This window comes from Actinoplanes lobatus, from assembly GCF_014205215.1.
GTDB lineage: Bacteria > Actinomycetota > Actinomycetes > Mycobacteriales > Micromonosporaceae > Actinoplanes > Actinoplanes lobatus.
Genome location: NZ_JACHNC010000001.1, coordinates 2,626,509 through 2,682,653 on the forward strand (window position 1 = coordinate 2,626,509; position 56,145 = coordinate 2,682,653).

56 protein-coding genes and 2 riboswitches (2 of these 58 running past the window's edge) are annotated in these 56,145 nt (G+C 70.7%); of the genes, 37 read left to right on the plus strand and 19 right to left on the minus strand.

Annotated features, from left to right (window positions below; genetic code table 11):
• Positions 1-1,792, minus strand: partial view of an MFS transporter gene (locus BJ964_RS12125; RefSeq protein WP_407650802.1) — the 5' portion only. The gene continues 29 nt to the left of window position 1, outside the view; only the first 1,792 of its 1,821 coding nucleotides appear in the window; its start codon is at positions 1,790-1,792; the stop codon falls past the left edge of the window.
• 45 nt (positions 1,793-1,837) lie between these two features.
• Between BJ964_RS12125 and BJ964_RS12130 the strand changes: the two genes are divergently transcribed.
• A complete protein-coding gene (locus BJ964_RS12130; protein ID WP_223150145.1) occupies positions 1,838-2,707 on the plus strand; it encodes a DUF3027 domain-containing protein in 870 nt (289 codons plus the stop codon).
• Here the strand turns inward: BJ964_RS12130 and BJ964_RS12135 are convergent.
• A complete protein-coding gene (locus BJ964_RS12135; protein ID WP_307838022.1) occupies positions 2,704-3,009 on the minus strand; it encodes a DUF2530 domain-containing protein in 306 nt (101 codons plus the stop codon). The genes BJ964_RS12130 and BJ964_RS12135 overlap by 4 nt on opposite strands.
• 134 nt (positions 3,010-3,143) lie before the next feature.
• Here BJ964_RS12135 and BJ964_RS12140 point away from each other — a divergent pair, with 134 nt between their 5' ends.
• The 4 genes from BJ964_RS12140 to BJ964_RS12155 all read left to right on the plus strand — a co-directional run bounded on the left by BJ964_RS12140 (position 3,144) and on the right by BJ964_RS12155 (position 7,234).
• The gene (locus BJ964_RS12140; RefSeq protein WP_188120764.1) at positions 3,144-4,595 is read left to right on the plus strand and encodes an NCS2 family permease; all 1,452 of its coding nucleotides are present in this window, start codon (positions 3,144-3,146) and stop codon (positions 4,593-4,595) included.
• Between the two features lie 116 nt (positions 4,596-4,711).
• Positions 4,712-5,146 (plus strand): MarR family winged helix-turn-helix transcriptional regulator, encoded by a 435-nt coding sequence (locus BJ964_RS12145; RefSeq protein WP_183225326.1) that lies wholly within the window; start codon positions 4,712-4,714, stop codon positions 5,144-5,146.
• Positions 5,147-5,217: 71 nt separating this feature from the next.
• On the plus strand, positions 5,218-6,564 hold the full coding sequence (locus BJ964_RS12150) for an MFS transporter (protein WP_188120765.1): 1,347 nt from the start codon (positions 5,218-5,220) through the stop codon (positions 6,562-6,564).
• A gap of 100 nt (positions 6,565-6,664) precedes the next feature.
• Positions 6,665-7,234: a hypothetical protein gene (locus BJ964_RS12155; RefSeq protein WP_188120766.1), complete on the plus strand. Its 570-nt coding sequence runs from the start codon at positions 6,665-6,667 to the stop codon at positions 7,232-7,234.
• A 4-nt stretch (positions 7,235-7,238) separates the two neighbouring features.
• Here the strand turns inward: BJ964_RS12155 and thpR are convergent, their stop codons facing one another.
• The 4 genes from thpR to BJ964_RS12175 form a co-directional block, all read right to left on the minus strand.
• Positions 7,239-7,769 carry an RNA 2',3'-cyclic phosphodiesterase gene (thpR, locus tag BJ964_RS12160; RefSeq protein WP_188126914.1) on the minus strand — a complete coding sequence of 177 codons (531 nt, stop codon included), beginning with the start codon at positions 7,767-7,769 and terminating at the stop codon, positions 7,239-7,241.
• Positions 7,718-8,770, minus strand: coding sequence for a septation protein SepH (gene sepH, locus BJ964_RS12165; protein WP_188120767.1), 1,053 nt, complete (start codon positions 8,768-8,770; stop codon positions 7,718-7,720). Before sepH ends, thpR begins: the two co-directional genes overlap by 52 nt.
• A 201-nt stretch (positions 8,771-8,971) precedes the next feature.
• Positions 8,972-10,090 carry a phosphoserine transaminase gene (gene serC / locus BJ964_RS12170; RefSeq protein WP_188120768.1) on the minus strand — a complete coding sequence of 373 codons (1,119 nt, stop codon included), beginning with the start codon at positions 10,088-10,090 and terminating at the stop codon, positions 8,972-8,974.
• Positions 10,091-10,092: 2 nt separating this feature from the next.
• The gene (locus BJ964_RS12175) at positions 10,093-11,199 is read right to left on the minus strand and encodes a citrate synthase 2 (protein ID WP_188120769.1); all 1,107 of its coding nucleotides are present in this window, start codon (positions 11,197-11,199) and stop codon (positions 10,093-10,095) included.
• 204 nt (positions 11,200-11,403) lie between these two features.
• On the opposite strand from BJ964_RS12175, the gene pdxH reads away from it, so the two are divergent.
• From pdxH to BJ964_RS12210, 7 genes are read left to right on the plus strand one after another with little or no spacing between them, the layout of a single operon-like run.
• Positions 11,404-12,057 carry a pyridoxamine 5'-phosphate oxidase gene (pdxH, locus tag BJ964_RS12180; protein WP_188120770.1) on the plus strand — a complete coding sequence of 218 codons (654 nt, stop codon included), beginning with the start codon at positions 11,404-11,406 and terminating at the stop codon, positions 12,055-12,057.
• 29 nt (positions 12,058-12,086) lie between these two features.
• Positions 12,087-13,334, plus strand: coding sequence for an MFS transporter (locus BJ964_RS12185; RefSeq protein WP_188126915.1), 1,248 nt, complete (start codon positions 12,087-12,089; stop codon positions 13,332-13,334).
• 10 nt (positions 13,335-13,344) lie between these two features.
• Positions 13,345-14,274 (plus strand): aldose 1-epimerase family protein, encoded by a 930-nt coding sequence (locus tag BJ964_RS12190; protein ID WP_188120771.1) that lies wholly within the window; start codon positions 13,345-13,347, stop codon positions 14,272-14,274.
• 13 nt (positions 14,275-14,287) lie between these two features.
• Positions 14,288-14,905 carry a nitroreductase family protein gene (locus BJ964_RS12195; protein WP_188120772.1) on the plus strand — a complete coding sequence of 206 codons (618 nt, stop codon included), beginning with the start codon at positions 14,288-14,290 and terminating at the stop codon, positions 14,903-14,905.
• Positions 14,906-14,955: 50 nt separating this feature from the next.
• Positions 14,956-15,252 carry a type II toxin-antitoxin system VapB family antitoxin gene (locus tag BJ964_RS12200; protein WP_188120773.1) on the plus strand — a complete coding sequence of 99 codons (297 nt, stop codon included), beginning with the start codon at positions 14,956-14,958 and terminating at the stop codon, positions 15,250-15,252.
• 48 nt (positions 15,253-15,300) lie between these two features.
• Positions 15,301-16,476, plus strand: coding sequence for an acyl-CoA dehydrogenase family protein (locus tag BJ964_RS12205; protein ID WP_188120774.1), 1,176 nt, complete (start codon positions 15,301-15,303; stop codon positions 16,474-16,476).
• Between the two features lie 58 nt (positions 16,477-16,534).
• Positions 16,535-17,251: a DUF4230 domain-containing protein gene (locus BJ964_RS12210; protein ID WP_188120775.1), complete on the plus strand. Its 717-nt coding sequence runs from the start codon at positions 16,535-16,537 to the stop codon at positions 17,249-17,251.
• A gap of 136 nt (positions 17,252-17,387) precedes the next feature.
• Here BJ964_RS12210 and BJ964_RS47900 read toward each other — a convergent pair whose 3' ends face one another.
• The gene (locus BJ964_RS47900; RefSeq protein WP_229806902.1) at positions 17,388-17,585 is read right to left on the minus strand and encodes a PspC domain-containing protein; all 198 of its coding nucleotides are present in this window, start codon (positions 17,583-17,585) and stop codon (positions 17,388-17,390) included.
• 240 nt (positions 17,586-17,825) lie between these two features.
• Between BJ964_RS47900 and BJ964_RS12220 the strand changes: the two genes are divergently transcribed.
• From BJ964_RS12220 to BJ964_RS12240, 5 genes are all read left to right on the plus strand, one after another.
• A complete protein-coding gene (locus BJ964_RS12220; RefSeq protein ID WP_188120777.1) occupies positions 17,826-19,685 on the plus strand; it encodes a DUF5941 domain-containing protein in 1,860 nt (619 codons plus the stop codon).
• A 930-nt stretch (positions 19,686-20,615) separates the two neighbouring features.
• Positions 20,616-21,893, plus strand: a complete 1,278-nt coding sequence (locus BJ964_RS12225) for an ABC transporter ATP-binding protein (protein ID WP_188120778.1) — start codon at positions 20,616-20,618, stop codon at positions 21,891-21,893.
• Between the two features lie 81 nt (positions 21,894-21,974).
• Positions 21,975-22,433 (plus strand): ATP-binding protein, encoded by a 459-nt coding sequence (locus BJ964_RS12230; RefSeq protein ID WP_229806903.1) that lies wholly within the window; start codon positions 21,975-21,977, stop codon positions 22,431-22,433.
• A 91-nt stretch (positions 22,434-22,524) separates the two neighbouring features.
• On the plus strand, positions 22,525-23,259 hold the full coding sequence (locus BJ964_RS12235) for a beta-phosphoglucomutase family hydrolase (protein ID WP_188120780.1): 735 nt from the start codon (positions 22,525-22,527) through the stop codon (positions 23,257-23,259).
• A 23-nt stretch (positions 23,260-23,282) separates the two neighbouring features.
• Positions 23,283-25,646: a glycoside hydrolase family 65 protein gene (locus tag BJ964_RS12240; protein WP_188120781.1), complete on the plus strand. Its 2,364-nt coding sequence runs from the start codon at positions 23,283-23,285 to the stop codon at positions 25,644-25,646.
• 54 nt (positions 25,647-25,700) lie between these two features.
• On the opposite strand, the gene BJ964_RS12245 is transcribed toward BJ964_RS12240, so the two are convergent.
• Positions 25,701-26,717, minus strand: a complete 1,017-nt coding sequence (locus BJ964_RS12245) for a coiled-coil domain-containing protein (RefSeq protein ID WP_188120782.1) — start codon at positions 26,715-26,717, stop codon at positions 25,701-25,703.
• A 4-nt stretch (positions 26,718-26,721) separates the two neighbouring features.
• Positions 26,722-26,858, minus strand: a riboswitch (cyclic di-AMP (ydaO/yuaA leader).
• A gap of 207 nt (positions 26,859-27,065) precedes the next feature.
• Positions 27,066-27,201: riboswitch (cyclic di-AMP (ydaO/yuaA leader) on the plus strand.
• Here BJ964_RS12245 and BJ964_RS12250 point away from each other — a divergent pair.
• Entirely contained in the window at positions 27,200-28,234 is a 1,035-nt protein-coding gene (locus BJ964_RS12250; protein WP_188120783.1) for a coiled-coil domain-containing protein, read from the plus strand. It overlaps the preceding riboswitch by 2 nt.
• Before the next feature lie 21 nt (positions 28,235-28,255).
• Here BJ964_RS12250 and BJ964_RS12255 read toward each other — a convergent pair whose 3' ends face one another.
• Positions 28,256-29,026: an ABC transporter ATP-binding protein gene (locus tag BJ964_RS12255; protein ID WP_229806904.1), complete on the minus strand. Its 771-nt coding sequence runs from the start codon at positions 29,024-29,026 to the stop codon at positions 28,256-28,258.
• Positions 29,019-29,915, minus strand: coding sequence for an ABC transporter permease (locus BJ964_RS47905; protein ID WP_229806905.1), 897 nt, complete (start codon positions 29,913-29,915; stop codon positions 29,019-29,021). Before BJ964_RS47905 ends, BJ964_RS12255 begins: the two co-directional genes overlap by 8 nt.
• A gap of 223 nt (positions 29,916-30,138) precedes the next feature.
• On the opposite strand from BJ964_RS47905, the gene BJ964_RS12260 reads away from it, so the two are divergent.
• From BJ964_RS12260 to BJ964_RS12280, 5 genes are all read left to right on the plus strand, one after another.
• Complete coding sequence (locus BJ964_RS12260; RefSeq protein ID WP_188126916.1) at positions 30,139-30,702, plus strand: TetR/AcrR family transcriptional regulator; 564 nt, start codon at positions 30,139-30,141, stop codon at positions 30,700-30,702.
• 115 nt (positions 30,703-30,817) lie between these two features.
• The gene (locus tag BJ964_RS12265; RefSeq protein ID WP_188120785.1) at positions 30,818-31,180 is read left to right on the plus strand and encodes an Atu4866 domain-containing protein; all 363 of its coding nucleotides are present in this window, start codon (positions 30,818-30,820) and stop codon (positions 31,178-31,180) included.
• 40 nt (positions 31,181-31,220) lie between these two features.
• Positions 31,221-31,847 carry a nicotinamide riboside transporter PnuC gene (pnuC, locus tag BJ964_RS12270; protein ID WP_188120786.1) on the plus strand — a complete coding sequence of 209 codons (627 nt, stop codon included), beginning with the start codon at positions 31,221-31,223 and terminating at the stop codon, positions 31,845-31,847.
• Positions 31,844-32,941: an AAA family ATPase gene (locus tag BJ964_RS12275; protein ID WP_188120787.1), complete on the plus strand. Its 1,098-nt coding sequence runs from the start codon at positions 31,844-31,846 to the stop codon at positions 32,939-32,941. The genes pnuC and BJ964_RS12275 overlap by 4 nt, the downstream gene beginning before the upstream one ends.
• 24 nt (positions 32,942-32,965) lie before the next feature.
• Positions 32,966-33,526 carry a hypothetical protein gene (locus BJ964_RS12280; protein ID WP_188120788.1) on the plus strand — a complete coding sequence of 187 codons (561 nt, stop codon included), beginning with the start codon at positions 32,966-32,968 and terminating at the stop codon, positions 33,524-33,526.
• 6 nt (positions 33,527-33,532) lie between these two features.
• Here BJ964_RS12280 and BJ964_RS12285 read toward each other — a convergent pair whose 3' ends face one another.
• Positions 33,533-33,985, minus strand: coding sequence for a cysteine dioxygenase (locus BJ964_RS12285; RefSeq protein WP_188120789.1), 453 nt, complete (start codon positions 33,983-33,985; stop codon positions 33,533-33,535).
• Positions 33,986-34,344: 359 nt separating this feature from the next.
• On the opposite strand from BJ964_RS12285, the gene BJ964_RS12290 reads away from it, so the two are divergent.
• The 4 genes from BJ964_RS12290 to BJ964_RS12305 all read left to right on the plus strand — a co-directional run bounded on the left by BJ964_RS12290 (position 34,345) and on the right by BJ964_RS12305 (position 37,863).
• On the plus strand, positions 34,345-35,421 hold the full coding sequence (locus tag BJ964_RS12290; RefSeq protein WP_229806906.1) for a neprosin family prolyl endopeptidase: 1,077 nt from the start codon (positions 34,345-34,347) through the stop codon (positions 35,419-35,421).
• A gap of 146 nt (positions 35,422-35,567) precedes the next feature.
• A complete protein-coding gene (locus tag BJ964_RS12295) occupies positions 35,568-36,089 on the plus strand; it encodes a sigma-70 family RNA polymerase sigma factor (protein WP_188120791.1) in 522 nt (173 codons plus the stop codon).
• Positions 36,086-36,808 (plus strand): zf-HC2 domain-containing protein, encoded by a 723-nt coding sequence (locus BJ964_RS12300; protein WP_188120792.1) that lies wholly within the window; start codon positions 36,086-36,088, stop codon positions 36,806-36,808. Before BJ964_RS12295 ends, BJ964_RS12300 begins: the two co-directional genes overlap by 4 nt.
• 32 nt (positions 36,809-36,840) lie before the next feature.
• Positions 36,841-37,863 carry a S66 family peptidase gene (locus tag BJ964_RS12305; protein ID WP_188120793.1) on the plus strand — a complete coding sequence of 341 codons (1,023 nt, stop codon included), beginning with the start codon at positions 36,841-36,843 and terminating at the stop codon, positions 37,861-37,863.
• Here the strand turns inward: BJ964_RS12305 and BJ964_RS12310 are convergent.
• Positions 37,860-38,339 (minus strand): response regulator transcription factor, encoded by a 480-nt coding sequence (locus BJ964_RS12310; protein ID WP_188120794.1) that lies wholly within the window; start codon positions 38,337-38,339, stop codon positions 37,860-37,862. The genes BJ964_RS12305 and BJ964_RS12310 overlap by 4 nt on opposite strands.
• A gap of 83 nt (positions 38,340-38,422) precedes the next feature.
• On the opposite strand from BJ964_RS12310, the gene BJ964_RS12315 reads away from it, so the two are divergent.
• Positions 38,423-39,436: an NADPH:quinone reductase gene (locus BJ964_RS12315; protein ID WP_188120795.1), complete on the plus strand. Its 1,014-nt coding sequence runs from the start codon at positions 38,423-38,425 to the stop codon at positions 39,434-39,436.
• Here BJ964_RS12315 and BJ964_RS12320 read toward each other — a convergent pair.
• From BJ964_RS12320 to pseB, 6 genes are read right to left on the minus strand one after another with little or no spacing between them, the layout of a single operon-like run.
• Positions 39,414-40,421 (minus strand): PseG/SpsG family protein, encoded by a 1,008-nt coding sequence (locus tag BJ964_RS12320; protein WP_188120796.1) that lies wholly within the window; start codon positions 40,419-40,421, stop codon positions 39,414-39,416. The two genes, BJ964_RS12315 and BJ964_RS12320, sit on opposite strands and share 23 nt — an antisense overlap.
• Entirely contained in the window at positions 40,418-41,143 is a 726-nt protein-coding gene (locus tag BJ964_RS12325) for a cytidylyltransferase domain-containing protein (protein WP_188120797.1), read from the minus strand. The genes BJ964_RS12320 and BJ964_RS12325 overlap by 4 nt, the downstream gene beginning before the upstream one ends.
• Positions 41,140-42,639 (minus strand): hypothetical protein, encoded by a 1,500-nt coding sequence (locus BJ964_RS12330; RefSeq protein ID WP_188120798.1) that lies wholly within the window; start codon positions 42,637-42,639, stop codon positions 41,140-41,142. Before BJ964_RS12330 ends, BJ964_RS12325 begins: the two co-directional genes overlap by 4 nt.
• Positions 42,636-43,445: a hypothetical protein gene (locus BJ964_RS12335; RefSeq protein ID WP_188120799.1), complete on the minus strand. Its 810-nt coding sequence runs from the start codon at positions 43,443-43,445 to the stop codon at positions 42,636-42,638. The genes BJ964_RS12330 and BJ964_RS12335 overlap by 4 nt, the downstream gene beginning before the upstream one ends.
• A gap of 3 nt (positions 43,446-43,448) precedes the next feature.
• Positions 43,449-44,573, minus strand: coding sequence for a DegT/DnrJ/EryC1/StrS family aminotransferase (locus BJ964_RS12340; protein WP_188120800.1), 1,125 nt, complete (start codon positions 44,571-44,573; stop codon positions 43,449-43,451).
• The gene (gene pseB, locus BJ964_RS12345) at positions 44,573-45,553 is read right to left on the minus strand and encodes a UDP-N-acetylglucosamine 4,6-dehydratase (inverting) (RefSeq protein ID WP_188120801.1); all 981 of its coding nucleotides are present in this window, start codon (positions 45,551-45,553) and stop codon (positions 44,573-44,575) included. The genes BJ964_RS12340 and pseB overlap by 1 nt, the downstream gene beginning before the upstream one ends.
• 186 nt (positions 45,554-45,739) lie before the next feature.
• Between pseB and BJ964_RS12350 the strand changes: the two genes are divergently transcribed.
• The 9 genes from BJ964_RS12350 to BJ964_RS12390 all read left to right on the plus strand — a co-directional run bounded on the left by BJ964_RS12350 (position 45,740) and on the right by BJ964_RS12390 (position 56,056).
• Entirely contained in the window at positions 45,740-45,982 is a 243-nt protein-coding gene (locus BJ964_RS12350) for an acyl carrier protein (protein ID WP_188120802.1), read from the plus strand.
• Positions 45,979-46,710, plus strand: coding sequence for an SDR family NAD(P)-dependent oxidoreductase (locus BJ964_RS12355; RefSeq protein WP_188120803.1), 732 nt, complete (start codon positions 45,979-45,981; stop codon positions 46,708-46,710). The genes BJ964_RS12350 and BJ964_RS12355 overlap by 4 nt, the downstream gene beginning before the upstream one ends.
• Positions 46,707-47,927, plus strand: a complete 1,221-nt coding sequence (locus BJ964_RS12360) for an AMP-binding protein (protein ID WP_188120804.1) — start codon at positions 46,707-46,709, stop codon at positions 47,925-47,927. Before BJ964_RS12355 ends, BJ964_RS12360 begins: the two co-directional genes overlap by 4 nt.
• A complete protein-coding gene (locus tag BJ964_RS12365) occupies positions 47,924-48,958 on the plus strand; it encodes a LuxE/PaaK family acyltransferase (RefSeq protein WP_229806907.1) in 1,035 nt (344 codons plus the stop codon). The genes BJ964_RS12360 and BJ964_RS12365 overlap by 4 nt, the downstream gene beginning before the upstream one ends.
• Positions 48,955-50,136, plus strand: coding sequence for an acyl-CoA reductase (locus BJ964_RS12370; RefSeq protein WP_188120806.1), 1,182 nt, complete (start codon positions 48,955-48,957; stop codon positions 50,134-50,136). The genes BJ964_RS12365 and BJ964_RS12370 overlap by 4 nt, the downstream gene beginning before the upstream one ends.
• Before the next feature lie 42 nt (positions 50,137-50,178).
• Positions 50,179-51,741 carry a M1 family metallopeptidase gene (locus BJ964_RS12375; RefSeq protein WP_188120807.1) on the plus strand — a complete coding sequence of 521 codons (1,563 nt, stop codon included), beginning with the start codon at positions 50,179-50,181 and terminating at the stop codon, positions 51,739-51,741.
• An 83-nt stretch (positions 51,742-51,824) separates the two neighbouring features.
• On the plus strand, positions 51,825-53,129 hold the full coding sequence (locus tag BJ964_RS12380; protein ID WP_188120808.1) for a sensor histidine kinase: 1,305 nt from the start codon (positions 51,825-51,827) through the stop codon (positions 53,127-53,129).
• A 12-nt stretch (positions 53,130-53,141) separates the two neighbouring features.
• The gene (locus tag BJ964_RS12385) at positions 53,142-53,786 is read left to right on the plus strand and encodes a LuxR C-terminal-related transcriptional regulator (protein ID WP_188120809.1); all 645 of its coding nucleotides are present in this window, start codon (positions 53,142-53,144) and stop codon (positions 53,784-53,786) included.
• A 71-nt stretch (positions 53,787-53,857) separates the two neighbouring features.
• Positions 53,858-56,056, plus strand: a complete 2,199-nt coding sequence (locus BJ964_RS12390; protein WP_188120810.1) for an MMPL family transporter — start codon at positions 53,858-53,860, stop codon at positions 56,054-56,056.
• Here BJ964_RS12390 and crcB read toward each other — a convergent pair.
• Positions 56,049-56,145, minus strand: the final stretch of a protein-coding gene (gene crcB / locus BJ964_RS12395) for a fluoride efflux transporter CrcB (protein ID WP_188120811.1). The gene runs 263 nt beyond the window's last position; the window shows 97 of its 360 coding nt (coding positions 264-360); its start codon lies beyond the right edge, outside the window; it ends in the stop codon at positions 56,049-56,051. The two genes, BJ964_RS12390 and crcB, sit on opposite strands and share 8 nt — an antisense overlap.

Sequence of the window (56,145 nt, forward strand, 5' to 3'; positions counted from 1 at the left end):
TGCCGGGTGTGGCGGAGGACGGCCGGTAGACGTGGAAGCCGGGGGGTGCCGCCGGGTTCCGGGTGGTGGGCCCGCCGGTGAGGTCGTCGTCCCAGTCGCGGTTCTCGGTGCGTGCGGCGGGGCGGGCCGGCTCGGTCGCGGTGTTCTTGCGTCTGCCTCCCCACCAGCGGCGGCCGGTCGACGGGGGATGGAGCCGCTCGGTGTCGCCGGGGCCGGAGTCGGCCGGGCGGCGAGGGGCGGGTGTGGTGGCCGCGACCTTGCGGGTCCGGGAGGTCGGGCCGGTCACGCGCGGCGACTTCGGGGTGGTGCGGCGGGCCGGGTCACCGCCGGGGCGCGACCCGTTCGCCGGTGCCGTGTCGACGGCGGTCGAGGTCCAGAGGGCGTCGGGATCGGTGGGGTCGGTGTCCGGGTCCAGGGGGAGGGCGTCGGGGCGGCCCGCGAGGCGTTCGTTGTGCAGGCGGGCGGCCGACCAGGCGGCCCGGGCCGCGGCCAGGACGGCGAGCAGGGCGGCGAAGCCGATGCCCAGGCGGCCGTCGAACGGGATGATGCCGAGGCCGCCGCCGGCCACCCAGGCCAGCATGAGCGCGGTCTCCGAGTGGGCGAAGGCGGTGGCCCGCTGCCGTTCCGGGACCCGTTCCTGGATGCTGGCGTCCACGGCCAGCTTGGCGATGCCGCTGAAGATCGCGGTGAGCAGCGCCAGCAGCGTGACCATCGCGAGGTTGTAGAAGATCGCGGTGAGCACCGCCACACCGGCCGTGACGATCAGGCCGCTGGACTGGAGGGCCAGGGGCCGCCGGATGCGCAGGCCGGTGCCGGCCGCCGTGGAGACGAAGGTGCCGATCGCCAGGGCGGCGCCGACCAGGCCGACCGCGGCGCCGCGAGAGAGCTCCACGCCGAGCATCGAGGTGGTCAGCTGGCCGCCCATGATCGCGAAGGTGAGGAAGAGCAGCAGGAAGCCGTAGAGCAGGCGCAGGCTGCTGCTGCCGATCAGGGTGGCGACGACCAGGGGGCCGGAGAGCGGGCGGTCCCCGCCGCGGCCCATGCGCAGCACGGTGTGCCAGGCACGGGGCAACTCCTCCGGCGGGTCGGAATCGGCGCGGGGCGGCAGGCGGAGCGACACGACCATGCCGATGAGGAAGATCAGGGTGGCGACCCGCAGCGGCCACTGTGGCCCGAACTTGAAGGCGAGCAGGCCGATCGGCGCCACCAGGATGCCCGCGAAGGTGCCGTAGACGCTGGCCCGCGCGCCCACCTGGGACAGCCCGACACCTTCCGGCAGCAGGCGTGGCACGGCGGCGGAGCGGGCCACCCCGTACGCCCGGGAGAGCGCGAGCACCCCGAAGGCCGCCGGATAGAGACCCCACTCGAGCAGGTTGTCGGACATCACGTAGGCCAGGAAGGCGCGGCCCAGGAAGGTGGCTGCCAATGCGTACCGGCGGCCGTGCCGGAAGTGGTCGAGCAGCGGGCCGACGATCGGCGCGAGCAGCGCGAACGGGACCATCGTGATGAGCAGGTAGAGCCCCACCTTGCTGCGTGCCTCGCCGAGCGGGACGCTGAAGATGGTGCCGGCCAGGCCGATCGCGATGAGGGCGTCGCCCGCGCACGAGACGGCGTGCAGGTCGAAGAGCCGGATCATGCCGATCTCGTTGGCGGCTCCGCGGGCACGGGCCGAGCCGACGCGACGGGTGGCCCAGGCGCCGCCGCGCACCGAGCCGCGCACCAGCAGGCGGGCGGCCTTGATGCCGGTGCCGACGGTGCGTCCGAGAGTGGGAAGCAGCGGCATGGGAACCATCCTGACTGATGCGGGCGACCCGCGTCCTGTTCCGCGCCGGTCTATCTGGGGAGTCGTTGCGGGGACCCGGGTTCGGTAGGCAACAATGGGCGGGTGACCTCCAGGACCACCACCCGCGCCGCCCGACTCGACCAGGTCTGTGCCGATGCTGTCGGGGTGGCCCGTGGTGCCATCACCGAAGTGGATCCCACTGACATCGGCGAGCATCTCGAAGTCGTCGCCGAGGCCGATCGGGTCGTAACCCATTTCTTCGAGAGCCATCTGGCCGGTTACCAGGGCTGGCGTTGGGCCGTGACGGTGACCCGCGTCCCGCGCAGCCGGCACGTCACGGTCTGCGAGACGGTGCTGCTGCCCGGCCCGGACGCGCTGCTCGCCCCCGGCTGGGTGCCGTGGAACGAGCGGGTGCAGCCAGGCGACCTGGGTGTCGGCGACCTGATGCCGACCGCGCCCGACGACGACCGGCTCACCCCGGGCTATGTGCTCAGCGACGACGCGGCCGTCGAGGACGTCTCCTGGGAGCTGGGCCTCGGCCGGTCCCGGGTGATGTCCAAGGACGGCCGGATGGAGACCGCCCAGCGGTGGTATGACGGCGACGCCGGCCCGGAGGCGCCGATCTCCGCGGCCGCCCCGCGCAACGCCCGCTGCGGCACCTGCGGCTTCTACCTTCCGCTCGCCGGGACGATGCGGCAGATGTTCGGCGTCTGCGGCAATCTGTACGCGCCGGACGACGGCCGGGCGGTCAGCGCCGACCACGGCTGCGGCGCCCACTCGGAGGCGCTGCTCAGCACGGCCGAGCAGCCGGTCGACGAGCTGCCCACGGTCTACGACGACAGCGAGGTGGAGGCCGTGGCGGTCAGCCGCGGGCACGGCTCGGTGGAGTCCGGCGAGCCGGCCGAGGATTACGGCCACAGCTAGGCGTCGACGGTGAACTCCGGGTGCGTCAGCGCCCGGCGGCGCCGTCTGTTCCGGTCGTGCACGACCATGGTCAGCGTGCCCGGGATGCCCCACAGCAGTCCGGCCAGGCAGGTCTGGAACCACAGGCCGGGCGCATCGGTGAGCCATGTGATCAACGTCGCGACGGCGAAGGCGGCGACGCCGGCCAGCGCGAACGGGACCATCGGGGGATCGAGTGGCGCGGGCCGTGGTTTCGTCCCGGTCACCACGGTGAGAGCCGGCAGCGGGTCGCCGGCGTGCGTGGCGGGAGACAGGTCACTCACTCCGCCAGGGTACGGCCATTACGGATCGCATCGGCGCAACGCGTGAGAGTTGTAACATCGCACGGCTTTTACCGAGGTAGTTGCATCTGAAAGCATGCGCGCGTTCGTTCATGCGCTGCCTTTCGGAAGGTCCCATGTCTGTAGATAGCGAACCGGGTACCGGCACGGCCAAGAAGGCCCTCGACCGGTTCTTCGAGATATCCAAGCGCGGCTCGACGATGAGCCGCGAAGTGCGTGGCGGTTTCGTCACGTTCTTCACGATGGCCTACATCGTGGTGCTGAACCCGCTGATCCTGGCCGGTGGCGCGGACGAGACCGGCGCCAAGCTGCCGATCGCCGCTCTCGCGGCCGGTACGGCCCTGGTCGCCGGCGTGATGACCATCCTGATGGGCGTGGTCGCCCGGTTCCCGCTGGCGCTGGCCGCCGGCCTCGGTGTGAACGCCCTGGTGGCGTACGAGATCGCACCCGAGATGACCTGGGCCGACGCGATGGGCCTGGTGGTCATCGAGGGTGTGCTGATCGCGATCCTGGTGCTGACCGGGCTGCGTACCGCGGTGTTCAAGGCGGTGCCGACGCAGCTGAAGACCGCGATCGGCGTGGGCATCGGCCTGTTCCTGATGATCATCGGCCTGGTCGACGCCGGGTTCGTGCACCGGGTGCCGGACGCCGCCAACACCACCGTCCCGGTCGAGCTGGGCCTCGGCGGCACGCTGGTGACCTGGCCCACGTTCGTCTTCGTGGTCGGCCTGATGATCACGCTGGTGCTGTTCGTCCGCAAGGTCAAGGGCGCGATCCTGATCGGCATCCTGAGCACCACGGTCATCTCGATCATCGTGGAGGCGATCGCCGGTCTCGGCCCGGCCGTGGTCAAGGCGGGCGGCTGGTCGCTGAACGTGCCGGCGCTGCCCGGGCAGATCATCGACACTCCCGACCTGTCGCTGATCGGGCAGTTCAACGTGCTCGACTCGTGGTCGACGGCCGGTCCGCTGGTCGTGCTGATGTTCGTCTTCACGCTGCTGGTGACGGACTTCTTCGACACCATGGGCACGATGGTCGCGGTCGGCCAGGAGGGCGGGCTGCTCGACGCCGACGGCATGCCGCCGCGGTCCACCGAGATCCTGCTCGTCGACTCGATCGCCGCCGCGGCCGGTGGCGCGGCCAGCGTGTCGAGCAACACGTCGTACGTGGAGAGCGCGTCCGGTGTCGGTGAGGGCGCCCGGACCGGTCTGGCCAGCGTGGTCACCGGTGTGCTCTTCCTGGTGGCGATGTTCTTCGCGCCGCTGGTGAAGGTGGTGCCGTTCGAGGCGGCGTCGACCGCGCTCGTGGTGGTCGGCTTCCTGATGATGACCGCGGTCCGGCAGATCGACTGGTCGGACTACACCATCGCGTTGCCGGCGTTCCTCACCATCACGCTGATGCCGTTCACCTACTCGATCTCCAACGGCATCGGGGCCGGGGTGATCAGCTACGTCATCCTGAAGGCGGCCACCGGCAAGGTCCGGGAGATCCATCCGATGATGTACGGCATCGCCGCCCTGTTCGTCCTGTACTTCGCCAGGGGTCCGTTGGAGTCCTGGATCCTCTGAGGATTCTCGGCCGTCAACCGGGTGCGCTAGCGTGCCCGGTGACGGCTGTCATACGGATAATCGGATGTCGTTAGCCATGCTCATTAGCTAGGCTAAGGACCGTGATGGAGCGGGTGATGACGACGGAGCGCACGACAGCGGAATCGCTGGCCAAGACGCTGCGGGATGCGATCATCCGGTTCAGCCGGCGGGTCCGGCAGGCCCGCCCCGTGGGTGACCTGACGTTCAGTCAGCTGTCCGCGCTGACCAGCCTCCAGCTGGCCGGCGCGCTGACTCCGCGTGAGCTCGCCGACGTGGAACGCGTCCAGCCCCCGACGATGACGAAGATCGTGGGGAAGCTGGAGGAGCGCGGGCTCGTCGCGCGTACGCCGCACCCGACCGACGGGCGCCAGGTGATCCTGGCCGCCACGGACGAGGGCCGGGCGGTTTACGCACTGCACGAGCGGGCCCGTAACGAGTGGCTCGCCGTCCAGCTGGACCGGCTCACTCCCGAGGAACGGGACACCCTGGCGCACGCTGCGGAGATCCTGCAGCGGGTCGCCCGGGGCTGACCCCCGGCCCTTCCGAGGTCGCTCGCTTCATCACAGGCGATGACGCGTACGACCGAGGAGGCGCATACCGCGTGCGGGCAGCCCTGAACACCACATTCCTATCCCTTCGGGTTCCGAACTACCGACTGTTCGCCGGCGGGCAGCTGGTGAAGCTGGTCGGGGTGTGGATGATGTTCACCGCCCAGGACTGGCTGGTACTCGAGCTCTCCGGCGACTCACCCGGGGCACTGGGCATGGTCACGGCGCTTCAGTTCGTACCGGTGATGCTCCTGACCCTCTGGAGTGGCCGCCTGGCCGACCGGTACGACAAGCGCAAGCTGCTGATCGCGGCGAACGCCGCCTTCGCGGCCTTCGCGATCCTCTTCGCGGTGCTGGTCGCGGCCGGGGTGGTCGAGCTGTGGCACGTGTTCGTGTCCGCGCTGTTCCTCGGCATCGCGAACGCGGTGGAGACCCCGGTGCGGCAGGCGTTCGTCTCCGAGCTGGTCGAGCTGCGGCTGCTGCCGAATGCGCTGGCGCTCTCCGCGGCCACCTTCAACATCGCCCGGATCAGCGGCCCGGCCCTGGCCGGCGTGCTGCTCGCGGTGCTCTCCACGCCCGGGGTGTTCCTGATCTCGACGGCGCTGGCGGTCGCGCCGGTCTTCACCTACCTGCGGATGCGCCCCGCCGAGCTGCACGGCGCCGACCGCCGGGCCGGTGACGGCGCCCGGGTGATCGACGGTCTGCGCTACGTCGGCAAGCGGCACGACCTGCTGCTGCCGATCGGCATGATGGCCGTGATCGGCATGATCGGCTTCAACTTCCCGGTCACGCTGGCCGCCCTCGCGAAGATCGAGTTCAACGCCGGCCCGTCGTCGTTCGGCCTGCTCACCACATGTCTGGCCGTCGGCTCGCTGGGCGGCGCGCTGGCCGGCACCCGCCGCCGGACCCGTCCCGGCGTCTACAAGGTGATCGGCGCGGCGCTGTTCTTCGGGGTGTTCGAGTTCGCGGTCGGGTTCGCGCCCAACTTCGCGGTCGCGGCGCTGCTGCTGGTCCCCACCGGCTTCTTCTCGATCTACCTGGCCCAGGGAGCGAACCACCGGGTGCAGATGGGCGTCGACCCGGCGTTCCGGGGCCGGGTCATGGCCCTGTACGTGCTGGTCTTCCTCGGCAGCACACCGATCGGGGCGACGCTCTCCGGCTGGTGGGGCGAGCGTTTCGGGGTGCCGTCGAGCATCTGGGCGGCCGGTCTGGTCAGCTTCGTGGCCGCGCTGGGCGCGCTGGCCTGGCAGCTGCGGGCCAGCGGCGAGCGGCTGCGGATCGAGAAGCGGCCGAGCCGGCGGATCCGGCTGGCCGTCACCCCGGTGGTGCCGCGGCCGCGGAGCACGTCCTGCGCGCACGCCGAACCGCTCGCGCACTCCGGTTCCGGCGTGAACGTCTGACGGCCGGAGATCCCGGATTTCTCCGGGATCCCGCAAGGTCGGCACACCCGTCCACCAAACGGGTATTCCGGCCTGGCCGGACAGGGCCTAGCGTCTAACCGTGGCGATCGCGCACCTCGCTGTGCTTTCGGCGGCGCTTTCGGCGCTGCTGATCCTGCCGTGCGCCGCCTCCATCATGCTCAGCGGCCAGGCGTCCGACCTGCGCCATCTGCTCACCCGCCGGGGCCGCCGCGAACTGCGCGCCCGTAACGGCCGCGACCGCGCCGCCCAACGCCACTCGGCCCGCCGGTCCTCCCGCCGCCAGGTCGAACGGGGCCCGCGAGGCCGCCACGAACGCGCCTCGCTGCGGCGCCTCGACCGCGGGATGAAGAACTGGGACCCGTCCCGCCTGGCCGCGCTGCGGCCGCCGCCGATCGAACGGATCGCGTACGAGCTGCGCCGTCTCGACCAGCAGCGGCGCAGCGGGCTCGTGGCGCAGTCGGAGGCGCTGTACAACGCCGTCATGCTGGCCTACGACACGTACCTGCGGATGGCGTGCCGCTGCCTGGGTGTCCCGGAGCGTCTACAGTCGCTGACCGGCTCGGACCTGGATCTGGAGCGGCTCCGCGTGGAGGCCACCCTGGAGGCGGCCGGCCTGATCCTGCGCCGGGAGACCGGCCCGTCCGCCTGAGGAGTCAGAGCGGGCCGGCCCAGAGCCGGTGATATTCGCCGTCCGCGCTGCTGACCAGGGAGAACTCGTCGACCTCCCAGGACGGTCCGGCGTAGTCGGCGAGCGCCGCCACGACACGGCGGTCGAACCGGTAGGAGATCGTCAGATGGGGGTGGAACGGCCGCCCGTCGATCGGGAACCCGGCCTCGGTCAGCGCGACCCGGACCCGTTCGCGGAAGGCCGTCAACGGCTCCAGATCACCGAGCAGACCGGCCCAGAGCACCGAGCCGAACCGCCCGCTGCCGGCCAGGTGCAGACGCACCGGGCCGGGCCCGGGAACCGTGGCCAGAGCCTCGACGACCGGCTCCTCCGGCACGTCGCCGAGGAACGCCAGGGTGACATGCCACTTGTCCGGACTGCGGGCGGCATGCGCCGGCAGGTGACGGCGCAGATGGTCGCGGGCCTCCTCGGACGGGAAGACGGCGACGAAGAGGCGCGGGCCGGTCAGGACGACTCGCGGGCCGCCGGGCCACCGCCGAACAACACGTCGTCCCAGCTCGGGAGACGCTTGCGCGGCTTGTTGCTCTCCTCCGACTCGGTGCTGGCCGACGTGCTCTGACCCACCGTGCGGCGCGGGCGCAGCACCGCCAGGGACGGCACGGCCGGCACCTCCTTCGGCAGGTCGGCGTCGTCGTCGAAGGCGGAACCCGAACCACCGCCCATCAGCGCCGCGGCGCCCCCGGCGACCGGGCGGCGGGGAGCCGGCTCCAGGCCGCGGCCGGACGAGCCCTCGAGCGGCCGGTCGAGCGAGGCCAGCAGCGCGTCACGGCCGGCCCGGATCGGGTCACGGCCGACACGGGACGGCGCCGGGTCGGCGCTGGGCAGGCCGTGACCGCCACGGCTCGGCTCGGTGCTCCGGGTGGGACCCGGCAGACCGTGGCCGCCGCGCTCGGGAGCGGGCTCCTGGCCGAGGATCTGGGTCGGGCGCTCGGCGCACAGATATTGAGCCATGTCGTCGTGCGGCGACACCACCTGACGGCCCTTGTCCAGATCCCAGATGGCCTGGGCGGTGGCCTTGCCGGACGGCCAGGTGGCGACGATGCGCCAGGTGCCGTCGTCGCGGCGGAACGCGTCCCACGAGATCTTCTCGGTGTCGATGCCGTGCTGCGCGAGACGGCTGTCGACCACCTCGGACAGTGGCTGACCGGAGTCGGACGTCTTCAGCCTGGTCCGGCGAGCGTGCTGGGCCAGCATGGCCCGCTCCTGCAACACCGGGCCGGCATAGCGCAGGACCCGGTCGACCGGGACACCGGCGATGCGGGCCACATCGTCCGCGGACTCGCCGGACCGGATGCGGGCCTGGATGTCACGCGGGGACAGCGAGGGCGCCGACTCGCCGGACAGGACCGCCACGGCCGTGCCGGGAGCCGCGGGACCCTCGGTGAGGACTCCGGACACCCGCTCGTCGATGGGGAGAGCCAGCAGGCGCCCGACCTCGTCGGCGAGCACGAGAGCCTGTCCGTCTTCAGAGATGGCGACGAAGCGTACCGGCCGCATGCGTTGCCTCCGTCTCGTCGCGTTGGCCTGTGCTCCCGAGAGTCATTCACCCGGGCGCGTTTCGGAACACGGTACGCCCCTTGGTCACCCGATGGGGGTAAGCCACGCCGCCAAACTGCTGACCAGCGGAGATGATCATCGCTATTCGCCGCCAGCTTCCCGTCAACCTTTATCGGTACGCCTGGAGCGGCGTCAATACGACTAACTCAAACGTTCGGCCACATAGTCGATGCAGGCTGTGAGAGCGGTCACGTCGGACGGGTCGACGGTCGGGTAGAGGGCAACGCGGAGCTGGTTGCGGCCCAGCTTGCGGTAGGGCTCGGTGTCCACCACGTCGTTGGCGCGCAGCACCTTCGCGATGGCCGCGGCGTCCACACCCTCGAAGTCGATGGTGGCCACCGCGGCCGACCGCAGCGCCGGGTCGGTGACGAACGGCTGCGCGAAGGACGACCGGTCGGCCCAGCCGTAGATCGCCGCCGCGCTCTCCGCGCTGCGCTTGACCGCCCAGGACAGGCCGCCCTGCGCGTTCATCCAGTCGACCTGCTCGGCGGCGAGGAAGACGGTGGCCAGCGCCGGAGTGTTGTAGGTCTGCTCCAGCCGGGACTGCTCGATCGCGGTCACCAGGTCCAGGAACTGGGGAACGTACCGCCCGGACGCCTTGATCTCGTAGGCCCGCTCGATCGCGGCCGGCGACATCAGGGCCAGCCAGATCCCGCCGTCCGAGCCGAGCGCCTTCTGCGGGGCCAGGTAGTAGACGTCGGTCTCCCGGACGTCGACGTCGAGGCTGCCGCCGCCCGAGGTGGCGTCGGTGAGCAGGAGCGCGCCCGGGTCGGCGCCCTCGACCCGGCGGACCGGGACGGCCACACCGGTGGACGTCTCGTTCTGCACGGTGGCGTAGACGTCGGCGCCGGCTTCGGCGGTCAGGTACGACGCCTGGCCGCCGGGGGCCCGGTGCACGGTCGGCTCGGCCAGGAAGGGCGCGTCCGTGACCGCCTGCACGAACTTGGCGCCGAACTCGCCGAATTCGGCGAACTGGGCCTTCTCCCGGACCAGGCCGAAGGTGGCGACCTCCCAGAAGGCGCTGGTCCCGCCGTTGGACAGGACCACCTCGTATCCGTCGGGCATCGAGAAGAACTCGGCCAGGCCGCGGCGCAGCCGGGCCACCTGGTCCTTCACCGTGCTCTGCCGGTGCGAGGTGCCCATGAAGGTGCGGGACACCGCGGAGAGCGCCTCGACACCCTCGGGACGGACCTTGCTCGGGCCCGAGCCGAAACGGCCGTCTACGGGTTTGATCGTGTCGGGGATCCGGATGTCAGCCACGATCACACATTATGCGGGAGCTGATCCCAGCCCTCGACCTCCTGCGGCTTCCGCGGGTCCGGTCCCACATAGTGGAGACCCGGCCGCAGGATCCGCCCGAGCTTCTTCTGCTCCAGGATGTGCGCGCTCCACCCGGCCACCCGGGCGCACGTGAACATCGAGGTGAACATGTGCGCCGGGACCTCGGCGAAGTCGAGCACCACGGCGGCCCAGAACTCCACGTTCGTCCACAGGTGCTGGTCCGGTTTGCGCTCGTGCAGCTCGGCCAGGGCGGCCCGCTCCAGTGCCTCGGCCACCTCGAAGCGCGGGGCGCCCAGGTCCTTCGCGATCCGGCGGAGCACCTTGGCCCGCGGGTCCTCGGCGCGGTAGACCCGGTGGCCGAAGCCCATCAGCCGCTCGCCGCGGTCCAGCCGGTCCTTCACATAGCCGACCGCGTCGCCGCTGCGCTCGACCGCCTCGATCATGTGCAGCACCCGGGTGGGCGCCCCGCCGTGCAGCGGGCCGGAGAGCGCGCCGATCCCGGAGGAGATGCAGGCGGCCGCGTCGGCGCCGGTGGACGCGACGATCCGGGTGGTGAAGGTGGACGCGTTGAGACCGTGCTCACAGGAGGAGATGAAGTACGCGTCGACGGCCTTCACGTGCCGCGGGTCCGGCTCGCCACGCCACCGGCGCATGAACCGCTCCACGATGGTCTCGGCCTTGTCGATGTCCTTCTGCGGGACGGCCGGCAGGCCCAGCCCGCGGGCCGCCTGGGCGACGAAGGACAGCGCGGTCACCGACACCCGGGCCAGGTCGCGGCGGGCCTGCTCGTCGCTGATGTCGAGCATCTGGGACAGGCCCCAGTAGGGCGCCAGCATCGCGACGGCGGACTGCACGTCGACCCGGATGTCCCCGGAGTGCACCGGCACCGGGAACGGCTCGGCGGGTGGCAGCCCCGGGCCGAACCGGCCGTCCACCAGCAGGCCCCAGACGTTGCCGAAGGAGACTTGCCCGATCAGGTCCTCGATGTCGACGCCGCGGTACCGCAGGGCGCCGCCGTCACGGTCGGGCTCGGCGATCTCGGTCTCGAACGCGATGACGCCCTCGAGCCCCGGCTTGAAGTCGGTCACGGCACTCCCTGTGGAACCGAACTGCGGTGGGCCATTCATCTTGCCCGCCGGGTAACGGCATGGTCGACCCATCGCGATTGTGCTCTGGATGACACCCATCCTGGTTCAACTGACGATTCGCGGTGGGGGATTTACGGTTCGTTTCACATCCCGGGGTTACCTCAGTAGTTTGCGCCGGGGAAGGGCCGAGAGCGAGGGAGCGGCATGGGCGCCGAAGCACCGTCACCCGCCGGGATGCGCCGTGACTACGGGGAGTGGCCGCCGCTGACCGAGAGTGTTCTGGCGGCCACCTGGCCGGAGCAGTTCGCGCTCTGGTTCGCCGACGCGACGGCCTTCGGCCTGCCGGAACCCAACGCGATGATCGTGGCCACCGCGGACGCCGGGGCGCGTCCCTCGGCGCGGACCGTTCTCCTCAAGGGGTACGACGACCGCGGTTTCGTCTTCTTCACCAACTACGAGTCGCGCAAGGGGCGGGAGGCGGCCGTCAACCCGTACGCGAGCCTGGTCTTCCCGTGGTTTCCGATGCAGCGCCAGGTGATCGTGACCGGCCCGGTCGAGCGGGTCTCGCGCGCGGAGACCGAGGAGTACTTCGCGTCCCGGCCGCGCGGCTCCCAGCTCGGCGCCTGGGCCAGCCCGCAGTCGACGGTGCTGCCCGGGCCGGAGGCGCTGGACGATGGCCTGGCCGCGGTGGCCGAGCGGTTCGGGACCGGGCCGGTGCCGGCCCCGCCGCACTGGGGCGGGCTGCGGGTGCGGCCCGATGCCGTGGAGTTCTGGCAGGGCCGGACCAGCCGGCTGCACGATCGCCTCCGCTACCGCGCGACCGGTCCGGGCTGGGTGGTGGAGAGGCTGGCGCCTTGACGCAGGCGACCCGGCGGCCGCGGTCCTGGATGATCGACACGCGGCCGTTGCGCGTGCCCACGTTCCGGCGGACCTGGATCGGCAACGGCGCGTCGTACTTCGGCTTCCAGTTCACCGCGGTGGCCGTACCGGTGCAGATGTTCGCGATAACCGGATCGCCCACCTGGGTGGGCCTGCTCGGCGTGGCCGGGCTGGTCCCGCTGTTGATCTTCGGCCTCTGGGGCGGCGCGGTGGCCGACGTGGTGGACCGCCGCAAGCTGCTGCTGTGCAGCTCGGTGATCACCTGGGCCAGCACGCTCGCGCTGCTGGTCCAGGCGCTGCTCGGGGTGCGCAGCGGGCACCTGCTGCTGGCGCTCACCGCGGTGCAGTCGGCCGGGTTCGCGGCGAGCTCCCCGGCCCGGCAGGCGATCGTGCCGCGGATCGTCCCGGAACGCCTGGTCCCGGCCGCCAACACACTCAACTACACGGCCACCACGGCCGGCGGGGTGCTCGGTCCGCTCGTGGCCGGCGTGATCATGGGCATCTGGTCCACCGGCGCCGGCGTGACCGCGGCGTACGCGCTGGACGCCCTGCTGTTCAGCGTCACGTTCTGGGCCACCTGGAAGCTGCCGGGCATCCCGCCCGCGGCCCGCGGTGACGGCGACGAGAAGCCCAGCGCCGGACTCCGCGGCATCCTCGCCGGCCTGCGGTTCCTGGTCACCCAGCCGGTGCTGCTGCTCTCCTTCGCCATCGACCTGATCGCCATGGTGTTCGCCATGCCCCGGGCTCTCTTCCCGGCGGTCGCGGTCCAGTTCGGCGGCGGCTCGGTGGTCGGCTGGCTGTACAGCGCGATCGCGATCGGCGCGATGATCGGCGGGCTCACCTCGGGCTGGATCAGCCGGATCCGCAGGCAGGGGCTGGCCCTGGTGGTCGCGGTGGTCGGCTGGGGCGTGGCGATCGGCCTCTCCGGGCTGGCCGACCACCTGTGGGTGATCGTGCTGATGCTCGCCCTGGCCGGCGCGGCCGACCTGGTCAGCGCGGTCTACCGGCAGACGATCATGCAGACCTTCGCGCCGGACCGGCTGCGCGGCCGCCTCCAGGGCGTGTTCACCGTGGTGGTGGCCGGTGGGCCCCGCCTCGGTGACCTGCGGGCCGGGGCCACCGCCGACCTGACCGGCGTCGGCACGTCCTGGGTGGGCGGCGGGTTCGTCGCCGCCGGACTGGCCGTGGTGCTCGCGTGTACCTCGCCCGCGCTGATCCGCTACCAGTCCGAGCCGGAGCGGGTGGACGCCGGATAGTGTCGCGGGTATGAGCGCAGAGTCAGCCGCGAGGTCCGGGATCCAGTGGTCGATCGAGGCGGCGGGACACCGCGCCGTCGTCACCGAGATCGGTGGCACGCTGCGGGCGTACTCCGTCGACGGCGCCGAACTGCTGGACGGCTTCGGCGAGGACGAGATCGCCCCAGGCTCGGCCGGGCAGATCCTGGCGCCCTGGCCCAACCGGATCCGGGACGGGAAGTACGAGTTCGAGGGGCGGTCGTACCAGCTCGCGCTCACCGAGCCGGCCCGGCACAACGCCATCCACGGGCTGGTCAACTGGTCCCGCTGGCACGCCGTCGAGCAGACCGCCGACGCGGTCACGCTGGAGTACGACCTGCCCGCCCAGGTCGGCTACCCGTGGTCGCTGCGCCTGCGTAACCGCTGGTCGGTGTCGTCCGACGGGCTCCGGGCGGTGCAGGAGGTGGTGAACACCTCGGAGTCGAACGCGCCCTGGGGGTACTCGGTCCACCCGTACCTGCGGCTGCCCGGCGTGACCGTGGAGGACACCGTGCTCCAGGTGCCGGCCAGGTCACGGATCCTGGCGGACAACCGGCTGCTGCCGATCGGCGCCACCAAGATCGCCGGGACCGAGTTCGACTTCAGCGAGCCCCGCCGGATCGGTGACCTGGTGCTGGACACCACCTTCGGGGACATCGACTTCGGCCCCGACGGGATCACCGCGGTCACCCTGTCCGACCCGGCGTCCGGCCGCGACATCGTGGTCTGGGCCGACGGGAAGTACCGCTACTGGCAGGTCTTCACCGCCGACACCCTGCACGGCGAGCGGTTCCGCCGGTCCGTCGCGGTGGAGCCGATGACCTGCCCGCCGGACGCCTTCCGGACCGGCCGTGACCTGGTCGTCCTCTCGCCGGGCTCGACCTGGGAGACCTCCTGGGGCATCCGGCCCTCTGTCGCCTGATGGAGTTCGCCTGATGGAGTTCGACGAGGTGGTCCGCCGCCGGCGGATGGTGCGCGGTTACGACCCGGACCGTCCGGTCCCGCCGGAGCTGGTCGACAAGATCGTCCGGCACGGGCTGCGGGCGCCGTCGGCCGGTTTCTCGCAGGGCTGGAGTTTCCTGGTTCTCACCGGGCAGGCCGATCGCGACCGGTTCTGGGCGGCGACCGCGGAGGCCGAAGGGCCGGCCGAGGGCTGGCTGGCCCGGATGCGGACGGCGCCGCTGATCATCGTGGCGCTGTCCAACAAATCGGCCTATCTGGAGCGTTACGCCCAGCCCGACAAAGGCTGGACGGATCGTGACGAGTCACGCTGGCCCGCGCCGTTCTGGGACATCGACACCGGGTTCGCCGCCCTGCTCATGCACCTCACCGCGGTCAACGAGGACCTCGGATCGTGCTTCATCGGGCTGCCCGCCGGCCGGGTGGACGCCTTCAAGGAGGCGTTCGGGGTGCCGCCGGAGTTCCGCCCGATCGGAGCACTGACGATCGGCTACCGGGGCGGGGACAAGAGGTCACCGTCACTGCGGCGTGGGCACCGTCCGGTGGACTCCGTGGTGCATCATGGCCGGTGGACTTCGGCGGGCGAGGTCTGACCGGCCCGGGGTTACGCTGGCATACGGTTCTCACGGAAAGGGCAGCCGCCGTGATCTTCAAAGCGGTCCGGGACGGAGCCCCGTACCCCGATCACCAGACCACACTCAAGGAGTGGGCGGACATTCCGCCGCGCAAGGTCTGGCTCGCCGACCTCATCACCACCAAGCGCGAGCTGGCGCTGGACAAACTCCTCGCCGAGGACTCCACCTTCTACGGCGATCTGTTCCCCCATGTCGTGGAGTTTCAGGGCGCCCTCTACCTGGAGGACGGTCTGCACCGCGCACTGCGCGCGGCCCTGCAGCAGCGCAAGGAGATCCACGCGCGGGTGCTGGTCCTGGAGGTCTGATCGCATCCGGGCCTGTCGATGTTGGACGCCCGCCGGTTAGCTTGGGTCATGGGTGTTCGACCTCTTGACCTGCTGGATCTTGACGATTTGCTGAGTGATGAGGAGCGCGACGCCCGCGCTCTCGCCCGCCGCGTCGCCGACGATCACATTCGTCCGGCCGTGGCCGAGTGGTACGAGAACGGCGATGCCCCGATCCGGGAGCTGGCCGTCGAGTTCGGCAAGGCCGGCCTGTTCGGCATGCACCTGACCGGGTACGGCTGCGCCGGCTCGTCGGTGGTCGCCCTCGGCCTGACATGCATGGAGGTGGAGGCCGCCGACTCCGGGATCCGCTCGCTGATCTCGGTGCAGGGCTCCCTGGTCATGTACGCGATCTGGCGCTACGGCTCGGAGGAGCAGAAACTCGCCTGGCTCCCGGCGCTGGCGTCCGGCCGGGCGATCGGCTGCTTCGGCCTGGCCGAGCCGGATCACGGCTCCGACCCGACCGGCATGTCCACCCGGGCCCGTCAGGACGGCGACGACTGGGTGCTCGACGGCGTGAAGACCTGGATCCTCAACGCGCCGATCGCCGACGTGGCGATCATCTGGGCGCGGGCCGACAAGGGCGTGGCCGGATTCGTCGTCCCGACCGACGTGAGCGGCTACACGGCCCGCGAGATCAGCCACAAGATGTCGCTGCGCGCGTCCAGTACGGGCGAGATCGTCCTGGACGGGGTCCGGCTGCCGGAGAGCGCCCGGCTGCCCGGCGCCCGCAGCCTGATGGCGCCGATGTCCTGCCTCACCGAGGCCCGGCTCAGCATCATCTGGGGTGTGCTCGGGGCGGCCCGGGACTGTCTCGACACGGCGCTCGACTACGCGGCCGCGCGGGAGCAGTTCGGGCGGCCGATCGCCGGGTTCCAGCTGACCCAGGCCAAGCTCGCGGACATGGCTCTGGAGCTGCAGAAGGGGTTCCTGCTGGCACTGCATCTGGGGCGGCGGCGGGAGCGGCAGGACGGGCCGCTGCGGCCGGAGCAGATCAGTGTCGGGAAGCTGAACAACGTGCGGGAGGCCATCAAGATCGCTCGGCAGTGCCGGACGATCATGGGTGGCAACGGGATCCTTGCGGAGTACCCGGTGATGCGGCACGCCAGCAATCTGGAGAGCGTGCTGACGTACGAGGGGACGTCGGAGATCCACCAGCTGTCGATCGGGCAGAAGCTGACCGGTTTGAACGCTTTCGCACGGTGAGCCGCCCGAGTGGGTTCTCCGGTCGCGGATTGTCGTACCCCCTCCGTACCGTTTAGACATGGCCGAATCGCCCGCCCCCGCATCCCCCGACCCCGAGCCCACCAGCGAGTTCCCGGCCGTTCAGCGCGGACCCAGCGGGTTCGCCCGGCTGCTGATCTTCGTGGGCGTCGTCTTCGCCCTGCTGGTCGCGTCCTGCCTCGGGCTGCGCGCGATCAACGTGCTGCCCACCTTCGACAACCCGTTCACCGACCGGACGACCGACCGCAGCCAGCCGGTGCTCCTCGAGTCCATGCGCGACCTGGAGCGGTTCGTGGCGGCCGACGGCACCTTCCAGGTCATCGTCGATCTCCAGGAGAACAAGGACAACATCCCCGACTTCCTGATCAACCGGCGGACACTGTTCGTCGGCTCGGGCACCGTCGAGGCCTATGTCGACTTCGGCGGCCTGGCCGGAGACGCGCTCAAGGTGGACGAGGAGAAGAAGACGATCGAGCTGAGGCTGCCCGCCCCGCAGCAGTCCACGGCCGCTCTCGACATGGAGCGCAGTTACGTGGTGGCGGACGAGCGCGGGCTCTTCAACCGGATCGGCGACGCCTTCCGCGACGATCCCGGCAAGCAGCAGCAGGTCTATCAGCTCGCCCAGCAGCGGATCACCGAGGCGGCCCGGGCGAGCGGGCTCGACGAGCGGGCCCGGGAGAACACGCAGCGCATGCTGGAGAGCCTCTTCGCGCGGCTGGGCTACTCGACGGTCACGGTGACCTTCGCCAACCCATGACCCGCGGTGGGCGGTCGCTCTCCGGGCCGCATTGCCCGGAGAGCGACGCCACCGGCGATCACCGGCCGGCGTACGGGGGGAGCCGACCAGGCCGGTGTCGCCTACCCGTTTTCGGGCTCACGCCCTCCGACGGGCGTCACTCGCTGGGCATCAGCGCCCAGAGGACCAGGTAGATCAGGAACTGCGGGCCCGGGAGCAGGCAGGACAGGACGAACAGCAGCCGGACGGTGCCGGGCCGCATCCCGAAACGCTGGGCCAACCCGGCGCAGACACCGGCGATGCGGCGGTTGTGACGGGGGCGGGAGAACGAGCGGGTCCTGAGGGGGCTGGTCACGTCATCCACTCCTTCGGCGGCGCCCCGGCTCTCTGCCGTGGCCACTTCGACGGTAAGTACCGGAGCCGGGCCGTCCCTCGTTCCACGGGTGGATGCGAGCGAGTCAGCTCCCGTAAGGGTGACCCGTACCCACGTGACGCCCGCTGTTAACCTGGACCGCATTTCGGGCCTGGTGTGGACCGGTCCGTCGGTTTTCCGTCGGTTTTCCGTCGGTTTGAGGAGGCAAGCGGTGGCGCTCCGGTGACGCTGGCCGTTCTGACCGCACGAATCGGCCCCGCGATCCCGGACAGAGACGCCGACCGGCTCGCCGGCGACCTGACCGGTGCGCTGCGGGCGGCCGGGATCTCGGCGGTCCACCGCCTAACCCCCGGCGACGGCGAAGCCGTCCGCCTGCGCGAGCTGGCCCGGCAGGCCCGCGAGGCGGGCATCCCCCTCCTGATCTGCGCCGACAACCTGGTCGCGCACGGCAGCCTGCTCTGGACGCTGGCCACCGAACCGGCCGGGCGCAGCACCGTACTGGTCGCCGCCGACCCGTCCGGAGAGCTCAAGGAGGACCGGGGTCGCGTCGTCGCCGCCCCGCCCGGCGGCGGGACCACGCGCTACCTGGGCGCCATGTGCGTCGCCCCCGCCGAGCTGCCGCTGCTGGAAAAGGCCGCCGACCACCCCGACATGCTGGCCGAGATGCTCGCCGACGGGTTCGTGCCGGTCGCCACCCGGGTGCGCCTGCTGCACGCCGAGCAGGTCACCACCGAGGCGGATCTGGCCGGGGCACGGGACGCGGTCGCCGCGGTGGACGAGGACGCGGCGCGCCTCCGGCTCGCCGTCAAGGAACAGGACGACTTCTTCACGACGTACGCGGTGAGCAGTTGGTCGCCGCTGGTCACCCGGGCCGCCGCCCGGCTCCGGCTGACACCCACCGCGGTGACCGGGCTGTCGGTGCTCTTCGCGGTCGCCGCGGCGCTGCTGTTCTGGCAGGCCTCCCGGGTCGCCATGGTGCTCGGCGGGGTGCTGCTCTACCTCGGGTTCGTGCTCGACTGTGTGGACGGGCAACTGGCGCGGTACACGCGAAAGTTCGACGCCTTCGGCGGCTGGCTCGACACGATGGCCGACCGGGCCAAGGAGTACGCGGTCTACGCCGGTCTGGCGGCCGGGGCCGAGCGGATCGGGCTGCCGTACGCGTGGCCGCTCGCGATCGCCGCGATCATCCTCCAGACCGCCCGGCACATGACCGACACCTGGTACGGCGCCCTGCACGACGAGGCCGCCGCCCGTCCCTCCCCGGCCGCGTCCGGTGGAGTCGGGGCGCGGCTCACCGCGGCCTCCGTCAAGGCGCAGAGCCAGCGCGGATCGGTGATCTACTGGGCCAAGCGGATCGTGGTCTTCCCGATCGGTGAGCGGTGGGCGCTGATCGCCGTGCTGGCCGCGTTCACCGACGGCCGGGTGACGCTGGCGGCCCTGGTCGGTTTCGGTCTGCTGGCGGCGGCGTACACGCTGGCGCTGCGGTCGCTGCGGGCCCTCTCCATGCGGGTCGGGGTCCTGCACACCGTCGACACCATGCGGCACCGCGACGACGGGCCGCTGGTGCGGTCGGTGCTGAGCCGGGTGGGCGCGGGGTGGCCGCTGCCGTTCGCCGCCCTCTTCACGGTCTACGCCGTGGCCGCGGTGGCCGCGACGGCCGCCGCCGGGCCGGGCCATCGCCCGTGGGTGCTCGCCCTCGTGGTGATCCCGGTCCTGGTCTGCGGCTTCCCGGCGAGGGTGCGGCACGACGGCTCCCTGGACTGGCTGGTGCCGGCCGCTTTGAGGGCCGCCGAGTACCTCACCGTGGCCGCCGTGGGCCTCTACGGGCCGGTTCCGCCCGCCGTGGTCTTCCTGCTGCTGTTCGCCCTGGCGATGCGCCACTACGACCTGACCGCCCGGATGGAGAAGGGCGCCCCGGCGACCGGCGCCGGCGGCGCCGTCCTCGGCTGGGACGGCCGCGTCCTGCTCCTGGTGACGGTGGCCCTCCTGGGCCAGGCCACGGTCGCCGCGGTCGTCCTGACGGCCGCCGTGTTGTTCACGTTCACCCTCACCGCCGCAAAGGACTGGAAGGCGTCCCGCTGACCCGTCCCCCCGGCGATCTTGAACGTTTTGCCACCGTGGGCGGTGGTCAATCGTTCAAGATCGCCCGCGAAGCGGGGGTGAGCGCTGTTCGGCCTTCGCGTGCGGCGCTTCCAAACGCGATCTTGGGTGGTTGGCCACCGCCTGCGGTGGTGGGGCGTTCAAGGTCGGCGCTGGTTGCTTTTGGGGTGCTCAGGCTCCCTTTGCGGGGCGATCTTGGGTGGTTGGCCACCGCCTGCGGTGGTGGGGCGTTCAAGGTCGGCGCTGGTTGATTTGGGGAGTGCTCGGGCTCCCTTTTGGGGAGATCTTGGATGGTTGGGCACCGTCTGGAGTCTTCTTCTTGGGCGCCCACGGCCGAATCCGCAATCCCTCGACAGCAGGACGCGTCACTCGGAGCGATCTTGAACGATTTGCCACCCTAGGCGGTGGTAAATCGTTCAAGATTGCACAACAGTGGCACGCAAAGTGGGCTAAACGGGCGCCTGTTTCCGGCGAAAGCCCCATTTCCGCCTAGCGCGGCGGACGGCGCCCCCATTTGGTGGTTCGCCCGACCGGGCGCTTGACGGAGAACCGCAAACACCCAAGAAGAAGACTCTCTGCGGTGGTGAAGCGTTCAAGATCGGGGCGGGTGGGAGCTGGGCCACCGATCTATGCCCGGCGGGCGCGGTGCGGGCGCGCGTGGCAATTGATCGCGGGGCTTGGCGGGGCGAGAAAGTGCTTTTGTGGGCTTGTGTCGCGTACCGATGAAAAATGTTTTTTCTGTGCACGTGCACATGAGAGATCCGGAAAACGTGTGATCTCCGTAATCGATTGATCACTATGTGCAAATGGCACGTTCGCCCGATGGTGAAGCATCGATGCCACTCGCAGAGTCAGTACCCGATCGCCGACCGTCGTGGGATCGGGATCACAGTCGATAGCGGGAGGTTGACGGTGTCCACCGTCGTGCTGAAAGACGTCACCAAGATCTGGCCAGACGGCACCACTGCCGTCGACAACGTCAGCCTGGATGTGCAGGACGGCGAGTTCATGGTCCTGCTCGGGCCTTCGGGCTGCGGAAAGTCGACCGTGCTGCGGATGATCGCCGGGCTGGAGGATCCCACGCGGGGGGACATCCTCCTCAACGGCGAGCCGGTTCTGGAGCTGCCGCCGCGGGACCGCAGCATCGCGATGGTGTTTCAGGATTTCGCGCTCTATCCGCACATGACCGTCTCGGAGAACATCGGTTTCCCGCTGAAGCTGTCCGGTATCGAGCCGGCGCCGCGGCAGGAGCGGGTGGACGCGATCGCCGGCGCGCTCGGCATCGGCGAGGTTCTGGCGCGGCGGCCGAGTCAGCTCTCCGGCGGTCAGCGGCAGCGGGTCGCGATGGGCCGCGCCATGGTGCGCCGACCAGGCATCTTCCTGATGGACGAGCCATTGTCCAACCTCGACAGCGGACTCCGCGCCGAGTTGCGCGCCGAGATCACGAGCATGACTCGTGAGCTGGGTGTGACGACCATGTACGTGACCCACGACCAGGCCGAGGCGCTGACCATGGCGGACCGCGTCGCGATCATGCGCAAGGGCGTGCTCCAGGACGTCGGCACGCCGACCGAGGTGTACCGGCGCCCGGCCACCCTGTACGTCGCCGCCTTCCTGGGCTCACCCAAGATGAACCTGCTCGAGGCCGCGGTCTACGTGCACCTGGAGCAGTACATCGCGCTGAGCTTCGGCGAGCAGACGCTCTACATGCCGTGGAACGACCCACGCGCCCGGGCGGTGGCCCGCTACCACGGCGAGCGGATCGTGGTCGGCATCCGGGCCGAGGCGCTCACCCCGGTCACCCCGGACACGCAGGGGCCCGTCTTCCAGGGGCGGATCCGCTACCTGGAGCACCACGGGCACGAGTCGCTGGCGTACCTGGACATCGGCGCCACGGCGATCGTGGTGGACGAGATGAGCGGCCCGGTCGCCGAGACCCGGACCGGCGGCGGGTTCAGGAAGGCACTGCAACGTCTGGCCGGCCAGACGTCGGAGCCGGTGGCCCCGCAGGGCCGTGTCGGTGTGCTGAGCGAGTTGGGCAAGCATCACCGCAAGCCGGCCGAGCTGGCGGTGCGCCTGGCGCCGTACCCGGCGATCGGTCCCGGTCATCCGCTGGCCGTGTCGGTGCGGATGGACGCCGTGCACTTCTTCGACGAGCGGGGTGACCGGATCGATGTCGGCTGGCGATGACCGGGGGTCCCGCGCCACTTCCGGGCGCGTTCGCGGATGCCTCCCGCTACCGGTCGGCCACAGCGCGTAGGCTGCTTCACGGTGGAGGAAAGGAACGGCCAGGGCGTGCGCGCGGCCTCCGTCCCCTCGCGGGCGTGGCCGGTGCCGCTGGACCGCGCCTTCGGCCGGGACGACATCACGATCCTGCGGCACGAGATCACCCGGTTGCTGGGCGCCGCCGGGCTCGCCGGCGACCGCCTGGACGGCTTCGTGCTGGCCGTCAACGAAGTGATCACCAACGTGGTGCTGCACGCGGGTGGGCAGGGCCGGGTCGTGCTGCGGATCGACGGCGGCTCGGTGTGGTGCGTGGTCACCGACGCCGGCCCGGGCATCCCGGGCGCCTATCTGGACCGCGTGCGTACGCCGGGGACGTTCGAGGTCGGTGGCCGGGGCCTCTGGCTGGCCCATCAGCTCTGCGACGAGGTCACGACGGCCACCGGGCCGATCGGTACCTCGATCGGCCTACGTATCGATCTGGATGTCGTGCCGGATCCCCGCTGAAACAGCAGCTAGAACCCCTTGTGAAACATCGTGGAAATGTGAAGACGCCCTTCCGCGCTCCTCGTGGATCGCGTCCGGCTACATTGGGCGCGTGCTCGGACTTCCTTCACAGGTGACCGCTTGCCTTTTCGATCTTGACGGCGTGCTGACGCAGACCGCGCTCGTGCACAGCGCCGCATGGAAACAGACGTTCGATACGTTCCTGGAATCGTGGGCGGAAAGTCATGATCAACTTTTCGTCCCGTTCGATTCCGGCGTCGACTATCACCGGTATGTCGACGGCCGTCAGCGTGCCGACGGTGTCCGTACCTTCCTGGCGTCCCGGGGCATCACCCTGCCCGAGGGCGACCCGGACGACACCCCCGATCGGGAGACCGTCAACGGCATCGGCAATCGCAAGAACGTGCTCGTGCTACAGAAGATCCAAGAAGGCGCCGTCCAGGTCTACCCCGGATCGGTGGAGTACCTGAGGGCCGCCAGGGCCGCCGGTCTACGCCGTGCGGTCGTGTCGGCGAGCGCCAACTGCAAGGACGTCCTGGAGGCGGCCGGGATCGCCGACCTCCTGGAGGCCCGGGTGGACGGCGTCGTCGCGCGTGAGCTGGGCCTGCCCGGCAAGCCCGCGCCGGACACCTTCCTCAAGGGCGCCGAGTTGCTCGGCCTCGACCCGGCGAACTGTGCCGTGTTCGAGGACGCCCAGGCGGGCGTGGCCGCCGGCCGGGCCGGTGGCTTCGGCATCGTGATCGGCGTGGACCGGGTAGGCCAGGCCGATGCGCTGCGGGAACACGGCGCCGACGTCGTGGTGCAAGATCTCAAAGACCTCCTCTGAAATCAGTTACGAGAGGCACGACCGTGATCCGTGAACGGGCTTATCCCGTCGACCCTTGGCATATCCGGGAGACCCGGCTCGACCTGGACCTGCTGGCCCAGTCCGAGTCGGTATTCGCTCTCTCGAACGGCCATATCGGGATACGCGGAAACCTGGACGAGGGCGAGCCGCACGGCCTTCCGGGCAGCTATCTGAACTCGTTCTATGAGCTGCGGCCGCTGCCGCACGCCGAGGCGGGCTACGGCTTTCCCGAGTCCGGCCAGACCATGGTCAACGTCACCAACGCCAAGCTGATGCGGCTGCTCGTCAACGACGAGCCGTTCGACGTCCGGTACGGCGAGCTGCGCTCCCACGAGCGCTGCCTCGACCTGCGGGCCGGCCTGCTGGAGCGGATCGTCGAGTGGGTGTCCCCGTCCGGCCAGGGCATCCGGGTGCGGACCGTCCGGCTGGTCTCGTTCACCCAGCGCGCGGTCGTGGCCTTCCTGTACGAGGTGGAGCCCCTGGAGACCTCGGCCCGGCTGATCCTGCAATCCGAGCTGGTGGCGAACGAGCAGCTGCCGCCGATGAGCAAGGACCCGCGGGTGGCCGCCGTGCTCGACCGCCCGCTGCTGGCCGAGGAGATGATGGAGCAGCCCACCGGCGGCATCCTGATCCACCGCACCAAGGCCAGTGACCTGCGGATGGCCGCGGCCATGGAGCACCTGGTCGAGACCCCGGGCCGGCACGCCATCACCACCGAGGGCCACCCGGACTGGCTGCGCACCACGGTCGCCTGCCGTCTGGAGCCCGGGCAGAAGCTGCGGGTGGTCAAGCTGGCGGCGTACGGGTGGTCCAGCATGCGCTCGCTGCCCGCCCTGCGCGACCAGGTCGGGGCGGCTCTGGCCAGCGCCCGGCTGGACGGCTGGGACGGTCTGGTCCAGCAGCAGCAGGACTACCTGGACGCGTTCTGGGACCACTCGGACGTTCAGGTCGAGGGCGACCCGGAGGTGCAGCAGGCGGTTCGGTTCGGCCTCTTCCACACGCTCCAGGCCGGCGCCCGGGCGGAGCAGCGGCCGATCGGCTCCAAGGGCCTGACCGGCCCCGGCTACGACGGCCACACGTTCTGGGACGCCGAGACGTTCGTGCTGCCGGCGCTCACCTACACCCAGCCCTCCGCGGCGGCCGACGTGCTGCGCTGGCGGCACTCGACGCTGGACCTGGCCCGGGAACGGGCGCAGACGCTCGGGCTGTCGGGGGCGGCCTTCCCGTGGCGGACCATCCGCGGCCAGGAGTGTTCGGGCTACTGGCCGGCCGGCACCGCGGGCTTCCACATCGCCGCCGACATCGCCGACGCGGTCCGCCGCTACGTGCAGGCCACCGGGGACTTCGACTTCGAGCGTGAGGTCGGCCTGGAGCTGCTCGTGGAGACGGCGCGGCTGTGGCGGTCGCTGGGCCACCACGACCGGCACGGGCGGTTCCACATCGACGGCGTCACCGGGCCGGACGAGTACACCGCCGTGGTGAACGACAACATCTACACCAACCTGATGGCGCAGCAGAACCTGATGGCCGCCGTCGACGCCTGCCAGCGGCACCCGGACCTGGCCCGCGGTTTCGGGGTCAACGACGAGGAGGCGGCCTCCTGGCGGGACGCGGCGGCTGCCGTGCACGTCCCGTACGACAAGGAGCTGGGCGTCCACCAGCAGTGCGAGGGCTTCACCCGGCTCCAGGAGTGGGACTTCGAGGGCACCCCGCCGGAGGGCTACCCGCTGCTGCTCAACTACCCGTACTTCGACCTGTACCGCAAGCAGGTGGTCAAGCAGGCCGACCTGGTGATGGCGATGTACATCCGGGGCGACGCGTTCACCCCGGAGGAGAAGGCGCGCAACTTCGCCTACTACGACGCCCGTACCGTCCGGGACTCGTCGCTGTCGGCCTGCATCCAGGCGGTCATGGCGGCCGAGACCGGGCATCTCGAGCTGGCGCACGACTATCTGGGCGAGGCCGCCCTGATGGACCTGCACGACCTGCACCGGAACGCGCGGGACGGCGTGCACGTGGCGTCGCTGGCCGGCTCCTGGATCGCGCTGGTCGCCGGCCTCGGCGGCATGCGGGACTTCAACGGCCAGCTGAGCTTCGCGCCGCGACTGCCCAGCCGGATCAACAGTCTGGAGTTCTCGCTGCTCTGGCGGGGTCTGCGGCTGCGCGTCAACGTGACCTCCGAAGAGGTGACCTACTCGCTGCGCAACGGCGGCGGGCAGGCCCGGCTCACGCTGATCCACCACGGCAAGGAGCTCGAGGTGACCCAGGTGCGACCGGTCACCATGCCGATTCCGGCCGCGGTGCCGCCGGGCCCGGCACCGGCCCAGCCGCACGGCCGCGCTCCGGTCCGGCGCGCGGTTCACTGAGCACATGAAAACGGCCCCCGCCCGGATGGGCGGGGGCCGTTCTCGTGAAGTCCGTCAGAGCATCGAGACGTGCACGTGGTCGGTGTGGTCACTGACCCCGTGGTATGTCTTCCAGCCCGAGGCCGGGAACCAGATCATCTTGTTCCAGATCACGTAGTAGATGCCGAGCTCGTCGGCGTTACGGACCAGGAACGCCATCAGGTTGTTGCCGTACCGGAATTCCTTGTCGGTGTCGTAGACCGAGAATCCGCTCTTCTGCAACGACCAGTCGCAGGCGCGGCCCTTGGGGTGTTCGAAGGGCCCGCCGTCACGGTGACAGCCGACGAAATTACTGAAGCCGGCCTTCTTGACTTCCTTGTACATGTGCAGCGTGCGCTTGGTGATGCAGCCGCCGGTGGTCGGGTCGTCCTCGGTGCAACCCTCCGAGGAGAATCCGCCGGAGCCGTTCCGCGGCGCCGGGGCGGCCTCCGGCGAGTCCGCCACCACGAGGCCCTTGGTCACCGAGTTGCCACCGACCAGCTGGAACGCCTTGTCGGCCGCGTCCTTCTGCTTCTTCATCACCGTGGCGTTCTGCTGCTGCGCCTTGACCTCGGCGTCCAGCTGCGCCTTGCTGTCCGAGATCTCGGTGATCGCCGCGTTGAGCTCGTGCAGCTTGGCGTCGTGCAGCTTGTTGATCTCTTCGAGGGAGACCGCCTTGGTCAGGAAGTCGCCCGAGTCCTGGGACCTGAGCAGGAAGCCCATGGCGCTCAGGTTGCCGGTCATGTACTGCTGCTTGGCGATCTGGTCGACCTCGGGGATCAGTGCGTCCCGCCGGGCCTCCGCCGCCTTGATCTGTGTGGCCAGTTTGGCCTGCGTCTTGGTGGACTGCGTCACCGCGGACTTCGCGGAGGCGTAGCGCCGGTTGGTCGACTCGATCACGTCGTTGAGAGTTGCGTCCTCGTCCTCCTCCTGTGCGGAGGATGAGGAGCCGCCTGGCTCGGCCGCGGCCGGAGTCGCGGGCGCCATGAACATCAGGGCGCTCACCAGCGGCGCCAGGGCAAGTATCAGCCACCGGCGGGGACTTGCTGCCATCAACAGTTCCTTCCGTGACACCGCCGACCGAGTTAGCTGACGGGTTCGGGACGGAAGCAATCCCTACCGCAAACTGCGCGGATACACCCCAGTGAACCTGGTTCCCCGGTTCGTCTCGCGACGATTGGGCGGCGGCCTGCCGGCAACTCGGGGGCGGTGCCGTCCTGGCAGGACCGGCGGCCAGTTTACCCGAGATATCGCCGTGGATCAGACCCCGGGAACCGCGAAAAGAGTTACCTCGCAAACACATTCCGTAATTGCAATCACCTGTCGTGTCGGGGCAATTGCGGTGCGTACGAGAACTGTCGATCTGTCGATCGAGTGGGTATGGTCGGTGCGGTTCCCGCGCGGGGGCCGCCGCCTAATCGCCGTCATCGGCGAGCCGGGGAACCAATATCTCCGGGGTGAATCCGCTACCAGCGGTAGGGATTTCCTTCGTCCCGAACCCGTCAGCTAACCCGGCCGGCGGCCGACGGAAGGAAATGCCTGTGCAGCAGAACACTGCGCAGCGATTAGCGGCGTTGCTGGCGCTGCTCGTCGCCGCGTGCGGATTGGCCGTCGTCGCGTCGCCGGCCACCGCGGCCCCCCGGCTGCTCGCCGCCCCCGGAGACACCGGGGACGACGGCGAGGGCGGATCGAAGTCCCTCATCGAACAACTCGAGAAGGCCTCCAGCGGCTACGTCGCGGCCAAGAAGAAGCTGAAGACCTCCAAGGAGCAGCAGACCAAGCTGACCTCGGAGCTCAAGCGCCTGGACACCGAGCTCGGGCCACAGCAGGAGCAACTCGATCTGATCGCCACGCAGGCGTACACCGCGGGCCGGGCCGGGCCGATGTCGGCCATGCTCGCCGCCGATTCGGCCGAGGGCTTCCTGGGCCGGGCCGAGACCCTGGCCATCGTGGCAGCCGACCAGAGCCGGGCGATCAACGGCCTGAAGACCACCCGCGAGGACCGGCAGAAGGCCAAGGACTCCATCGACATCGCGATCAAGGACCAGCAGAAGCAGGTCACCGTGATGGCGAAGCAGAAGGCCAAGGCCGAGGCGGCGCTCAAGGCGGCGAACCAGGGCTCGGACACCTCGTCCTCCTCCGACGGCGGCGGTAGTGCCGACGCGGAGCCGGGCCCGAGCGGGTCGAGCTGCAACCAGGACGACCCGACCGGCACCGGCGGCTGCATCACCGCGACCCTGCTGCACGCCTACAAGCAGGCCCGGGCGGACGGCTTCACCCGGTTCACCAAGTGCTGGCGTACGCAGAACAGCGGTGAGCACCCCAAGGGGCGGGCCTGCGACTTCTCCGCCGAGAAGGGCACCTTCGGCGGGGACGCCACGGGGGCCGACAAGACGTACGGCAACAACCTGGCGAACTACTTCATCAACAACGCCGACGACCTCGACGTCCTGTACGTGATCTGGTACCGCCGGATCTGGCTGCCGAGCAGTGGCTGGAAGTCGTACAGCGGGGCGGGTGGCGACCCGTCCAGCGACCACACCAACCACGTGCACCTGTCGGTCAACTGAACCACCGGGGGAGTGCGGGGCCTACCTGCGGGCGAAGGCCTCGTACTCCTTCATCACCTCGTCGGTCGGGCCGTCGGCGCGGATCGTGCCGGCCTCCAGCCAGATGCACCGCTCACAGGTGTCCCGGATCGACTGCTCGCTGTGGCTCACCAGGAACACCGTGCCGGCCTGGGCGCGCAGCTCCCGGACCCGGGCCTCGCTGCGCCGGCGGAACTTGGCGTCACCGGTGGCCAGCGCCTCGTCGATCAGGAGCACGTCGTGCTGCTTGGCGGCCGCGATCGAGAAGCGCAGCCGGGCCGACATGCCCGAGGAGTACGTCCGCATCGGCAGGGTGGCGAAGTCACCCTTGTCGTTGATGCCGGAGAACTCGATGATCTCGTCCTTCTTCGCCCTCACCTCGTCCGGCGACATGCCCATCGCGAGGCAGCCCAGCTCGACGTTGCGGTCGCCGGGCAGCTCGTTCATCAGTGCCGCGTTCACACCCAGCAGGGACGGCTGGCCGGAGGCGTAGATCGCGCCCCGGGAGACCGGCAGCAGGCCGGCCACCGCGCGCAGAAGGGTCGACTTGCCCGAGCCGTTGGTGCCGATCAGGCCGATCGCCTCGCCCTTGTAGGCGACGAAGCTGACACCCTTGACCGCGTGCACCTCGCGGATGTTCGAGTTCTTGCTCCGGGTGGCCAGGCGCTTGAAGCTGGCCAGCGGGCTGGAACTGGACGCACCGGCCTGGTGGACCTTGTAGATGATGTGGGCCTCGTCGGCGATGACGGTGGGAATCCGCTCGTTGTCAGCCACGGCCGTAGCCCTTCTCTCCGCGCCAGAAGTAAACGAAGCCGCCGATGCCGACGACCACGGTCCAGACGATCGCCTCGATCCACAGCACGGCCGGGGAGTTCGCCAGGGTGGCCTCATCGAGCAGCGCGTGGCGCATCAGTTCGATGTAGACCAGCATCGGGTTGGCCTCGACCACCTGGAGCTGCCAGCCGCTCAGCAGGTCCTGGAACTTCGTCACCGGGTAGAGAACGGCCGACCCGTACAGCCAGAACCGCATGATGAACGGGATGAGCTGCTTGACGTCGCGCACCTTGGAGCCGTAGCGGGCCATGAACAGGCCCAGGCCGACGTTGAAGAACGACTGCAGGATCAGGGCCGGCACCACGATCAGCCACTTGACGGTGATCGGCTCACCGGTGATCAGCACGATGCCCATCAGGACGAACACCGCCACCACGAAGTTGCGGATCTCCACCAGCGAGGCGGAGAGCGGCAGGCTGGCCCGGGGGAAGTGCAGCGCGCGGATCAGCCCCAGGTTGCCGGTGATCGCGTTCGTCCCGGTCTGCACCACCGACTGGGTGAACTGGAACACGAAGACACCGATGCAGAGGTACGCGATGAAGTTCGGCATCTCGTGGTGGCCGCCGAGGACCAGACCGAAGATGACGTAGTAGACAGCCGCGTTGATGATCGGGGTGAGCACCTGCCACACCGCGCCGAGCTTGGTGTTGCCCAGTGCGGACGTCATCTTCGCGCTGGAGTGTGCCCGGATGAAGTGCCGGTACTCCCACAGCTGCCGGGTGTAGTCCGGAAGGCTCGGAAGCCGTCCGGACGCGCTCAGGCCGTTGCGCCGGGCCAGCTCCTTGAGGGAGAGGCCGGCGTCGGTCTCGGCGACCGCCGTCTCTGGCATGGGGTGGTGCTCCGATCTGGTCGGCCCGAAGGGCGCGGCGGGATCCGATGCCTGGTGCGAGGTCACAGCATGCAGCATGACAGGCCCCCGCCGATGCCGATGGAACGGGTTCGTATCGACGTGGATGTGACGGTAGCTGACCAAACGGCGGAACGCAACCGTTACGTCGTAGCGCTATAGTGACCGTGTGGCGACAATCAAGCGCGCACCAGCCGGAGCGGCGGTGCTCCGAGGCGATATCACCGTGGCGATCCGAAACGCCGTCATGAGTGAGCTGGCGGAGGTCGGTTACGGCCGGTTGTCCATCGAGGCAGTGGCCCGCCGTGCCGGGGTCGGCAAGACGGCGATCTACCGTCGATGGAGCAACAAGCTCGAAATGGTAATGGAGATAATCTCGGATGTCGCGGAGCGAAAAGTTCCACTTCCCGACACCGGAAGTTTCTCCGGCGACCTCCAGCTCCTCCTGATGATCGTGAGCACGGCTCTCCAGCACCGGATCGCGTCCCAGATCATCCCGGACCTGATGGCCGAGGCGGCCCGCAACCCGCAGATCGCCGAGACTCTGCAACGGGCCCTCCGGACCCACCAGCAGGCCGTCGGCGAGAAGCTGATCGGGCAGGCGGTGGCCCGCGGCGAGCTGCCCGAGGGCACCGATCCGGAGGTGGCCGTGGACATGATCCTGGGCCCGCTCTACTGGCGGCTGGCCGTGGCCCGGCAGCCGATCGGTGAGGACTACCTGGAGAAGTTCACGGTGGCGGTGACCGCGGCGTTGCGCGCCACCGCCTGACCGGCAACCGAACTCGCACTGGTTCGCTCCCGTTTGCAACTCAGCGAATCCAGCGTCGCGGGCCGGAAATGCCGACCGGAGAGGCTGATCCCGACCCCACCATTGGAGCCGGCTTATGACCTCTGCCTGTGATTCCCGTGTCGACTTCACCGTCCTCGACGCCACCTCGCTGCTCGCCATCGCACTCGGGAGCTCGCCGGGCCCGCACTCCGGCTCCGGCGGCCCCCGGCCCCCGCTGGTGATCAGCGACGCCGTGGTGGGCTCGTGGCACAGCTCCGACGGCGCGGTCCGGCTGAGCCTGCGGACCGATGGGACGTACGCCGGTGAGGTGGCCGGCCGTCGACGGCCGGCCCGCGGCACCTACCGGATCGAGGGCGGTTCGGTGCTGCTCCGCGACGATTCCGGCCTGCAGACCGCGGTCGCCGTCCAGGACGGCGAGCTGGAGATGGCCGGCCACCGGCTGCATCCCGCCGGATAACCGGGTTCCCTCCCGGGCGTACGGCGGTGATGCTGTCCCCATGATCGATTGGCTGAACAGCCCGGCGCTGGTGGCGTTCGGGGTGCCGACGACCTGGGCCGAGGTGCTCGGGTTCCTGACCGGACTCGTGAACGTCGGCCTCCTGGTCCGCCGGCACATCCTCAACTGGCCGCTCGGCATCCTCAACGTGCTCCTACTGATGGTCGTCTTCTGGTCGGCGGGCCTGTACGCCGACGCCACCCTCCAGATCGTCTATGTGATCCTCGGCTGCTACGGCTGGTGGGCCTGGCTCCACGGCGGCCAGAACCGGTCCGCCCTGGAGGTCCGCTCCACGACCCGTCCGGAGTGGATCGGTCTGATCGTGGCCGGGGTGCTGCTCACCGCCGGCCTCTGGCTCTTCCTGGACCGGCTCACCGGCTCGACGGTCCCGCTGGCCGACGGGCTCACCACGGCGCTGTCCCTGCTGGCCACCTACGGCCAGACCCGCAAGCTGGTGGAGGGCTGGTGGATCTGGATCGCCGCCGACCTGATCTACATCCCGCTCTACGCGTACAAGGATCTCTGGCTCACCGCGATCCTGTACGTGGCCTTCCTGCTCCTGTGCGTGCTGGGCCTGCGTTCGTGGCGGGTGGCGTTGCGGGCACGGCCCGGGGCGGTTCCGGCGTGAGGTACCGGCACGGGCTGATCGTCGGGAAGTTCTACCCGCCACACGAGGGCCACCATGCGCTGATCGACGCCGCGGCCGCCGTCTGTGAACGGGTCACCGTGGTGGTGGCGCCCTCCTCGGCGGAGAGCATCCCGCTGGCCGGGCGGCTGGCGTGGCTGCGCGCCGAGCACGGCCCGAACGTCCGGTTCGCCGGGGTTCATGACGACCACCCGATCGACTACGCCGACCCGGCGGTGTGGGAGCTGCACATGGCGGTCTTCCGGGAGGCGGCCGGCGCCGACCGGGTGGACGCGGTGTTCTCCTCCGAGGCGTACGGGGCCGAGCTGGCCCGCCGCTTCCACGCCGAGGCGGTCCTGGTCGACCCGGACCGGCTCCGGGTTCCGGTCTCCGGCACGGCGATCCGCGCCGACCCGGCCGCGCACTGGGACCGGCTGCGGGCCGGCGCCCGGGGTCACCTGGCCCGGCGGGTGATCGTGGTGGGCGCCGAGTCGACCGGCACCACGACCATGGCCCGGGCCCTGGCCCGGCACTACCGGACCCGCGGTGGGGTCTGGGCGGGCACCCGCTGGGTGCCCGAGTTCGGCCGGGAGCTCACCGAGCGCAAGCTCGCCGAGCTGCGTGTGGACCGGCCGGAGGCCACCGTCTTCGACGTGACCTGGGACCGGGCGGACTTCGTGACGGTCGCGGTCGAGCAGAGCGCGGACGAGGACGCGGCCGCCCGTGCCGGCTCGCCGGTGGTCTTCGGGGACACGGACGCCTTCGCCACCACGGTCTGGGAGGAGCGCTATCTGGGCAGCGCCTCGCCCGCGGTGGGTGAGCTGGTCCGGGCGCCGGACCTCTACCTGTTGACCGACTGCGCGGACGTGCCGTTCGAGGACGACGGGCTGCGTGACGGCGAACACCTGCGGCAGTGGATGACCGGGCGGTTCCGGGCCGGGCTGGCGGCCGGCGGCACGCCGTGGGTGGAGCTGACCGGGCCGTACGGGCGCCGCCTGCGTACCGCGATCCGGGCCGTCGACGACCTGCTCGCCGAAGGTTGGCGATTCACCGAGCCGCTGCGCCCTAAAACCCCGGTGGCCGCCGCCGATCAGTAGGGGACCCGATCGGAAGGACGGCACGTGCGGCACACCAGGATCGCGATCGCGCTGGCGGCGACATCGCTCACGCTGGGCGGCTGCGCCGCGCTCGGCTTCGGTGAGCGCACGGCGACGACCGGGGGCACCGCGCGGGGCGGCGAGTCGTGGCTGCTCGTGGAGCAGGGGCAGGCGACCCCGTCCCCGTCGGTCACGATGGGCAGCGCCAGCCCGACACCGGAGGTCTCGCTCTCCATGCCCACCCCCGACCCGAGGTGTACGAAGCTCTGGCCGCGGACCGACCCGGCGCTGATCCCGGTCCGGGTGACCCCGGGCGCCGGCTCGCTCAGGGTCGACTGGCCGACCCAGTTCAACTCGAACTACCGGGTGGCGGCCGTGCCGCAGAAGCTGGTGAAGGGCCCGCAGCCGCAACCGGTGTGGCAGGAGGTGGCGCCGGGCAGCGGGTGCGCGGTGAGCGCCACGATCACCGGGCTGACCCCGGGCGCCGCCTACATCGTCTGGCTGGACGCGCCGAACACCGGCCGGCGGCTGGACGGCACCCGGAACCTGTACAGCGGCCGGTCCGGCGTGGTCTACCCGGAGTAGCCGGGCTCACCACTCGGCGCCGGCCCGCTCCACGGTCAGGACCTCCAGGCCGTCCGGCCCGAGCCGGTACTTGGTCATGCTGGTCAGCGCCGGACCGTAGACGTGCACGCTGACCGCCGGCCGGATGCCGTTGTTGACGATCCGGTGGATGTGGTGACCGCCGAACCGGCGGCCCACGCCCTCACCCAGCTCCCGGGACGCGATCCGGGTCCGGCCGCCGGCCGTCGACACGGTGTCCTCGGTGAGGTCGCCGCTGTGCACGAGGAACGCGCCGGACGAGCCGCCGTGGTCGTGGATCTCGGTGGCCTGCCCGGGCAGCCAGGTGAGCAACCAGACCTCGTGGTCGTCGGCGACCGCGAGCCGGTGGTACCAGCGGTCGACCGGATTGAAGCGGGGCGCGACGGCCCAGTCGTGTGCGGTGGCGGAGTACCACTGCGCGATGGCGAGATGGTCGGACACGGCAGCCTCCCGGCAGGCATACAAAACCTATAGACCAGATAGGTTTTATCACATGATCGTCACCGAGGTGGGGCGAATTCGCCGAAGGCTTCGGGGCGGAAAGAGGCTTGGCGAGCTTTGCCTCTTTCGAAGAGTGGTGCGAAAAACTGCGTTGAGCGACCATGCCACCACACTGTGTCGAGATTTTTGGGCGGTCTGTCACCAGATCGGCCTACCCCGATCGGTCGTTCCGACAGAATCCGCTGCTCAGGCGGTCCCTGCCCAATCGGGATGGCTATATGGTGACCAGCGCCGCCGAGAACCGGTCGCCGGAGGCCGCCGCACCCCGCCTCCGATGCCCACACACCGAGGACGGACAAGTGTCGAAGTCACGCCGCGGGCTGTTCGCCGCCGGCCTCACCGCAGCCGTGATCGGCTCCATCGGAGTCGTCTCAACCCTCAACGCGGGTGCGGAGCAGATCCCGGAGAGCACGGTCCCCGCAGTGGCGCCGGCCGACCCCGGTCCGGCGGAGGGTGGTGAGCCGCCGGTCGAGGACCCACCGACGAAACTGCCCTGGGGGCAGCGGCCCCAGGAGATCCAGACCGGGCGCAACGGCGCCAGCAGCGGCGCGCTGAAGGCCGCCGGGCTGGACGCGGCCGCGCCCGACGCGAGCGGCGAGGAGGCCGAGGAGGAGTACGCGCCGAAGGGCCGCTCCACAGGTTCCGGGGTGCTCAAGAAGGAGACGACCACGGTCGTGCCGCCGGAGCCGCCGAGCCCCACCCCGACCGCCGCCGCGGCCAGGCCGACCGTCCACTTCCTCTACAACGTCGGGTCGCAGGCCGCGGTCTCCGACGGGGCGTACGCGAACCTGACGATCAACCGGCCGGCTCTGGCCCGATCCGACTACCACACGCTGGCCGAGCTGGCCGTGCAGTCCGCCGACGGCGCCCAGATCGTCGAGATCGGGTGGAACGTGGACCGCGTGGTCAACGGCGACGACGACCCGCACCTGTTCGTCTACCACTGGGTGGACCGGAAGCCGACCTGCTACAACGGCTGCGGATTCGTGCAGTTCAGCGACAACATCCGGCCCGGCGACACGCTGCCGCAGGACGTCACGAAGCGGTTCGGGATCCAGTACTTCAACAGGGCCTGGTGGATCGCGTACGACACCGAGTGGGTGGGCTACTTCCCGGCGTCGCAGTGGCCGACCGTGGACTTCTCCAAGACCGGCCTGGTCCAGGTCTTCGGTGAGGTGGCCGCGGCCACCGCCACCCCCTGCACCCAGATGGGCAACGGCAGGGACGGCGACGACACGACGGCCGCCCGGGTCGGCAGCCTGACCTACCTCAACGGGCCCGCGGTGGACATGCACATCCGCAGCACCAGCGACGTCTACACGGTCACCAAGTTGAGCGCCCGGACCTTCCGGTACGGCGGCCCAGGACTCTGCTGACCTGGATCCTCGGTCTCGATGCCCGGCCCCGGAAGGGTGCCGGGCATCAGCGTTTTCCGGTTTTCCGGGGCGGTCCTTGAACCGATCCACATGCCACGATGTACATCGAGGTGGCCGGGCCGAACCCGAGGGGAGAGCTGGCGCCGATGAAGCGACGGGTGAACCCCGACGAGCAACTGATGACCGCGCTCTACACCGAACACTATGCCGTCCTGATCAACTTCGTCTCCCGGTACGTGAACGACCGGCACAAGGCGGAGGACCTGGTTCAGGAGACACTTCTGCGAGCCTGGAAGCACATCGACCACCTCGACCCGGAACCGGGACGAACCAGGTCGTACCTGCTCACCATCGCCCGCAACGTGGTGACCAACGCCTGGCGGGCCGAACAGCGCCGACCACGCCTGGTCGCCGACGAGAACGCGGTCAACTCGGTGCCGTCGGCGGACAATGTCGATCAGATGGTGGAAGGCTGGCTGGTGGCGGAGGCTATGGAACGCCTCTCGCCGGAACACCGGGCGGTCATCCAGGCGATGTATTACGAGGGGCAGAGCGTGGCGGACGCGGCGCGGAAGCTGTCGGTGCCGGAGGGCACCGTCAAATCCCGGGCCTACTACGCCGTACGCGCACTGCGCACCGTCTTCGAGGAGATGGGGATGCTGCGATGAGCGATCTTGACGAGCACGGCGCTCTGCATCGTCTGCTGGGCGGGTATCTCCTGGGCGGTCTGGACGAGGCGGACACCGATCGGCTCGACGAACACCTGCACGACTGCGCGGAGTGCCGGGCCGAACTCGACCGGCTCTCCCCCGTACCGGAAATGCTGCAGAGTCTGCCGGACGCGCGGCACCTGGGTGGCGGCGCGGCGCTCGCGGTCTCACCGACCGCCCGGCCGAGCCCGCAGAACATCGAGAACCTGCTCAGCCGGATGCGGCAGCAGAAGTTCAAGGAGACCCGGGTGAACCGGGTGCGGTGGCTGGCCGCCGCCTCGGTCACGCTCATCGCGGCCGCCGCGATCGGCTACGGGATCATGACGAACACCGGCGAGGGCACCCCGACCGGTCCGGAGGCGCTGCCCAGCGTGCAGTTGATCAGCGCGCGGTTCCAGCCGGCGCCGGGCAGCGGGCTCACCGGCCAGGCGTCGATCACCCCGAAGAAGTGGGGTGTCGAAGTGGGGCTGGACGTGAGCCGGATGTCCGGGAACGGGCCTTTCCTGTGCCTGGTGCGCACCAAGAGCGGCACCACCGAGCAGGCCGCCGCCTGGGGCGACACGCTGGACGGCCAGGCGAAGCTGATCGGTGCCAGCTCGGTGAAGGCGGCCGAGGTCGACGCCATCCTGATCACCGACCGTGACGGGAAGGTGCTGGGCACGGCGACGATGGCCTGAAAGCGGTTGCCGGGGTGGGTTGAATGAGAGTCATGAAACTCCGTCCCGGCGATCGCGTCGCCGTCGTCTCGCCCTCGTTCGCCGCGCCCGCGCTCTTCCCGGAGATCCACGAGCAGGCCATGCGCCGGCTCCGGGAGGAGTTCGGCCTGGAGCCGGTGGAGTACCCGGCCACCCGCCGGTTCGGCGCCTCGCCGGAGGAGCGGGCGGCCGACCTGACGGCCGCATGGGCGGACCCGACGATCCGGGCGGTGCTGGCCACCATCGGCGGCGACGACCAGATCACCGTGCTGCGGCATCTCGACCCGGCGGTGTTCCGGGCCGACCCGAAGCCGTTCCTCGGATTCTCGGACAACACGAACCTGCTGAACTGGCTCTGGTTCCACGGCATCCCGGCCTATCACGGCGGTTCGACACAACTGCACCTGGGCGCCGGCGGCGGGGTCGACCCGGTGCACGCGGCCTCCTTGCGGGCGGCCCTGTTCGAGCAGACCGACCTGGAGATCCATCCGCTCGCCGAGATCCGCGAGGAGGAGATCAGCTGGGAGGATCCGCGTTCGCTGACCGAGCATGCGCCGTCGGTGAACGCCCCCGGCTGGGAGTGGCACCGGGCGGACCGGGTGGTGAGCGGGCCGACCTGGGGCGGCTGCCTGGAGATCCTGCACTGGAACCTGGCCGCCGGGCGCTGGATCCACCCGGCCGAGCGGTACGCCGGTTCGGTCCTGCTGCTGGAGACGTCCGAGGAGATGCCGTCGGGCGGGGAGGTGTTCCGGATGCTGCGCAACGCCGGCGAGCGCGGCCTGCTGGAGCAGTTCCCGGCCGTGCTGGTGGCGACCGCGAAGGCCAGCCTCTTCTCGGCGCCGAAGCCGCCGGAGGTGCGGGAGAAGTACCGGGCCGAGCAGCGGGCCGCGGTGCTCAAGGCGCTGGACGCCTACCACCCGGAGGCGATGGTGGTCTTCGGCGTGGAGTTCGGGCACACCGCGCCGCAGTGGGTGCTGCCGTACGGCGGACGGATCACGGTCGACGGCCCGAACCGCCGGATCACCGCCCACTTCTAGGCGATGCGCCGCGCCGTCTCCTTCTTCTCCAGCGGAGGCGGCGGCATCGCCTGACGTGCGGCGATCATGGCCGCCCGCGCTGCCGTCGCCGCCCGGGCCGCGGCCGCCGACCGGACCCGCATCAGCGTCTCCACCCGGGCGGTGAACTCGGCCCGGCTGAACGGTTTGGCCAGGAAGTCGTCAGCGCCGGCGCGCAGGGCGGTCGTGACCCGATGACCGTGCACGTCGGCGCTGACCATCAGGATCGGCAGCGATGCGGTCTTCGGGTCGCCGCGGATGAGGCGGCACAGTTCGATGCCGGAGATCCCGCCCATCCGGACGTCGATCACGGCGGCGTCGATGCCGCCCTCGGCCAGCCGGGCCAGCGCCGCGGTGGCGTCGGCGACGGTGACGACGTCGAACCCCAGCCGGACCAGCGCCAACGTCAGCAACTCTCGGTGGTCGACCTCATCGTCGGCGATCAACACGGTTGCCACGGGAACCTCCGGAACATGGCGGGCTGCTGTTACTCCTGTTCGGCAACCGAGATGAACCACTGAGCGCGAATAGGGTGGGAGACATGCGCGCCGCCGTCTTCCCCGAAACTGGCCCCGCTTCCGTCCTCCGACTCGTCGACCGTGATCTGCCGCTGGCCGCCGCCGGGGAGGTCCGCGTCCGGATCGTTCTCTCCGCGGTGAACCCCACCGACACCGGCACCCGGGCCGGTCGCGGGGTGCCGGACGGGGTGGCCCCACCCCGGGTGCCGAACCAGGACGGCGCCGGTGTGGTCGACGCCCTCGGCGAGGGCGTCTCCGATCTCGAGCCGGGCGACCGGGTGTGGGTGTGGGACGCCGGGTACGGCCGCGCGAACGGCACCGCCCAGGAGTACCTGGTGCTGCCCCGCCACCAGGTGGTTCGGATGAACGACGACGTCCCGTTCGAGGTCGGCGCCGATCTGGGCATCCCGGCGCTCACCGCGCACCGCTGCCTCACCCTCGTCGCCGACGGCCCGGCCCGGCTGGCCCCGGGCGCGCTGGACGGCCGGACCGTGCTGGTCGCCGGTGGCGCGGGCGCGGTCGGCAACGCGGCCATCCAGCTCGCCAAGTGGGCCGGCGCCACCGTGCTGACGACGGTCAGCTCGAAGGAGAAGGCGGCCCTCGCGCTGGCCGCCGGCGCGGACGCGGTGATCGACTACCGGGAGGAGGACGTCGCGGCCCGGGTCCGGGAGTTGAGCCCGGGCGGCCCGCACGTGATCGTCGAGGTGAACACCGCGAACCTCGACCTCGACCTGGACGTGATCGCCCCGGGCGGAAACATCGCCATCTACGTGGGCGGGAAGTTCAGTGTGCCCAGCTTCAAGGCGATGCTGAAGAACGTCAGCCTCGACTTCGTGCTCACCTACACGACCTCGCCGGAGGAGAAGGCGAACGCGGTGGCGGCGGTCGCCGAAGCGGCCAACGCGGGCGCCTTCCGGGTCGGCGAGGAGGCCGGGCTGCCGATCATCCGGTTCCCGCTGGACCGGGTCGCCGAGGCGCACGAGGCCGTCGAGAACCATGCCGTCGGCAAGGTCGTCATCGAGGTGACCGCTCCCTGAGCAGGCTGTCCGCCACCCGTTCGACGCCCCGGCCGTCCACCGCGGCCCATCCGTGGACGGCCAGGGCGGTCCGGTCGCCCGGGTTCAGCAGCAGCCGGCGCAACGTGGTCACCGCCTCCCCGCCCAGCTCCCCGAGACGTCCCAGGCCGGCCGCGTAACCGCGGGCGACGGTCCGTTCGTACCCCCGGATCTGGTTGTCGACGACCCAGACCAGCGCGGCGGCCCGGCCCAGGCACAGCAGCTCCCAGGTCGACGTGCCGCTCGCGCTGACCACCAGATCGGCGTCGGCGAGCAGTTCGGGCAGGCGGTCGGTCGGTTCGATGACGTGCAGGGTCTGGCCCTCGCCGGGCCGGACCGCGAGCAGTTCGGTGCGCAGCCCGTCGTCGGCGGCGATCACGGTGGCGTCGAAGGGCGCCGCGGTCCAGGCGAGCAGTCGCGCCACCTGCGGCGCGGCACGGTAGGCGTCGGTTCCGCCGAAGAACGCGACAACCTTGGGCGTACGGGCATTCGAGTGCACCGGCGCGGCGGACGGCCGTAACCGCCGCACCGAGGCACGCAGCAGCGCGTAGTCCAGCCCGGCCAGCCGCACGTCCCCGATGTCGAGGGCGGCGTCCAGGTTCTGGTCGACGTAGATGTCCGCGTCCTGGCCGCGCGGGTCACCGTCCACGATGGCCAGCACGGTCCGGCCGGTGCGGCGGACCGCCCGGCTGTGCGACGGCGGCAGTGTGTACGAGTCCACCACCAGCGCGTCCAGGTTCAGCCGTTCGGCCGCCGCGACCAGTCCCACCTCGTCGTAGGGCGCCGGATGCCAGGGCAGCCCGCGCTGGTCGAGCTGCGCGGCGGCCCACTCCAGCCCGCCCAGGTCGCTGAGGAAGTGCACGTCCACCCCGCGGGCGGTCAGCTCCTCGGCGAGCGCCACGCACCGCACCAGGTGGCCCACCCCGGTACGCGGTCCGGCGTCACACCGGATCCCGATGCTCGTCACGCCTGCTCCAGCTCCTTCTGCCGGACGTGCGCGTTCAACTCGGCCAGCTCGGGACGGTTGCCCAGCCACGTCGCGATCGACGAGACCGAGGTGGGCGCGTCGCCGAAGTGGTCGACGATCGCCTCGATCAGACGCCAGTCGTCCTCGGTGTCCAGGGTGAGCCGCAGGTGCGACAGGTCCGGCAGCACGGTCAACCCGATCACGTCGAACTCGGCGGGGTGGGTGTAGACGTACGACGTCACGTGGGTGCGGTGGTGGTCGTACGCCAGCTTGTCGATCTCCTTGAGGACCGCCGCCCGGACCACCTCGACGTCCAGGCCGCGCGGCAGGGTCCGGGTGATCGACGTGGTCAGGTAGTCCGCCCCGGCCGCCTCGAACACCCGGTACGCCCGGGCGACCAGCCGCGGGTCGAGCAGCGGGCAGTCCGCGGTGAACCGCATGACGTGCTCGGCCGACCGGGTCTCCAGCACCCCGAGGAACCGGGTGAGCACGTCGTCGACCGGTCCGCGGTAGCAGTCCACCCCGATCGCCGCGCATTCGGCGGCGACCGCGTCGTCGTCCGGCTCGACCGTGGTCGCCACGACGAGGTCGTCCAGGACACCGCTCTCCCGGGCGGCGCGGACCACCCGGTCGAGGACGGTCCGGCCGCCGAGGTGGCGCAGCACCTTGCCGGGCAGCCGGGTGGAGCCCATCCGGGCCTGAATGATGCCGAGCGTCGTCATTGCGTTCCTCTGTTCCGGATCCGGTTGCGGGCCGCCCGGGCGATGCCGAGGCCCGCCTTGGCGGCGCGAAATCCCAGGGAGCCGCTGAACGCGGCGATCTGCACCTTGGCGCGGCCCAGTTCGGCCTCGCGTTTGCCGAGTTCCGCCTCGTAGAACCGGACGCGGTCCTCGGCGTCGGCCAGCCGGCGGCGCACCGCGTCGAGCTGTTCCTCGTGTTGCCGCCGGATGTCCGGCAGCTCGTCGCCGGACACCGGTGCCGGCGTCGGCGCGGTGGTCAGCCCGGCCGCCCCGGCGAGCACGTCGGTGAGCCGGGCGACGTCGGTGACCCCCGGCCACGGGTGGTGGTAGCCGCCGGTGGCCAGCGTGTGCGCGAAGCGGGCCAGCGCGTCCGCCCGGTCCGGCGCCGACGGGTCCAGCCGGGCGTACCGGTCGCCGTCCACCAGCACGTTCCCGGCGGGCACGTTCGGCAGTCCGGTCATCCAGCCGGTGAGCAGCCGGCGCAGGCCCGGCAGGTCGTGCCCGAGCGCGGCGGTGAGCAGCCGCTCCTCCAGCAGCCGGCCGGACGGCAGCGGCCCGGTCAGCTCCTCGGGGCCCTGCACGGCCCGGCGCGACCAGGAGCCGTCCGGGCTCTTCACCAGCTCGGTGAGCGCGCCGCCCGGGCCCGCGATCAGTGCCGGCGGGAGCGGGACGACCTGGCCCGGGCGGGTGGCGAGCTGGGCGACGGCCAGCCAGCCGGGCGCCAGCTCGGCGCCGAGACCGCGGCGCACGGCCGCGGCGGCCAGCCGGCGGGGATCGCTCAGGACAGACCTTTCCCGGTACGCCGGAGCGACCGCCGCCGAAGCCAGGGCGGACAGCGCGTCCAGTGGCCCGTAGCGGAATGTTTCCGGGGTGGCCAGCAGGGTGGGCCGTTCGGGCAGCGGCCAGACCGCGGCCAGCCCGGCGACCGGCAGCCCCTCGGCGCCGAGTGCGGCGGCGAGCCGGTCCGGGCGGCCGGGTGCGCTGCCGAACTCGCCGAGCGGAGACCAGGCGTCACCGGTCCGGGCCGCAGTCGGGGTGCCCGGATCGACCAGGCGGTGTACGCCCAGCTCGTTTTCCACGGCGATCAGCAGCGTGCCGCCGGGACGCAGCGCTCGTTTGAACACCCGGACCGATTCCGCCCAGTCCAGCTGCGGGCCCTCCGGTGAGCAGAGTCGGCCCGCGCCGTCCAGGGCGATCACCGTGTCGTACCGGTCGGTGTCGGTGAGCTTGGAGAGGTCGCCGCAGACCACCCGTACGTCCCGGGTGGTCACCTGCTCGGCGTCCGGCCGGGAGCGCAGCAGCAGGGTGACCTCGCGACGGTCGGCCACCGCCCGGATCAGCGCCTCGTGGTGCGGGCCGGCGATCAGCACCCGGATCCCGGTGGGTAGGTGGTCGATCAGGCGCCGGTAGAGCGGGCCGCCGGCCGGTGGGCGTTCCTCGGCGTACTCCGGCATCTCGCCGCCGATCATGGTGATCATGCCGGCCAGCCCAGGATCGCGCGTAGCTCGGCCGGCCCGGCCAGGTGACCGTCGCCGAGCTCGGCCAGCGCGACGGCCCGGGCCCGGTCCGGGTCCGGCCCGGTCCCGTGCAGCTCCGGCCACTCCCGGCGGATCCGCTCGGCGGTCGGGGTGTCCTCCCCGGCCAGGTACATCGGGTCGCCGTAGACGGCCGGGGCGCACCCGGCCACGGCGCCGTAGAGGATCGCGGTGCTCAGCCGGTTCGACGCCACCCGGCGGTGCCGGCGCAGCTCGGCGAGTTGCTTGTGGAGGAACCGGGCGTCGGTCTGCCGCCGCATGTAGCCGCGGTAGCCGTGGCAGACGACCCGGCCGGCGTGCTCGTAGGCGGCCCGGATCCGGTCGTCGCGGTACTCGTTCCAGTACAGGCAGAACGTGACCGGGCCGGTCTCGGTCGCCGTGATCTCGTCGATCAGGCGCAGGTGGTCGCCGCTGACCCGCTGGCCCTCCCAGCCGTGGAACGGGTACCAGATCGTGCCCTCGCGCTCGCCCTCGTCCACGCTGTCCGATTCGGATCGGAGCAGGTAGAGGAACGGTGCGCCGGTCACGGTGGCCAGCGGGCGGCCCATCGACCAGGCCCGGCGGCGGGTCCGCTCGGACCACACGAAGATCGGTGAGCCGGGCGCGTACGGCGTGCCGCCGCCCAGCCCGTCCACCACGTTCCAGCCGTGCTGGAGGTAGCCCTCGATCCGGGGCGGATCGTCCGGGTCCAGCCCGCAGTACCCGGCGAGCACCTGGGCGTGCCCGTAGAAGTGGTTCCCGTGGTGCACCCGCTAGCTCCCCAGGATCCCGCGCAGCGCCTCGACCACGCGGTCCTGGTCGCTGTCGGTGAGGTCGGCGAAGAGCGGCAGGGACAGCTCCTCGGCGTAGAAGGACTCGGCCACCGGGCACATGCCCCGCCGGTACCCGAGGTCCTCGAAGACCGGGTGCCAGTAGACCGGGATGTAGTTGACCTGCACCCCGATACCGGCGGCGCGCAACCGGTCGTACACCTCCCGGCGGCGGCCGTCCTTCACCCGTACCGGATAGAGGTGCCTGATCGGGTCCACTTCGGAACGCTGAGCCGGAAGACGCAGGCCGGGGACGTCGGCGAGAAGCTCGTCGTAGCGTGCCGTGAGGCGCGCACGGCGGGCCTTGAACCCGGCGAGCCGCCGCAGCTGGGCCGAACCCAGCGCGCAGAGCACGTCCGGCAGCCGGTAGTTGAGGCCGAACTCGTGCACCTCGTAGTGCCAGCTGCCCTCGTCGGGGCGGCGCAGTCGCTGCGGGTCGCGGATCGAGCCGACGGTCCGGAAGTCCCGCACCCGCTCCAGCAGCTCCGGCCGGGTCGAGGCGACCGCCCCGCCCTCGCCGGTGGTGAGGTTCTTGGTCGGGAAGAACGAGAACGTGGTCAGGTCGGCGAGCGTGCCGACCGGCCGTCCCCGGTAGGTCGACCCGATCGAATGCGCCGCGTCGCCGAGCAGGAACACCCCGGCGCTGTCGGTGATCTTGCGGAGCCGGTCGTAGTCGGCCGGCACACCGGCGTAGTCGACCGCCGAGATCACCCTGGTCCGCGACGTGACCGCGGCCTCGGCCGCGGCCGGGTCGAGGTTCGCGGTGTCCTCCTCGACGTCGGCGAAGACCACCGTCGCGCCGAGCATGGCGGCGCCCGAGGCGGTGGCCACGAACGTCATCGGCGTGGTGATCACCTCGTCGCCGGGGGTCAGGCCGGTCGCCGCGTAGGCCGCGTGCAGCGCCGTCGTCCCGTTGGTGACCGTCACGCACGGCGCCCCGGCGACCGCTTCGAGGTCGGCCTCGAACGCGGCGACCCGTGGCCCGGTGGTGAGCCAGTCGCTGCCCATCGCCGCGACGACCGCCGCCACGTCGGCGTCGTCGATCGACTGTCGTCCGTACGGCAGCATCAGTTCTCCGCGAGCAGTTCGCGCATCTCGTCGACCGAGAGCCAGAGGTCGTTGTTGTCCGAGCGGTAGTTGAAGCCGTCGGCCACCTCCTCGCCACCCTCGGGCGTCTTGTAGCCCCAGCTGGCGACCACCGGCTGGACCACGTACCGGTCCTTGAAGCGCAGCGTGCGGCGGCTGTCGTCGGCGGCGATCATCTCCTCGTGCAGCTTCTCGCCGGGCCGCATCCCCATCTCGTGGGTGGGCGCGCCGGGGGCGACCGCCTCGACCAGGTCCATGATCCGCATGCTCGGGATCCGCGGGACGTAGAGTTCGCCGCCCTGCATCACGTCGAACGAGTCGACGACGAACTTCACCGCCTGGTCCAGCGTGATCCAGAACCGGGTCATCCGCTTGTCGGTGATCGGCAGGCTCCGGCCCTCGGCGGCCAGTTTCCGGAAGAACGGGACCACCGAGCCGCGGCTGCCCATCACGTTGCCGTAGCGGACCACGGCCATCCGGGTCGGGTGGGTGGCGGCGTAGTGGTTGCCGGCGATCACGATCTTGTCGGCGGCCAGCTTGGTGGCGCCGTACAGGTTGATCGGGCTGGACGCCTTGTCGGTGGAGAGCGCCACGACCTTCTTGACCTCGGCGTTGATGGCCGCGTCGATGACGTTCTGGGTGCCGTTGATGTTCGTGGCGACGAACTCCGACGGGTTGTACTCGGCGGTGTCGACCTGCTTGAGGGCGGCCGCGTGCACCACGTAGTCGATCCCGTGCATGGCCCGGGCGAGACGCTTCTCGTCCCGGATGTCACCGATGAAGAAGCGCAGGCGCGGGTCGTCGCCGAACATCTGGCGGACCTCGTACTGCTTCAGCTCGTCGCGGGAGAACACCACGATCCGGTGCGGGTCGAGGTGGGTCAGCGCGTACCTGAGGAATTCCTTGCCGAAGGAACCGGTGGAGCCGGTGACAAGGATCGAGGAGCCGGCGATTTCAGACAAGGTTCTCTCCGGGGGATCAGGGAAGGCCGGTACGAGGCGGAAGCATAACCAGCCCGGAGCGCAATTCCCGGGGAGCGGGAAAATGCTGCGATCAGTTCATTTCCAGTTCAGCCTGGATTGGTCGTGGCGACCGGGAACCTGCGGGATCGTGGGTTTCCTCTGAACACCCCACCCTGGAGTTATCTCGTGACTGAGCTGCAGAGACTACGCGAGGCGTTTCGTACCGCCCTCGATCTTCCGGCGGACGCGCCCGTGGACGACCTGAGTTACCAGGACGACGAGAAGTGGGATTCGCTGGCGCACATGTCACTCGTCGCGACGATCGAAGATGAATTCTCGGTAATGATTGACACGGATGACGTCATCAATATGTCAAGCTTTGCCGAGGCCGTGAAAATTCTTGGTAAATACGGGGTGGACGTCAAGTGAGTGCCGCCCTGGTCACCGGGGCGTCGCGCGGAATCGGCCGGGCCACCGCGCACCGCCTCGCCGAACGGGGATACGACCTGGTCCTGCACGGCCACCACGAGGCCGGCGTCGCCGACACCGCCGCCGAGCTGGCCGGGAAGTTCGGGGTCACGGTCGTGCACGCGGCCGGCGACATCGCCGACCCGGCCACCAGCAAGGCCCTGGCCCGGCTGGCCTTCGAGACGTTCAAACGGCTCGACGCCCTGGTCGTCAACGCCGGGACACACGCCGCCGGGATGCTCGGCATGACCGCGGACGACACCATCGGGCGGCTCTTCGCGGTGAACGCGGCCGGCGCGGTCCACACCCTCCAGAACTCGGTCCGGCTGCTGGCCCGCGGCGAGAACCCGGCCGTGGTGCTGACCGCCTCGATCACCGGCACCCAGGGGGCGGCCGGGCAGGCCGTCTACGCCGCCTCCAAGGCCGCCGTCGCCGGGCTCACCAGATCCGCCGCCAAGGAACTCGGGCCGCGCGGCATCCGGGTCAACGCGGTGGCGCCCGGCTTCATCGCCACCGACATGCTGGACACCCTGGACGAGGCCGGCCGCGCCGAACGGATCGCGAACACCGCCCTCGGCCGGCTCGGCGCCGCCGAGGACGTGGCCGACGTGATCGTCTTCCTCCTCTCCGAGCAGGCCCGGTTCGTCACCGGGCAGGTCATCGGGGTCGACGGAGGTCTGACGCTGTGAACCTGCTCCACCCCGACGCCCGGGTCGTCGACGCGGCCACCGGCGAGACGCTGACCCCGGCCATGATCGACGCCTTTTCGGCGCCCGGCGAGCCCGGACCGGTCTTCATGGGCATGCCGACGACGGTTCCGGCGGTCGCCCGCTACCTGGCGGCGCTGCGGCTGGGCCGGCCGGTCCTGCTGCTCGACCCGGAGACCGACCAGACCCCGCTGCGCGATCGGTACACCACCACCGACGTGCACCCCGACCTGGCGCTGCTGCTCACCACCAGCGGATCCACCGGCGACCCGAAACTCGTCCGGCTCTCCCGCTCGGCGGTGCTGGCCAACGCCGAACAGGTCGCCGAGAGCCTCGGCGTCACCGGGGACGACGTCGCGATCACCACGCTGCCGCTCTTCTATTCGTACGGGCTGTCGGTTCTGCACTCGCACCTGCTGCGCGGGGCGACCGTGGTGCTGGACCGGACCGGGATCATGCGCAGGGACTTCTGGACCGCGGTGGACGAGCACCGGGTCACCTCGATGGCGTTCGTCCCGTCCCAGTACGAGATGCTGCGGCGGCTGCGTTTCGACCCGGCGAAGCACCCGTCCGTGCGTACCCTCACGCAGGCCGGCGGCCGGTTGCGGACCGACCTGGTCGCCGATTTCGCGGGCCGGATGGACGCCGTCGGCGGCCGGATGTTCGTCATGTACGGGCAGACCGAGGCCGCGCCCCGGATGGCCTGCCTGCCGCCGTCGCACCTCGCCGGGAAACCCGGCTCGGTCGGCCGGGCGATGCCCGGCGGCGCCTTCACCATCGAGGACGGCGAGGTCGTCTACCGCGGGCCCAACGTCATGATGGGGTACGCGGAGACCGCCGCCGATCTGGCCCGGGGCGACGACCAGGGCGGCGTCCTGCGCACCGGGGATCTGGGCCGTCTCGACGACGAGGGCTTCCTGTACATCACCGGCCGGCTCAAGCGGATGGGCAAGGTCTTCGGCGTCCGGATCAACCTGGACGACGTGGAGCGGCAGTTCCCGGTCGCGGCGGTGGCCGGGGACGACAGGGTCCACGTCTTCGCCGAGGGGCTCTCCGCGGACGAGGTCCGGGCGCTGCGCACCAAGATCGCCGAATGGCTCGGGGCGCACTTCACCGGCGTCGACGTGCGCACGGTCGAGGTGCTGCCGCTGCTGCCCAACGGCAAGACCGACTACCGGGCGCTGGAGGCGTCGCTGTGAGTGTCTTCACCCTGCCGCAGGCCGACCGGGAGAAGCGTCTTCTTCCCGAGTTGGAGGAACTGGTGGCGCATCACCGTCGCCACTGCGAGCCCTACGACCGGATCCTGGCGGCCAGCGGCTTTTCGTCCGCCGCTTCGGTGGCTGATCTTCCCTGGCTGCCCGTCCGGCTCTTCAAGACCCTGGAGCTGAAGAGCATCCCGGACGACGAGGTCTTCAAGGTGCTCACCTCCAGCGGGACCACAGGCGACGTCAGCCGGATCTATCTGGACAAGGCCGCTGCCGCGGCCCAGACCCGGCAGCTCGGCGCCACCCTCCAGACCGTGCTCGGCCCGAAACGCCTGCCGATGCTGATCGTCGACACCAGATCGATCCTCAAGGACCGCCGCTCGTTCAGCGCCCGCGGCGCCGGAGTGCTCGGCATGGCCACCTTCGGGCGCGACCACGTCTGGGCGCTCGACGAGCAGGGCGTGGTCGACGTCGACGGCATCCGCGGCTTCCTCGACCGGCACGGTGACCAGCCGTTCCTGATCTTCGGGTTCACCTACCTGGTCTGGCTGCACCTCTACGAGACCGCGCTGGCGCACGGGCTGGACCTGGGCAACGGTATACTGATCCACTCCGGTGGATGGAAGAAGCTGGTCGATCAGGCCGTCTCGCCGGAGGAGTTCCGCGAAAGGCTGGGCCGGGCCGGACTCACCCGGATCCACAACTTCTACGGCATGGTCGAGCAGATCGGGACGATCTTTCTTGAAGGCCCGGACGGTGGTTCGCTGTATTGCCCCGACTTCGCGGACGTCGTGGTTCGCGACCCGGAGACCTGGGCGGAGCTCCCGCCCGGTGAACCGGGCCTCCTGGAGGTCGTGAGCACCCTTCCCACGTCGTACCCGGGGCACGTGCTGCTCACCGAGGACCTCGGCGTGGTGCACGGCATCGACGACGGCACCTGGCCCGGCAAGCGGTTCTCGGTGCTCGGCCGGCTGCCGCGCGCCGAGGCCCGGGGCTGCTCGGACACGTATCGGAGCGCGGCATGAGGTTCAGGTTCGGGGCCGAGGGCGACCTCACCGCCCCCTCGGAGGACCGGCTCACCGTCGGCGACCCGCGCGTCGTCGACTTCCTCGCGGCGCTGGCCCGGCGGCTGCTCGCCCCGGCCGTGGCCCGGCGCTTCCCGGAGCTCGGGTCGCTCGGCTACTTCCTGCGCCCGGCCGAACTGACCCGCGCGGTCGCCGCCATGCAGCGCACGGACGCCCTGGTCTTCCCCCGGGGCAACGTCTTCCATCTGCCCCCGGCCAACGTGGACACCATCTTCGTCTACTCGTGGGCGCTGTCGGCGCTGGCCGGCAACCACAACGTGGTCCGGATCTCGTCACGCTCGGCGGGCGCGGCCGAGGCCATCCTGGAGGCGCTCAACGCGGTCGACGGCGACCCGGTGATCGGGCGGACCCAGCGGATGGTCACCTACGGGTACGACGACGCGATCACGGCCGCCCTCAGCCGGTGGTGCGACCTGCGGGTCGTCTGGGGTGGGGACACCGCGGTGGACACCATCCGCAGGCACCCGCTGCGGCCGTCGGCGCGGGACCTGACCTTCCCGGACCGGACATCCTGGGCGGTGCTGTCGGTGCCCGGCTGGCGGGCCGCCGACCCGGCCGCCCGGCGGGCCGCGGTGACCGGGTTCGCCAACGACGCGTACTGGTTCGACCAGGCCGCCTGTTCGTCGCCGCGGACCGTGTTCCTGGTCGGCGACGGGGATCCGGCCGAGGTCCGGGCCGAGTTCCTGGAGCTGCTGCTCGACGCGGTGGGCAGGCGCGGCTGGACGGTCGACGCGGCGATGGCGGTGGAGAAGCGGGTCAACGCGTACGGGCTGGCCGCCACCGGCGCCGCCACCGCGCTGGACCTCTCGGACAACCGGGTGACCGCGGTGACCCTGGCCGGCGCCGATCGGGCGCCCCGGCGCTGGATCGGTGCGGGCGCGTTCCCGTTCGCCCGGGTGGACTCGCTGTCCGACCTGGTGCCGGCGATGAACCGGCAGGACCAGACGGTCAGCCACTTCGGGTTCACCCCGGCTGAGCTGCACGCCTTCGCGGCCGAACTGGGCGGCCGCGGGGTGGACCGGATCGTGCCCTTCGGGTCGGCTCTGACCTTCGGCGCCGTCTGGGACGGTTACCACCTGCCGAGCGAGTTCACCCGGCTCACGGTGATCCAGCCGTAAGGTCGTTGATCGACGTTGCGCCGGGGGCGTACCGTCGCGGCCATGTCCAAGATTATCAATGGCCGGCTGACCGGGGCGCTGGCCGTGAGCACGGCCGTTCTGGTCGGCATCGCCGGGAGTGTCACGCCCGCGTCCGCGGCCGCGAGCGCCACCCCCGGCTCGGCGGGCCTCGGCGACCGGCTCTACCCCCTGCTCGGTAACGGCGGCTACGACGTCACCAACTACAACCTGCGGCTCAACCACCCGGCGAAGAACCCGGCGCAGACCGTCAACGGCAGCGTCACGATCAGCGCGGTGGCCACCCAGAACCTGTCCCGGTTCAACCTCGACTTCGCCGGCAACAGCGTCGGCTCGGTCTACGTGAACGGCAAGGCGGCCACGTTCAGCCGGTCCGGCGAGGAGCTGGTCATCACGCCGTCGGCGTACCTGCCGAAGGGCAAGGGCTTCTGGGTCACCGTCAACAACTTCACCGCCACCCCGGTCTCGGCCACCGGCGACGCGCCGGAGGGCTTCGTCGCGACCAAGGACGGCACGGTGCTCGCCGGCCAGCCGGACACGTCGCACAACCTCTTCCCGAGCAACGACCACCCGCGGGACAAGGCGACCTACACCATCGCGGTGACCGTCCCGTCCGGCTGGAAGGGCGTGGCCAGCGGCCGCCACCTGAAGACGACCACCGCCGGCGGCTACACCACGTCGGTCTACCGCGAGGCCAAGCCGATGGCCAGCGAGCTCGCCCAGATCGTGGCCGGTGACTTCCTGGTCTACAACCGCAAGGCCGTCGACGGCGTGCAGATCCGCGACGTGGTCCCGCGCCGCCTGTCGAGCCAGCTGCTCACCAAGGCCAAGGCCGAGCGCGCCCAGCTGACCTACATGACGAAGAAGGTCGGAAAGTACCCGTTCGAGAACTACGGGTCGCTGGTCATCGACGCGGACCTCGGCTTCGCGCTGGAGACCCAGACGCTCTCGCTCTACGACACCGGCCTGTTCGGTGCCCCGGCCTACATCCTGAACCCGATCATGGTGCACGAGCTGGCGCACCAGTGGTTCGGCGACAGCGTGGCGCCGAAGTCGTGGAGTGACGTGTGGCAGAACGAGGGCCACGCCACCTGGTACGAGCTGCTCTACGCCGCCGACACGAAGACCTTCAAGAAGTACACCGGCTTCGCCGATCCGGACGCCTACTTCAAGTCGGTCTACCAGGCCAGCGACATGCTGCGCGCGGAGTACGGCCCGGTCGCCCGCCCGAAGGGCTCGGCGTCGGTGTGGGACGTCTTCAACCCCAACGTGTACGCCGGTGGCGCGCTCGCCCTCTACGCCCTCAAGCAGAAGATCGGCGCCAAGAAGTTCGCCAAGCTCGAGCGTGAGTGGGTCCGCAAGTACCGCGGCAAGTCGGCCTCGACGCAGGACTTCATCGCCCTCGCCTCGAAGGTGTCCGGCCAGAACCTCAAGCCGTTCCTGACCCGCTGGCTGTACGGCACGAAGACCCCGGCCATGCCCGGTCACAGCAGCTGGAAGGTGTCGTCGGCCTCGGCGGCGTCCACCACGGCCGCCGCTGACGCGTTCATCGTGCCGCTGCGCCAGCACATGGCGGACCACCACTGAGATAGGTGGTCGGGTTATCCCTACCTTCTGATCGGCGGTCAACGGGATCGCACGGGCGGGTGCCGGTGCCTAGCGTCTAGGGCATGACGACCACACACGCGGGGCCGGCGCCCGCTCCCCGTCCCACCCGGCGGTTCCTGCGCCAGTTGGGGATCGACACCCAGTACGTGCTGGTCGGATTCCCCCTCGGCCTGATCGCTCTCGTCGTCGGCATCACCGGCTTCGCGCTCGGCATCGGCCTGGTGGTCATCTGGGTCGGCCTGCCGATCATGGTCGGCACGCTGATGTTCGCCCGCGGGTTCGCCATCACCGAGCGGGCCCGGATCGCCCCGGTGCTGGGCCGGAGCGTCCCGCAGCCGATCTACAAGAAGGTCCGCGGCGAGGGACTGCTGCGCCGCACCTTCGGCCCGCTCTCCGACGGGCAGTCCTGGCTCGACCTGGTGCACGCGATCTTCCGCTTCATCCCGAACACCCTGGCCTTCTGCTTCGTGATCACCTGGTGGGCGGTCGCCGTCGCCGGGCTCACCTACCCCCTGTGGGACTGGGCCCTGCCGCACCCGCCGGACAACTACGAGCTGCACGAACTCCTCGGCTTCGACGACTCCGCGGGCACCCGGATGCTCTTCAACGTGAGCATCGGCCTGTTCTTCACCGGCACGCTGTACTGGGTGGTCCGCGGCGCCGCGCTGTTGGAGGCGCACTTCGCCCGCGGTCTGCTGATCGGCGCCTGGGAGCTGCGCCGGCAGGTGGCCGCCGCCGAGGAGGCCCGCGACGTGGCGCAGCGGCAGAAGGCGGCGGCGGTCTCGGCCGAGGCGGTGGCGCTGCGCAGGCTGGAGCGCGACATCCACGACGGCCCGCAGCAGCGGCTGGTCCGCCTCGCCATGGACCTGGGCCGGGCCGAGCAGCAGTTCGCCGACGACCCGGAGCGGGCCCGCGCCATCGTGGCCGAGGCCCTGACCCAGACCCGGGAGACGCTCGACGAGCTGCGTGCCCTGTCCCGCGGCATCGCCCCGCCGATCCTGATCGACCGGGGCCTGCGGGCGGCGCTGACCGCACTGGCCGGCCGGTGCACCGTCCCGGTGGACCTGGACGCGCCCCCGCTCGACCGGCTCGACCCGGCCGTCGAGTCCACCGCCTACTTCGTGGTGGCCGAGGCGCTCACCAACGTCGCCAAGCACAGCCACGCCAACGAGGTGCAGGTCAGCGTGCAGCGGATCGCCACCGGCCTGATCGTCACGGTCAGCGACGACGGCGTGGGCGGGGCGAGCCTGGCCAAGGGGCACGGCCTGGCCGGGCTGGACGACCGGGTCCGGGCCGCCGGGGGAGTGCTGGCGGTGGACAGCCCGGAGGGTGCGGGCACACGGCTCACGGCGGCCCTGCCGATCTGACAGCATGGCGGCATGCGTGTGGTGATTGCCGACGATGCCGTGCTGTTGCGCGAGGGCCTGATCCGCCTCGTCGAGGAGAACGGTCACACCGTCGTCTCGGCCGTCGGCGACGGGCCCTCCCTGGTCGAGGCGATCAAGGAACACCGTCCGGACGTCTCCATCGTGGACGTCCGGATGCCGCCGTCGCACACCGACGAGGGGCTGCGCGCCGCCGTCGAGGCCCGGACCGCGGTGCCGGGCAGCCCGATCCTCGTGCTCTCGCAGTACGTCGAGGTCTCGTACGCCGACGATCTCCTGGCCGACCGCCGTGGCGCGGTCGGCTATCTGCTGAAGGACCGGGTCGCCCTGGTGGGCGACTTCCTCGACGCCCTGGGCCGGGTGGCCGGCGGCGGCACCGTGCTGGACCCGGAGGTGGTGGCCCAGCTGCTGGTGCGGCGCCGCCGCGACGACCCGATGCGCAGCCTCACCCCGCGCGAGCGTGAGGTGCTGGGCCGGATGGCCGAGGGCATGTCGAACACCGCGATCGCCCGCGCCCTGGTGGTCACCGACGGTGCGGTGGAGAAGCACGTCCGCAACATCTTCACGAAGCTGAACCTGCATCAGGACGAGGAGCAGCACCGGAGGGTCCTGGCGGTGCTGGCCTACCTCCAGGCGTAGGGCTAGCCCTACCCCGGATCCGGGTGACCGCCATATCGTTCGGCCACTTCGGAGTCCATAGCGTCTTTTCCATGGAGAACAGGGAAGACGTCAAGGGAATCGCGGCTCGTGCCGCGATCTGGAGTGCCCGCCATCGGGTGCTCGCCATACTCGGCTGGATCGCCTTCGTGGCCGCCACCGTCGTTCTCAGCGGCATGATCGGGACCAGGCAGGCGGACGAGGGCACGGCCGGGCACGGGGACTCCGGCGACGCCGACCGGATCGTCGCGGCGGCCGGGTTCCCGGAGCAGCCGGCCGGCGAGATGGTGCTGATCCAGAACCGGGCCGAGTCGGACCGGACGGCGGCCACCGCCGAGATCACCGAGGTTCTCGGTGCGACCGCCGGAGTCACCGGCGTGCAGGAGCCGATCCAGTCGGCGAACGGCCGGTCGACGCTGATCAGTTTCAGCATCACCGGTGACCCCGGGACCGCGGCGGAGCGGGTCGGCCCGGCCCTGGACGCGGTGGCGAGGGTGCAGAGCGCCCACCCCGGCCTGTTCATCTCCGAGGCCGGCTCGGCGAGCGCCGACCAACTGGTCGACGAGGAACTGACCGGTGGCCTGAACCGGCTCGGGATGCTCTCCATCCCGGTGACGCTGGGCATCCTGCTGGTCGCCTTCGGCGCCGTGGTCGCATCGTTGCTCCCGGTCCTCCTGGCGATCATGTCGGTGGTCGCCGCGATCGGCCTGATGGCGGGCGCGAGCCGGTTCGCCCCCGCGGTCGACGAGACGACGCACGTCATGCTGCTGATCGGCCTGGCCGTCGGCGTCGACTACTGCCTGTTCTACATCCGCCGGGAGCGCGACGAGCGCCGCCGGGGAGCCGACCCGCACCGGGCGCTGATGATCGCGGCACAGACGTCGGGCCGGTCGATCTGGGTCTCCGGGCTCACCGTCATGATCGCCATGGCCGGCATGTTCTTCACCCAGGACGTCGTCTTCGTCAGCTTCGCCGCCGGCACCATCCTGGTGGTGGCCACCGCCGTGCTCGGCTCGCTGACCGTGCTGCCCGCCCTGCTCTCGCTGCTGGGCGACCGGGTCGACGCCCTCAAGATCCCCGGCCTGTACCGGCGGAACAGTGACGGCCGGGTCTGGAACGCGCTGCTGAACGTCGTACTCGCCAAGCCGTTGATCTCCGCGATCGTCGCCGTCGCGGCGCTCGGCGCGCTGGCCTACCCGGCCCTCGATCTGAAGACCCGGGGCCAGGCCATCCAGGACGTCTCGCCGGACGCCCCGGTCGTGCAGACGTTCCTCGCCATCGGTGAGTCCTTCCCCAGCAAGACCACCCCGGCGCAGATCGTGGTCAAGGACGACTCGGTCCGGACCGCGGAGTTCGAGAAGGCGCTGGCCGGGCTCGAGGCGGCGGTCCGCGACAGCGGCGGGAAGCTGGCCGAGCCGGTCGGTGTCGAGATCAACCCGGCCGGGAACGTCGCGGTGGTCTCGGTCGGCCTGGCCGGCAGGGAGAGCGACAGTGTCGCCGTCGACGCGCTGAACCTGCTGCGTGACCAGGTGGTGCCGGACACCTTCGGCCGGATCGACGGCGCCACGGCGCTGGTCACCGGGTCCACCGCGGGCGGCGTCGACTACAACGAGCAGCTGGACAAAACGCTGCCGTTGGTCTTCGCGTTCGTCCTGGGGCTGGCATTCCTGCTGCTGCTGGTGTCGTTCCGGTCGGTCGTGGTCGCGGTCACCGGGCTGGTGCTGAACCTGCTGTCGGTCGCGGCCTGCTACGGCATGCTGGTCTACGTCTTCCAGTACGGGCACTTCGAGGAGCCGCTGGGCTTCGTCTCCGGCGGGGGCATCACCAACTGGATCCCGATGTTCCTCTTCGTCATCCTGTTCGGGCTGTCGATGGACTACCACGTCTTCGTGGTCAGCCGGATCCGCGAGGGCCACGACCGCGGCCTGTCGACGCGGGACGCCGTCCGTGAGGGCATCGGCCGGACCGCCGGCGTGATCACCAGCGCGGCCGTGGTGATGGTCGCGGTGTTCGCCCTCTTCGCCACGCTGCCGCTGACCGCCACCAAGGAGCTGGGCATCGGCCTGGCCGCCGCGGTCCTGCTGGACGCCACGATCATCCGGGCGGTCCTGCTGCCCTCGGTGATGGCGCTGCTCGGCCGGGCGAACTGGTGGCTGCCGAAGTGGCTGGGCTGGCTGCCGGAGGTGGCCCACGAGCCGCCCGCGCAGTCGCACGAGCCCCGGATCGAGCGGGAGCTCACCCCGGTCAGCTGACCGCCTGAGCGAGGGCGCCGCCGAACACGGCGGCGCCCATTCCGGCCGTGATGCTGAGCAGCGCGTACCCGGCCGCGGCCGCGATCTCG

Excerpts from the sequence above, each read along its gene's own strand:
- BJ964_RS12140 (WP_188120764.1), top strand. The coding sequence starts at position 3,144 with ATGTCTGTAGATAGCGAACCGGGTACCGGCACGGCCAAGAAGGCCCTC.
- BJ964_RS12145 (WP_183225326.1), top strand. The coding sequence starts at position 4,712 with ATGACGACGGAGCGCACGACAGCGGAATCGCTGGCCAAGACGCTGCGG.
- sepH (WP_188120767.1), bottom strand. The coding sequence starts at position 8,770 with ATGCGGCCGGTACGCTTCGTCGCCATCTCTGAAGACGGACAGGCTCTC.
- pdxH (WP_188120770.1), top strand. The coding sequence starts at position 11,404 with ATGGGCGCCGAAGCACCGTCACCCGCCGGGATGCGCCGTGACTACGGG.
- BJ964_RS12185 (WP_188126915.1), top strand. The coding sequence starts at position 12,087 with ATGATCGACACGCGGCCGTTGCGCGTGCCCACGTTCCGGCGGACCTGG.
- BJ964_RS12190 (WP_188120771.1), top strand. The coding sequence starts at position 13,345 with ATGAGCGCAGAGTCAGCCGCGAGGTCCGGGATCCAGTGGTCGATCGAG.
- BJ964_RS12195 (WP_188120772.1), top strand. The coding sequence starts at position 14,288 with ATGGAGTTCGACGAGGTGGTCCGCCGCCGGCGGATGGTGCGCGGTTAC.
- BJ964_RS12205 (WP_188120774.1), top strand. The coding sequence starts at position 15,301 with ATGGGTGTTCGACCTCTTGACCTGCTGGATCTTGACGATTTGCTGAGT.
- BJ964_RS12210 (WP_188120775.1), top strand. The coding sequence starts at position 16,535 with ATGGCCGAATCGCCCGCCCCCGCATCCCCCGACCCCGAGCCCACCAGC.
- BJ964_RS12245 (WP_188120782.1), bottom strand. The coding sequence starts at position 26,717 with ATGGCAGCAAGTCCCCGCCGGTGGCTGATACTTGCCCTGGCGCCGCTG.
- BJ964_RS12250 (WP_188120783.1), top strand. The coding sequence starts at position 27,200 with ATGCCTGTGCAGCAGAACACTGCGCAGCGATTAGCGGCGTTGCTGGCG.
- BJ964_RS47905 (WP_229806905.1), bottom strand. The coding sequence starts at position 29,915 with ATGCCAGAGACGGCGGTCGCCGAGACCGACGCCGGCCTCTCCCTCAAG.
- BJ964_RS12265 (WP_188120785.1), top strand. The coding sequence starts at position 30,818 with ATGACCTCTGCCTGTGATTCCCGTGTCGACTTCACCGTCCTCGACGCC.
- pnuC (WP_188120786.1), top strand. The coding sequence starts at position 31,221 with ATGATCGATTGGCTGAACAGCCCGGCGCTGGTGGCGTTCGGGGTGCCG.
- BJ964_RS12295 (WP_188120791.1), top strand. The coding sequence starts at position 35,568 with ATGAAGCGACGGGTGAACCCCGACGAGCAACTGATGACCGCGCTCTAC.
- BJ964_RS12300 (WP_188120792.1), top strand. The coding sequence starts at position 36,086 with ATGAGCGATCTTGACGAGCACGGCGCTCTGCATCGTCTGCTGGGCGGG.
- BJ964_RS12305 (WP_188120793.1), top strand. The coding sequence starts at position 36,841 with ATGAAACTCCGTCCCGGCGATCGCGTCGCCGTCGTCTCGCCCTCGTTC.
- BJ964_RS12315 (WP_188120795.1), top strand. The coding sequence starts at position 38,423 with ATGCGCGCCGCCGTCTTCCCCGAAACTGGCCCCGCTTCCGTCCTCCGA.
- BJ964_RS12325 (WP_188120797.1), bottom strand. The coding sequence starts at position 41,143 with ATGACGACGCTCGGCATCATTCAGGCCCGGATGGGCTCCACCCGGCTG.
- BJ964_RS12330 (WP_188120798.1), bottom strand. The coding sequence starts at position 42,639 with ATGATCACCATGATCGGCGGCGAGATGCCGGAGTACGCCGAGGAACGC.
- BJ964_RS12340 (WP_188120800.1), bottom strand. The coding sequence starts at position 44,573 with ATGCTGCCGTACGGACGACAGTCGATCGACGACGCCGACGTGGCGGCG.
- BJ964_RS12370 (WP_188120806.1), top strand. The coding sequence starts at position 48,955 with ATGAGGTTCAGGTTCGGGGCCGAGGGCGACCTCACCGCCCCCTCGGAG.
- BJ964_RS12375 (WP_188120807.1), top strand. The coding sequence starts at position 50,179 with ATGTCCAAGATTATCAATGGCCGGCTGACCGGGGCGCTGGCCGTGAGC.
- BJ964_RS12380 (WP_188120808.1), top strand. The coding sequence starts at position 51,825 with ATGACGACCACACACGCGGGGCCGGCGCCCGCTCCCCGTCCCACCCGG.
- BJ964_RS12385 (WP_188120809.1), top strand. The coding sequence starts at position 53,142 with ATGCGTGTGGTGATTGCCGACGATGCCGTGCTGTTGCGCGAGGGCCTG.
- BJ964_RS12390 (WP_188120810.1), top strand. The coding sequence starts at position 53,858 with ATGGAGAACAGGGAAGACGTCAAGGGAATCGCGGCTCGTGCCGCGATC.